The following is a 56,837-nucleotide window of genomic DNA, read 5'->3' as shown; positions in this document are numbered from 1 at the left end:
CGCTAGCTAGTAAGAACGAAACCTTAAGCAAGCTCGGTAAGTTGCTTAAGGATGTAACAGCCGACATAGTTATCTTGCCTGAATACGCTGCTTTCAACATAGTGAGGTTAAGGCCTGAAGAGGCCTACGCTATGGCGGACGGCCTTGAAGGCGAGTTTGTTAAGTTCTTTAGTAGCTTAGCTCGCGAGTTCTCCGCTTATTTTGTCGTTACTACATTTGAGAAAAGTCCAGAACCTCCTAGAGTCTATAACACTGCCGTCGTGATAAAGCCTAATGGCGAGATAGCTAGCACATATAGAAAAACCCACTTGTTTGACGCTTACGGATACCGAGAATCAGACTACATGATGCGTGGTGAGGAAGTTTCTCCAGTAGTGGATGTAGGGAAGGCAAGAATCGCAGTCGCTATATGCTTCGACATAAGGTTCCCAGAACTCTTTAGAATCTACTCACTCAACGGGGCTGAACTCATAGTAGTCCCGTCAGCTTGGTTCAAGGGCCCACTAAAAGAAGAGACTCTCTCTTTCTTAGCTAGGGCTAGAGCACATGAAAACACCGTCTACGTGGCTGTCGCGGTGCAGTATGGAGATGAATATACTGGGAGGTCTCTCGTGGTCGATCCTTGGGGAACTCAAATACTTGACTTAGGCGTTGGAGAGAAATACTCTGAGATAGACATAGATGTAGAGTTAGTTTATGAAGTCAGGAAGAAACTCCCGGTCCTTCAGTTAAGGAGGGCTGACCTCTACTGCTCTAGATTATGTGTGTAAGACCTCTAAAACTCTGGTCTTGAGTAGGTCTCGCTACCTTATAGGCCAGAAACTAGTTGGGCAGGTCTTAAGACTAATCAAGAACTGAGACGCGTGATTAATCCTACAGTCTTGAAAAAACTTATATACTGTTAATAGTCTTTAATCTAGGTGTGCGGTGAATAATAGAATGAGTGAGGGTAGGTTTAGGCATATAGTGAGGATTGCCGGCGTTGATGTAGAGGGAGACTTACTTATTCCTTACGGTCTAGCTAAGATAAAGGGAGTTGGCTATCATACTGGACTCGCTATAGCGAGGATAGTCGGGCTTGACCCTCAATCTCGTATAGGCTACTTAAGTGATGCTGAAGTGCGGAGAGTAGAAGACGTAATAAATAATCCACTTAAGTACGGTATTCCTGCCTGGTATCTTAACAGGCGGAAAGACTACGCTTCAGGAGAGGATAGACACCTCATATCAGCAGACTTGATTTTTGAGGCTAGAAGCGATATTGAGAGAGAGATAAAGACGAGGAGTTGGAGAGGTATAAGACATCAGCTGGGTCTTAAAGTGAGAGGGCAGAGAACCCACACTACGGGCAGGATAGGGCCTGTAGTTGGGGTTACTAAGGGTAAGGCAGCACAGCAGAAGCAGGAGTGAGTTAGTGAGTAGTTGGGTGGTCTTTGATGGGTGACCCAAGAAAATCTAGGAGGAAGTGGGAAAAGCCCGGGCATCCGTGGATTAAAGACAGGCTAGTTGAAGAGATGGAGTTAGTAGGTAAGTATGGGTTGAGGAATAAGAGGGAATTATGGCTTGCTCAGACTTACTTGAGGAATATAAGGAATAAAGCTAAGGCACTCCTCTCTCTAACCCCTGATGAGAGGTCTGTTAGAGAGAAAGACCTAGTTAGGAAGCTTTATAGCTTAGGACTCCTTCAGAAAGAGTACGGCACTATAGACGATATTCTAGGACTAACCGTTGAAGACGTTCTTCAGAGAAGGTTGCAGACTATAGTGTATAGGAAAGGACTTGCTAGGACTATTCATGAAGCTAGGCAACTAATCGTGCACGGCCACATATCCATCGGTGGTAAGAGAGTGACGTCGCCTGGCTACCTAGTCAATAGAGAAGAAGAGCAGTTAGTTGGTTTTACTCCGGGCTCGCCTATAGCTACTAGAATAAAGAAGGAAGAAATTTTTGGAGAAGTATTAGGCAGTGAGTAGGTGAGGATTTATGGCTTTTACTTCTAGAGAACTTAAGTGGGGGGTTGCACACATATACAGTTCTTTCAATAACACTATAGTCCACATAACTGACTTAAGCGGTGCTGAGACTGTGGCGACTATGTCTGGAGGGATGGTAGTAAGAGCTGATAGAGAGAAGCCGTCTCCCTACGTAGCGATGCTCATCGCTTACAGAGCTGCTCAGAAAGCCATGGATAAGGGAATAAACGCTATACATATTAAGGTTAGGGGTCCGGGAGGCCACGGGCCTAAGATACCTGGGCCCGGCGCTCAAGCAGCTATTAGAGCCTTAGCCAGGACTGGATTCATTATCGGGCGTATAGAGGACGTAACTCCCATCCCCCACGACACGACGCGGAGGCCTGGCGGCAGGAGAGGTAGGAGGGTGTAAGGTGTCTTATTCTGTCATAGTAGTTGAGAGAGGAGATAATCGTCTTAAACTTCTCTTCAAAGGAGTCCCCCTAGCCCTCTTAAACGCTATTAGGAGAGCTTCTATGGAGTATGTTCCAACCATGGCTGTAGATTTCGTTATATTCAACAACAACACTTCAGTTCTTCATGACGAGATAATAGCTCACAGATTAGGTCTAATACCGCTGAATTCTGAAGAAGCTCTGAGGAAGTATAAGAGTCCTGAGGAGTGTGTTGGCGCAGGTCCTGAAAAATCTATCGAGTGCTACGCGGTTTTGTCTCTTCAAGCCTCAGCAAAAGATGGCGAGACTAAGACTGTGTACTCAGGTGACCTCAAGCCCCTTACAGACCCTGACGTGAGGCCCGTCTACGATAAGATACCTATAGTAGTTCTCGGACCTAACCAAGAGATTTCTTTAGAGGCTTACGCAAGACTTGGGAGAGGCATAGAACATATTAAGTGGTCTCCAGTAACTATCTCTACAGTAACCTACTCTGCAAGACTCACTATTAAAGAGAGTTTATGCACTCTCTGCGGTAAGTGTGTGGAGGTCTGCCCACGGGATGCTTTAGTCTTGGAGGGCGGTAAGGTGAGAGCGTATGATGAGAAATGTATTCTCTGCAGGCAATGCGTTAAGTCCTGCCCTACCGACGCTATAGAGTTGGGGTTTAAAGACGACGAGTTTTACCTAACTATAGAGTCTTCCGGGTCTCTAAAGCCGGAGACTGTGGTGGCTGAAGCTTTGAAGATAGTTATATCAAAACTTGATAAGTTTTTAAGTGTATTGGACTCTATTAAAGTTCAGAGTGGTGAGTGAGGGTGCCTCGTACAGGACCTACAAACATTACTTTGAGAACACTGACTAGAGAATTAAGGAAGACAGCTAACCAGTATAAGGCGCCTATATGGGATTACGTAGCTGATATCCTAGAAAGACCTTCTAGGAGCAGAGTAGTAGTTAATGTCTCTAAATTAGAGAGAGTGGCCTCACCTAATGAGGTAGTGGTAATTCCTGGGAAGCTTCTGGGTGCCGGCACCATAAACAAGAGAGTAGTAGTAGCTGCTTTCAGTTTCTCACCTAAGGCCGTAGAGAAGGTCAAGAATGCTGGTGGTCAAGTAATGAGTATTAAAGACTTAATTAGCATTAATCCTAGTGGAAGCGGCGTTAAGGTGGTAATATGAGCTCACAGGATGTTGAAGCGAGGAGAGAGATCGTAATAGATGCTGAGGGAGCTATATTAGGTAGGTTAGCTTCTAGGATAGCTCAGCTCCTAAAGGAAGGGTATGAAGTCTATGTAGTTAATGCTGAGAAAGCAGTAGTTAGCGGTGAGAAGCAGAGAGTTATTGAAGGCTACAAGATTTGGCTTACTCTAAGAACCTTAAGAAATCCTGAGAAAAGTTCTCCTAGAAGGCCTAGAAACCCTGTCTCCATAGTCAAGTATACTGTGCGAGGTATGTTACCGAAAAGCTTCAATAAGGGTCGGGTCAACTTAAGTAAGCTAAGAGTATTTGTTGGGGTACCTAAGGAGTTAGAGGGTAAGGAGATGGTTAGACTAGCTACTCGTAGGTCTAGGAGAGTAGTGACTGTTGCTGAGATAGCTACGGCTCTTGGATGGAGGGGAGGTAAATGAGTAAGACACAGCCTCATGATTCAAAAATAGTCATAGCAGTAGGTAAGCGTAAGACAGCAGTAGCTAAGGCAGTTGTAGAACCAGGTAAGGGGAGAGTCTGGATCAACGGAGTACCTATCGAGATATGGCCTGTTGAGATGGCTAGGATGAAGATGATGGAACCCCTATTACTAGCTGGTAAGGAAGTCTGGGATAAGGTTGATGTACGTGTTTATGTGAGAGGAGGCGGTGTTATGGCTCAAGCCGACGCTGTGAGGACAGCAATATCACGTGCTTTACTGAGTTTCACGGGCAGTGAAGAACTGAAGAGAATATTTAGCGAGTATTCTAGGGCAATGATAGCTGGAGACCCGAGAAGAACGGAGCCTGAGAAGTGGATGCGGTACTCTGCAAGAAGATTCAGGCAGAAGTCTTACAGGTGACGCGTTATGGTAGTTATCCCGGTGAGATGCTTTACGTGCGGCGCGGTAATAGGTGATAAGTGGGAGGCTTTCGTAGAAGGTGTTAAGTCTGGTAAGGACCCAGGGAGAGTACTTGATGACTTGGGTGTTAAGAGATACTGTTGCAGGAGGATGTTTATCTCGCACCTAGACTTAATTGAGGAGTTAGTTATGTATACTAGGAAGGTGTAATCGCATGAGTGAGGACGTTGATCGAGAGAAGCTAGCAGGCAGTGAATTACTAGTCCCGCTTAACATATACTTAGAAGCAGGTGTACACATAGGCACTTACATGTGTACTAAACACATGGAGAAATTCGTCTATAGGCAGAGACCTGACGGACCATACATAATAGACGTGAAGAAGATTGATGAGAGGATCCGCATAGCCGGAAAATTCATAGCTAGTTTCAGACCAGACGCTGTGCTAGCAGTTTCGGCAAGACCCTACGGTTTCCAGCCAGTCCAGAAATTCGCTGAGTTGACTGGAGGCAAGTCTATTGTAGGTAGGTTTATACCTGGAACACTCACGAATCCTAACCTGAGTATCTATATAGAGCCTGAAGTACTCGTCGTTACAGACCCTAGAGTAGATCAGCAAGCACTTATAGAGGCTTCTAGGATAGGGATACCTGTAGTAGCTATAGTCAGCACAGACTCTAAAACGAGTAATATAGATTTAGTTATTCCAGGCAATAATAAAGGCAGGAAGTCTCTGGCAGTTATTTACTGGTTGCTCGCTAGGCAAGTGCTTAGAGAGAGGGGAGTTCTACCACCAACAGGTGAGTTAAGCGTAGGGCCTGACGCCTTCGAGACTAAGGTGTTAAGTAAATGAGTATAAGAAAGCCTGTAGTAGCAGGCTATTTTTATGAGGGTAGAAGAGAATCCTTAATTAAGCAGATTGAATGGGCTTTCACACATAAGCACGGACCGGGTTTCATCCCTAAAGTCTCAGAAGTTAGGAGTAAGGAGAGTATAGGGTTCGTAGTACCTCACGCAGGATACATCTACAGCGGTCCAGTAGCAGCGCATTCATACGCGAAACTAGCTTCTGAGGGAAAGCCAGACGTTTTTATTTTGTTAGGACCTAATCACACAGGCGCTGGAGAGATAGTTTCAGTATGGGATGAGGGGGTGTGGGAGACCCCGCTAGGTCACGCTATTATTGATGCCGACCTAGCTAAAGAAATAATAAGCAACTCGCAGTATGCTAGGCCAGACAAGCAGGCTCATTACGAGGAGCACTCACTCGAGGTTCAAATACCTTTCTTGCAGTATCTCTTTAAAGACGTAAGCATAGTTCCTATATCTATCATGTATCAGGTACCTGAAATCTCGGAAGACCTAGCTGCGTCTATCTTCAAAGCTTCCTCAAAGCTTGGGAGAGACGTAGTAGTTATAGCATCAACAGACTTAACTCACTACGAACCACACGACAGAGCTGCCGAGAAAGACAAGACTGTTCTAGACAAAATAAAATCATTAGACCCTAAAGGATTGTTTGATGTAGTCTTAAGAAAGAACATAACGATGTGTGGTGTGGCGCCAGTCATGACTCTCCTCTATTACGCTATACTGAGTGGCTCTTCTGGAGTAGAAGTCTTGAAATACGCGACCTCAGGAGACGTATCAGGCGATAAGTCGTTAGTCGTGGGTTACTCAGCTATCAGAATTCTTAAGTAGGTCGCGCGCCCCCTATACTTAAGAGAGGTGCTTCGGTTAGGTGAAGCTTACTAGAAGCGGCTACGTATGGATCCCCTTATTCCACATACCTATACCAGACAGACATAACCCCATAATATTTTTTCCGACAACATACGAAATACTTACTGAAGCTGAAGTAGTCAGAGAAACTTCAAGAATTTTTGTTTCTGGGTCTATAGAGCCCTCATTCATTGAGAGCAGAATCAGAGAGTTTCTCAAGCTCCTCTCATCGGAGCTAGATATGGAGTTTTCTTTGAGGTTGAGAGTGAAGACCTCAAGTAAATCGTTAAGAGAATATACGTATGTCCATGCTACTAATACTATTCTAGAGTTATTGGGTGGTAAGCTAGACAGTGACATTATTGAAGCTGCGTGGAGGATAGATTCTAAGATAGGCTTACCTCACAGTGTTTTTGGTTTAAGGCTTGCTGACTTGATTGGGAGGCCCTACATATGGAGGTTTGGCGAGGAGTACGTAGAGATTGATAAGCCCTTAGTCGCTGAAGTAACAGATATTTCTGAGGTAGCGCTTCAGTCCCTTACTGACCAGCCGTTTATCGACTACTTGACTCATTTAGCAGGTAACGTGATCATCAGTGTCTTCAGTAATCTGAGGGAAGAGAAAGACGTGAGTAAGTTTCTGAGATTATATAATGCTTTGTGGTATGTTCTTTACGGTGTTCAGCCACCTAAAAGTGAGAAGGGATTAGCACTGATATTCCCAGACATCGACAAGGCCTTTAGTGTTGAGGTGATTATTAAGTGAGTGCTGTAGTAAAGTTAGGAGGCTCAGTAATAACGAGGAAGAACGAACCTTTCTCAGCCCGGTCAGACGTAGTGTTTAGACTTGCTGAGGAAATATCTAGTTTCTTACGTGGAGATAAGAGACAAGAGCTCATACTAGTTCACGGGGGAGGTTCTTTCGGTCACTCGCTAGTTAGGGAATGTCTTGAGAAGGTAGGTCACATAAACACGCAATGCTATACTAGAGTAGCTTTTTACATGGACTTCCTTAATCACTTAATAACTGAGGTCTTACTAGCTTCTGAGGTGCCGGCGGTCAGGATACCGCCCAGGTCTATATGCTGGGGAGTAGAATTCAGAGAATGCGATTTTAGCGTGGTTGAAAGGTTTATAAGTTCAGGCATGGTGCCAGTTCTTTACGGCGACGTAATAATCTCAGGTAGTGAACTGAAAGTTCTTTCGGGAGATGACATAGTGTGGTATTTGACTAAGTCTCTAGGTTTGAGGAAAGTTATTTTCGTTACAGACGTTAATGGTGTGTACGATAAGGACCCGAAGCTCTGTGAAGATGCGCGAGTCTTAAGCAATATGCACGTAAGTGACGTGTTGAGGGAAGCTAGTTTTTGGGAGGTTTCCGACGTTACGGGAGGGATGCTTAATAAACTGAAGAAGCCTCTATCTCTCGGTATTAGGGGTGTGACGGTTTACGTTGTTAATGGTCTTATACCGGGTAACTTATTAAATGCTCTTGAAGAAAAGAATGTAGTAGGGTCTGTTCTATGGGTTTAAGTAATGAGGCCCAGTTGAGGAAGCTGGAACACGTAGATGTCGTCTTGAAGGAGAAGGTAGAGGGACCTAACACTACTTGGCTCGAGTACGTGTTTCTAGTTCATCAGGCATCTTCTGAAATTCCCCTGAGTAGCGTTAACTTAGAGACTTCGTTTCTTGGGAAAGTCTTGAAAGCCCCAGTAATGATTACCGGCATGACTGGAGGAGCGCCGGGCACTGAAGAAATAAACGGCAAGCTCGCTAACGTAGCTGAGAGATTTGGGATTGCTCTAGGAGTTGGTAGTCAGAGAGCTGCTATCGAGGATCCGAGACTTGAACAGACCTTCAAAATAGTTAGGGAGTACGCCAAGAGCATACCCCTAGTAAGTAATATTGGAGCGCACGAGTTCGTGAAGTACGACCTGAGTCAGATAAGCAAATTAGTAGACATGATTAACGCGGATGCGCTGGCTGTCCACCTAAACTTAACTCAGGAGGTTGCTCAGCCTGAGGGAACACCTGACTTCAGAGGTTTAATGACTAAGGTGAGACTTGTCGTTAGAGAACTCCCTGTCCCCATAATGATTAAAGAGGTGGGTCAAGGACTTTCGTATGAGGTTGTCAGGGAGTTAAGCGAGGCTGGAGTCAGGCTGTTTGATGTGGCGGGGGCAGGAGGGACTAACTGGGTCTTAGTAGAGAAGTATAGAGCTCAGAGAATGAATAATAGGCTTAAAGAATTAATTGCTACAAACATAGCTGACTGGGGGATCCCTACAGCAGCATCAATAATAGAAGCTAGGAGAGCAGCTCCTGATTCTATAATCATAGGTTCTGGAGGTATCAGGTCTTCTGTTGATGCAGTTAAAGCGTTGAGGATAGGAGCTGACCTAGTAGGGTTAGCAGCTCCTGTTCTCAAGGCTTATTACGGCGGTTACCTAGAAGAGTTTCTGCAAGCGTTTATTCACGGCATTAAGGCGCTTGTAGCATTGACTGGGAGTAAAGACCTCACAGAGCTGAGGCGTAAGCCTATTATAATCACCTCTATTTTGAGGGAATGGCTAGTAAGTAGAGGCTTCACTCTTTAAATTCTAGGTTTTACCTTATGATTAGGTGTGTTAGGTGAGTCAAGACTTCAGCAAACTAATGAGTTACGCTAGGCACGTAGCTTCCGAGGTAGATAAAGTAATTAGCGAGGTCATCAGCGGCGAGCCTAAGAAGCTTTATGAGGCTTCATACCATCTGATCAGAGCAGGTGGTAAGAGGTTAAGGCCTCTAGCTTTAGTGTTAAGTGGTCGGATGTACGGGCTTGACGAGAATGTGGGAGTTCGTGCAGGAGCTTCTGTAGAGATTTTGCATAACTTCACGCTAGTTCATGATGATATAATGGATAAAGACGCGTTTCGCAGGGGTGTTCCAACAGTTCACACAGTCTACGGTGAAGATATGGCGATACTTGCTGGTGATTTGCTCTTTGCTAAAGCTTTTGAAGCTTTAGGAAGGCTTTCTGGGTTAGTGCCTGCTGACAGGTTAGTCAAAGCATTTAAAGAACTTACTTGGGCTGCCGTCACGGTCGCGGAAGGGCAGGCACTAGATATGGAGTTTGAACACAGGTGGGATGTCACGCTTGACGAGTATTTAATCATGGTTTATAAAAAAACTGCAGCACTTTTTAAATCAAGCTTAGTTATAGGAGCTCTCTTAGCAGGCGCTCCCGAAAATGAAATTACTAATTTAGAGAAGTTTGCTGAAGGTGTTGGTATAGCTTTTCAGATAAGAGATGACGTGCTTGGTTTAGTTGCTGATGAGTCTGTGTTAGGAAAGCCTGTCTACAGCGACTTAAGAGAAGGAAAGAAGACTGTCTTAGTGATTTATTCTCTGAGTAAACTGAGCTCAGATGAGGGAAAGAAACTGATGAGTACTTTAGGAAAGAGAGATGCTAGTATTGAAGAACTTAAGAGCGTGGCCGAACTAATCAAGTCTACTGGTGCTGTAGAATTCGCTGACAGCTTAGCTGATAAATACCTCAAGCAAGGTCTTGAAGCATTGAGTAGGGTGAGACCTGTTGATCAAGAAGCTAGAGACTTATTACGAGACTTAGCTCTCTTCGTTGCTGCGAGGAATTACTAAAATGAGTTCAGTAAGTTCTGGGGAAGCACGTAAGGGTTTTCTGGACTCTCCTGAAGCATATAACCAACCTAAATGTTACGTTAAAACACGTGATGACATCAAGAGTATTCAGTGTCATGAGTTGGTTGAGATGTTGATGTCTCCGCAGAGACCTGATGTCTTAGTCTGTAATGAAGTCATGAACAAATGTGTTGAGGTTCGCTCAAGCGATAAGCTCGCCGTTGTTGAGGTTAGCGGTAGTGAGGTCTTCGTGAACGTCCGAGAATGTGATTATGTTAAACGTGATAGTAAGCTAGCGTACATCATAACTAGCAAGAGAGAAGTACGAAGCTTGAGGTCAGACTTCGAAGGCTCGGTAGTGTTAATTCATGAAGTGCCTGTCTCAAGACCTTCTAAGGTCTTAGTCTTTATTAAGGAGGGTGGCGTTCGTGAGTAATGAAGCAATACCCCCAGAAGTTAAGAAGCTGATTAGAGGGCTAGCTCTCAAGAACGCTTACGAGCACGGGGGAAAGGCTGTAGAAGGTCCTGTCATAAGTGCTGTTTTAGGAGAGCATCCTGAGCTAAAGCCTCTAGCTAGAGAATTAGCTAAGTACGTGTCTCAGGTCGTCAGGGAAGTCAACTCACTGAGTTTTGAAGACCAGAAAAAACTCTTAATGAGTGAGTTTCCAGAGTTGTTAGAGCAGAAGAGGGGGAGAGAAGAAGAGAAGAAGAGGCTACCGCCACTCCCTCAAGCTGACCAGTATAGAGTGATTAGAACCAGATTTGCCCCAAATCCAGATTTTTACATACACTTAGGGAACGCTAGACCAGCTATACTGAGCTATGAATACGCGAGAATGTATGGCGGGGTAATGATTCTACGTTTCGAGGACACTGACCCTAGGATAAAGGCTCCGATTCCAGAAGCTTACCGTCAAATAAAAGAAGATTTGAAGTGGTTAGGTGTTGAGTGGGATGAGGAGTATATCCAGTCTCTGAGGATGAAGCTATACTATGAGGTTGCTGAAGAGCTCTTAAGTAGGGGTGCAGCTTATGTTGATTTATGTTCTCAGAAAGCTTTTAGAGAGTTTAGGCTGAGGCGTGTAGCCTGCCCGCACAGGAATGTCACTCCTGAGAAAAACTTAGAACTCTTTGATAAGATGAGGTCAGGCTATTTTAGTGAGGGTGAAGCCGTACTTAGGGTAAAGACAGACTTAAATCACCCGGACTTCTCAGTAGTTGACTGGGTTGCTTTCAGGATTATAGACACGGGCAAGCACCCGCACCCTATAGTAGGTTCTAAGTATGTTGTGTGGCCTACATATAATTTTGCTGCGGGAGTAGACGATCACTTGATGGGTGTTACGCACATACTCAGGGGTAGGGAGCACGCACTCAACACCGTTAAGCAGAGGTACGTGTATCAGCACTTAGGCTGGGTTTATCCCGCCGTATTAAATCTAGGTAGACTCAATTTAGAAGGGCTTATTCTGAGTAAGTCTAAGATAAAGGAATTAATTTCTAGCAGGCCCGGCGAGTTTGAGGGTCCTTCTGATATTAGATTCGGCACGATAGCTTCGTTGAGAAATAGGGGTATTGAGGCTCAGACTGTGCGTGAGATAATCATTGATGTGGGTATTAAGCAGAGTGACGCTTCTATAAGCTGGGACAACATAGCTGCTTTAAATAGAAAACTCATAGATAAGAATACGAAGAGATTAATGGCTGTTTTCACCCCTATAGAGTTGCGAATCTCTAATTATTCGGGTCCCACTAAAGCTGTCTTAGCTAATCATCCTGAGAACTCTTTCCTAGGTAGTAGGGAGATATTACTAGACGTTTCTTCAGGGGAACTACGGGTACTCATAGATCGCGGTGATTTAGAGGAAGTCAAGAAGGCAGGAATGTTTAGGCTGATGGAATTATGTAATGTGAGGTTAGTTGAGATAAGAGAAGACGTGCTAGTTAGTGAGTACGTGGGTAGAGACCTAAAACAAGCAAAAGAAGCTAGGATGCCTATAATTCAGTGGGTCCCTGCAAGAGATAATGTCAAGCTAGAGATACTAGTCCCTAAAGACCTCGATCTTCGTAGAGTGAGTGGGTTAAGTGAGCCAGCATTGAGAGAGCTAGAGCCAGAGAGTAAGGTGCAGTTAGTTAGGTATGGTTTCGTTAAGATACGTAAACGCGCGTTAAGCAAGGAAGATTTCGTGGAAGCTGTGTTCATGCATGAATAAGAAAACTTTACTTCCCGATTTTCGTTGAAAGCTTATAAGTCTTAAGTTACCTATAATCTCTGGTACGACGACCAGAGGGGATGAGGATGAGTAAACCTGTTCACATAAAGTTTAAGACACCGCCAGAAATAGCTGAGAAAGCTTATGAAGCTGTTAAGAAAGCCAGAGAGACTGGCGGAAAGGTTAGGAGAGGAGCCAACGAAACTACCAAGGCCGTCGAGAGAGGCTTAGCTAAGATAGTAGTAATAGCTGAGGATGTGGAGCCTCCTGAGGTAGTGATGCACCTCCCACTATTATGTGAGGAAAAGAAGATACCGTACATATACGTTCCCAGCAAGAAGAGGTTAGGTGAGGAATCAGGACTTCAGGTAGGCGCTGCAGCAGTAGCTATAGTTGAGCCCGGTCAAGCTAAGGAGTTAGTAGAGGAATTAACTAAAGCATACCAAGATCTTAAAGCTAAGGGCGCCTAGGCCAACTCAAGCATCGTAGCTCAAACAACACCTAATTAGTTTTTGTGTGAAGGTTTTAGATAAGTCAGGAGACTTCTGAGTCTACTCTTAACAGACTCAGTCATTAAACCTGGTAACACACGAAATACTTATAAGTGTATTTCAAGTCATCTTTAAGGTGTTGAGGAGTGAGTGGGGAAGGCAAGAAGGTCGACATAACTCAACAACCGACTGAAGTTACTGAGGAGTTTGGGTTTCCGGCTGAGGTACTCCAGATAATAGGACGTACGGGCGTTACTGGAGAGATTACTCAGGTTAGGGTTAGAGTTCTCGAGGGCAGAGATAAAGGCAGGATACTGACGAGAAACGTGAAAGGTCCTGTGCGTGTAGGAGACATAATTATTTTGAGAGAGACCGAAAGAGAAGCTAGGAAACTCACTGCTAGGAGGTAAGGTGGTTATTAATGGTTCGAGTAGATAAGTGTTCATTCTGCGGTAGCGAAATACCTCCAGGCACTGGATTAACTCTGGTTAAGAATGACGGCACGCTCCTTCATTTCTGTTCTAGCAAATGTTTCAAGAACTATAAACTGGGCAGAGACCCTAAGAGAGTCCCGTGGTCTAGATACTTCTTAGGTAAGAAGAGCTCGAGGGCATGAATTTGCTGGAGAGAACTGTAGTGATAGTGAAGCCTGACGGAGTCAGGAGAGGACTAATAGGCGAGGTAATAAAGAGGATTGAGAATAAAGACCTCAAAATAACTCGTTTAAGGATGATATACCCCACCGTAGAGTGTATTGAGCGACTATACGACGTCCATAAAGGCAAGCCGTTCTACGAAGACTTAATAAAGTTCATGGCTTCCGGACCTATAGTAGCTATGGTTGTTGAAGGGGATGAAGCTGTCAAGGTAGTGAGGAACTTGATAGGCTCTACAGACGGTAGGGAAGCACTTCCAGGAACTATAAGAGGGGATTACGCCCTCTCTGTAAGAGAGAATATAGTTCACGCGGCTGACTCTGTTGAAAGAGCTGAGTACGAGATTAAGATTATTTTTTCAGAGACTTGCGGTGACTTCTAGATACGCACATTAGTGGTTGACTCTGAGGATCTAGAGAAGAGAGAGATTAAGGCAAATCTTTTCTTAAAGGTTTTCGTCTTATATTGAGGCTAAGACCAGGCTGAATATAGCTAGTGGGTAGAGGTATTTCAGGATGAATTTTACGGCTTGTTCAGGCTTATACCTTGGCAGGATGTTATCTAGGATTGTTATTGCTGCGAACACCCCTATTGTCTTTAGGTATAGAGTCATAGCTCCTTGAATTGTGAACTCTGGTTGGAACGGGTAGGTTCCCCCGAGGAAGAGTGCTGAGAAAATTAATGGATATACTATCCTCTCAGCGAACTTGAGGAAGAAGCCCAGAGCCAGTCTCGGACCGCCGAGCTCTGTGAAGATCCCCCAGTATATTTCTGACTCAGCCTCGGGAGTGTCAAAAGGCTTAGTCATTAAGATGGCGAGCATAGCCGTGAAACTCACTATCAAAGCAACAAACATAGCAGCAGTCTTTGACGGCGACACAAGCCAGGAATTTCTTGAGTTTACAGTTGCTAGGTAGAGCGAGTACTCCGCTCCAAAATATCTAGAGGATATAATAACCGGAACGAAGAGACTGATCGCGTAGACAGGCTCTGAGACCGCTAGTAGCGCGAGATATCTAGCAGCCCCTATGTTTGCGTAAGGATTAGGGTGCGCTAGAGATAAGTAGGCTAGGGAAAAGGGGATTACAAGGAGAGAATAAAGAATCACTATGAAGTCAAATGATGCTTGAAGAGGATAGTAGGCGACAGGGAGCACTAACTGAGCAACGATGATAAGCCCTATCGCGAAGCAGATTGCTAGAATAGGGCTCAGCCTTAATGAATACTTGTTGATTAGATCTTTTTTCGAAACAAGTTTCAACAAATCTGCTAATGGTTGGAGGAGTCCAGCAGGTCCTGCGTGAACGGGTCCTCGCCTGAACTGAAGTCTCGCCGAGAGCTTCCTACTAATCCACTGAGTGAATATTATGAGCACTATAGTGAAGAGCAAGCCAGGGTAGACTAGAGCTTGAATTAGAAGGTGGAGAATCTCCATACTCACCACCCATACATGAGTGAAGCAATAATTAACATGAGGAGAACTAGCAATCCCAAAGCATACCACCTCCCAACTCCTGTGAATACCCAATACCACCCTCGTACCTTAGTGGTGCCGAGCGCTCTCCTGAAGATATCTCTAACCATTCCGGCTATAGACTGTCTAGGGGGCTCGTCGTAAGGGAAGCCTCCCATAACGATGTAGTCTGAAATCACGTTTCTCTCTTCGGGAGTCTTGGAGGCCACGAGTTTCTGGAATAGGTAGTAGAAGACTAAAAATATTATTGCGCTATTTACTAAACTGAGAACAAGATACGTGATTAGAAAGTCTTGAATACTCATCACTCACCACCTACTCGAATATCTCACGAATACGTTTCTCGAAATCTAGAGAAATCATTCTTTTTGCCTCCTCATCGTTAAGTGAGGGGGCGTTTATCCAGTGAACGTAGAAGTGCTTCTCCTTCTCGTCTAAATCCACAACTACCGTTCCAGGAGTATTTGTTATTGAGTTAGCTACAGCGAACACTGAATAATCACTCTCTAAATCATAAGGAATTCTAACAATAGCCGGTCTGTAGCTCACGTTTGGTTTCAATATTAGTTTTAAAACACTCCAATGCGCCTTAATCTCGATTACTGTGAAGTAGAGAATGAGGTACTGAATAGACTTCAGAAATCTCCCTAGGCTTATTTTCGAGGAATTTTGGATCAATCCTTTGGAAAAGACTGCTGCTACAACAACACCCGACAATACTGCTAAGACTAATTCTACTGTGCTAGTAGATCCTGTGTAAAGCAAATATACCACGGTTAGGAGTAAACCGTAGACTATTATGTAGGCACTCCTCACCTCTCTTCACCTCTCTCAATTCTTAACAGGTTCAGGGTGCCTGTTTCGCTAGCGATCTTGACAGCAATTACAGCCATCAGTATAAAGATAGCTAGTCCTATAACGATCGCCGTTACTATCAAAACCTGTGGAACAGGATCTACACTTAATGTGGCAAAAACTGAAGTCTCGCTACTACTGGGTAATACGGGGTTTTCTAAACTCCCTCCAGGATAGACGGGAGGTGCGGAAGCGGATGGTCTGTATCCTAAGTAGATTAAGAGCACGTAGATAGCATCACTCAATATCGTAAATAGAGCCATTTTCTTAACTATATGTGGCTTCACGGCTAGCCCGTAAGCTGAGAAAGCCATAGTCAGAAGTGTTGTGAAACCTATGTAGTACCAGGCAAGCTCCTCAATCACTTCTTGACCCCCTCCTCAAATACCTTCGTCAAAAGATATAGAGCAACCGTAAACCCTGCAAAGACCGCGACATACTCGAAAACGTTGTATAGTATCAAGCTCCCGGAGAGTAGTATTCGGATAGGTCCTATGTCGACCCACGCCGGGTAAGTGAAGGAAGAGTCTGGCTTCAATAGATTCTGAAATAAGTAGGCATTAACAGACTTCGTATACCCATATATGAGGGGTATAAGCCCGGTCAATGCGATTAAGCTTAATGCGAAACCACGCATGACCATAAGGCGGTCGCTTTTGAAGCCTGCTCTTAAGATGAAACCACTGGAAAACGCGAGCATGAACATTAGTGGTGCCATGACAAAGACGACCCCTCCTTGGAATCCCCCACCAGGTGAAATGTGCCCGTGAACAGCAACAGAGACTGACACTATTACTGTTACTGGAGCCAGCACCCTGACAGCTAATCTCGGTATCAGAGTCATTCGATGATTCTCCACGTCCTGACTAATGACTCTATCAAACAACCCTACCGCAGCGATTATCGCTAAGAAAAGCACTGTTGTCTCGAAGAAAGTGTCGAAACCTCTTTGGTCCCATATTACTGAGGTGACTACTTCGTAACTCGCTGACGTGTAAGGGTTGAGAATATCTGGAATCATTTTAAGATACTTTGAAGCTAGTGTAGTTAAGTCTTTCCACATTGTGAGTAAACCCGTCATATAGAGTAAGAGGTATAGCCCGGCCCCAAGTAAAATTGGAATGATTACTTCAATCCTCTTCCTCATACCTCTCACCTTTTGAGAGTACGTAAAACAGTATTGCCGTGTTTGAGCCGAGCCCGACTGCTATGTAAGCTATGAGTAGGTCTGGGGCTAGGAAAATAGAAAGGACTACTGCGTAAAAAACAGATTCGATTCCAGCGATGATTATGGTCTTGGCTACGTCCCTGGAGTAGACTGCTATGATAGTTGCTATCAGCGCGAGAGTTGAAGCTATTGAAGCGAGCATGAGCATTATCAATTCTTAGCACCCTCCAGCTTCTCTCTTAGCTTGTCTCCTATTACGACTGGCTTAGCTTCTCGCGACCTATATGAAGCTCTAGCCAACGCATGCGTCCCTGAGGGCACTCCGACAGCAATGATTGCAGCCGAGAGTAGGCAGATTCCAGCGAAAGTAAGCTTCATTTGAAGTGCGATATCTAGGCTAAGCGTCATGAGGGCTAAGCCGACGAGAGGGTAGAATCCACCACCTATGGCTCCCACAGTTGCTGCGTGAAGTCTTGTGTAGAAGTCTTTGAACTTGAAGAATCCTACAGCAGCCACCACATCCATGACCCCGCCAACCAGGGTTATGCTTAGCCCAACGTAGAATAAGACTGCATCAATCATTTCTCAGCACCTACCTTATCTAAGTATCTCGCCACGACAATGTCTAGAATAAGGACCCAAGTAGCTAAGGGGACAGCGCCTATCAGGAGGAAGGTTGACTTATAGTATAATGCTATGAGAATGAAAATGACTAAGAGGTCAACTGTCAAGGCGTCCACGGCGAGTGTGGCGTCAGCGATGTTTTTAGACGTAAAGACTCTCACAGAATAAATTATCATTGCTGTTGCGAACAGAGCTATAAGTAGTGGGATGAATTGATCAAGCACTGCTGAATTCACTTAGACTCACCCTCACTTGAGTAAGGTTTTCTGAAATCTTCTTTACTCACCGTACTTTCTCCCAGGGGCTTGACTAGGTCAAATGGTTGTTTAAAAGTTTTGGACTTATCCACAGTAAAGAGCTCGAAGCCGGTAGCGCTCGTCATAGATAAGGCATTAAAGGGGCAATACTCAACACAAAGGGCACAGAAAGTACACTTACTATGGTCTATCCTTGGAAACCTGGACTTAGGATTCTGTGGATACTTACCTTCTACAGATACCATGTCGATACATGCAGCAGGACATACTTGCTGGCACATTGAGCAACCAGTACACTTAGACATATCGAGTACGTGAGCCCCTCTCAACGTGCTTGTTTTAAATGGCTTGTCTCTGTCGGGAACGAGCCTCGTGTAAGGTTTTTGAGCCAAGTACTTTAATGACTTAAGGAGAGTGGAGACGACCATCAACGATCACCTATCAAGGTCTGGTGGACACGGGTCAAGAGATGCGAGAATAACTGGAAAGTCAGCAATAGTTACTTCTTCTTTCTCAAGCAACCTGTTTATTGCCGTAGTGAGGAGAGGCATAGACATGCTTCTCAGCCTTACTCTGTAGGGGCGTCTCCCACCAACACTAACTATGTGGATCATATACTCTCCTCTCGCACTCTCAACTCTCGCAATGCCTTCTCCAGGCGGGGCTGACATCGAAGTTTTCACTCTGAATGGTTTTTCAAGCCTTAGTTCCTCAATAGCTTGCTTGACGATCTTCACGCTCTCTGTAATCTCTCTCAACCTAACTACAGCCCTGTCAAAAGCATCTCCGACCTCCCCAGTAGGCACATCAAAGCTAACCCTATCGTATGCGAGGTAAGGTGCTTTCTTTCTGAGATCGTAAGCTAATCCCCCCGCTCTTAAGCTTGGTCCCGTGATACCGAGTTCTAGCGCTTCTTTCGAACTCAGCTTACCAACTCCTTTTGTTCTTGCCCTGAAGATCTTATTGCCGAGTAGCGCTTTCTTGAAATCTTCTGCAACCTCCTCAACGTAGTTAAGTAGCCTGAGGGTATCTTCCTTGAAGTTAGTGGGAGGTTTAAACCTCACTCCACCAGGAACACTGAGATTGTGGTATATTCGGTGTCCCGAGATCCTAGCAAACCACTTCAAAATCTCTTCTCTAGCGGTTACGGCCCAGTAAGCAGGAGTTCTCAGACCAACGCTACCGCCCATAAAGTGCCCCCAGAATAAGTGGGAGGCTATCCTCCCCATCTCACACTGTATCACCCTCATCCACCTAGCGTTCTCGGGTATTTCAGTCTTGAAAATCTTTTCAACGCTGAGTGCGTAAGCGACTTCTAAATGGTCAGGATCTTCTACACAGAACCTATAACTGAGCGTGACGTTCATTTCCCAAGTTCTATTCTCCATCATCTTCTCAAAACCTCTATGAAGGAATCCTGGAATGGTCTCAGCCTTCACTATTCTCTCCCCATCGAGCCAGAGCTTGAAAGCTATGTTTCCCGGTACCCCAGGGTGCTGGGGGCCGAAGTATATAGTCGTGTAGCTTGAGTTATCTCCCATATTTGTAACCTCCATACATGACTTTCACTACGAAGGAGGCGGTGTCAACGTCTTTTCTTAAAGGTGGGGGTCCCTCCCAATTGTCCTTTAGAATCCACTTACTCAGATCTGGATGTCCTTTAAATTTCACGCCCATCATCTCGTGAACTTCTTTCTCGACGTAGAAGGCTATAGGGTGAATGTCGTGAATGTCGTCGACTGTTGGGTTGACTCGGTCCGTAAACGTCTTAACCCATTTCTGCCAACCCGTTTCTGGGTTCTCTAGAATATAGTATAGCTCGATGACCCCTTTATCAGGGTAGTCAATTGAGTTAATGTTTACGAATAGAGTGTAGCCTTCCTCCTTAAGTTCTGAGATAACCTTTCTGAGCTTTGATGCCTCAATGGCTGTCTTACAAATCTTTAATGGTTCATCGACCTCATAGCATTCTGGGTAAGTTGGCTTAAACTCGTACCCGCTCACGGGCCTAGAAGACTTGAGGGTCTCCTCATATTCTTCCTTAAATCTCTGCTCAAGCTCTTCGTAAGTCTTGATTTTCTCTAGTGCGTCAGTTTTAACTCTTGATAAGTGTTTTTCGAGAGGAGTCTCTGAAATACTGCTTCTAAGATATTTAAGTAGACTTAAGTAGTCGTCTGGCATGGGCATACATCCTGGAACCCAGCCCTCAACCTCAACGAAGTCGTCTAGTCTTTTATAAGTCGCGTAGCTATCCCAATAGAGTCCTCCAGTCGCGGTGCAGTTGCACCCTGCTGCGACATGCCTGGGTTCAGGCATCTGCAAGTACATATTGAGGAACAACTTGACGGTCTTTTTAGTTAAATAACCCATCCCGACATAGAGGTCGCTCTGCCTCGGTGTTGGTGCTGGCATGTATCCGTATCTTTCCCAGTCCACAGGAGACATCACTAGTGGCGGGAACTCTACTGCCCCGCACGCTGAGCAGTAGTGTATCATCCACATGCTCCTACTTCTAGCCCATCTGGCAATCCTATTCAGTAAACCCATTATTTTCACCCTCTAAACAAGGCTTGGAGTACCTCATTGATGTAGAGGCCCCTCCCGTTAAGGAGTATGTTCGAAGCAGGTGCTGTTAGTTGTTCCTGAATTATAGTATAGAATACCCCTAAGGCAATAGTCAGTCCTGCGAGAGCTATAACGTACGCTTCAAGTACTCTACTTAGCCTAACTCCTTCCCGAGGTTTGGGCGACAGGATCGTAGTGACGATCACCTTAATGAAGGAAGCGAGTGAAAGTCCTGAGCCGGCTAGCGCTGTGGCAAGAACTAGCGTATTTAGAGGATTAGCTAACGCAGTGCTCAGCAACTCAATATAGAGCTGAAGCTTTGCGGCGAAGAGGACTGTTGGTGGGATCCCTATCACTGCGGAAGCACCCGTTAAAAGCCCTGCTTGCAGGATCTTTGATTCTCTGAGTACGCCTTGAAGATCATCTAGTCTATCACTACCGACCTCTTCCCTAGCCCATCCCGCTATAAGGAAGAGGAGGGGTTTAACCACCATGTGAGCGATGATGTAGAAAAACGTTACTTGAACCCCAGCAGGTCCTAAGGACAGAGCTACTGCAATATAGCCTGAGTCAAGGATTACGCTATAAGATATGATTTCACTGAATCTTCTGGAATACATCATTCCGATGCCGCCGACTATTATAGTTAAAACACCGAGAGCTCTGAGAGCATTAGCGACTATATCAGGGAATCCGTTCAAGACTGTATAGAATACCCTCATCAGCGCATAATATGCGGCTCCTTCAGAAGCTCCTGCTAGGAGTGAGGAGATGACTGGATGTGCTGAGGAGTAGGCTCCTGGAAGCCAGAAATGTAGTGGGGCGAGAGCTTCATCAACCATCAATCCCCAAAATAACAGCGTGAATAATACTGCTAGGGCTGCGGAAGGACTAGCTAAGTACCCTGAGTAGCCTGTGTTAACCCCGTCAATCACTGCTGCTAAGTACCCGATATTGAGGGTTCCCGCAGCAAAGTATGTTAAGACCACACCTGTAAAGAAGATTAGTCCTCCAACGCCTGCAGTCATAACATACCTGAATACTGCAGTATAGGCTCTCTTAGTTTTCGACATCGCTATAAGCCCGTATGATGAAACCAGTGTGACCTCAATCATTACGAACATGTTAAAGAGGTCTCCTGTAAAAATTATCCCAAGGAGACCCGATTCAAGCCCTAGGTAGAGAGCGAGGAAATACTCATCAACCTTCGTTTTGAAAACGTTTAAAAGAGGGTAGAGAGCTAAGAAGAGCATCGATACCAGTATCGCGAGAGTTGAAGAGAATGCATCAACAACGTAGCTTATCCCTATGGATGGCGGAAAGCCACCGACTGTATAAATTACGACTTTCCCGTCAGCAGTTTCGGAATAAATGACCAAGGTCATAAAGACTGAACCCACAAGCAGAGCTACGGTGACTGCCTGCGTAAGAAACTTTGGAGATCTTAAAACCTTCAGTAACACGATAACAAAAGCTCCAGCCGCGAGTAAATATGGAGTCAGAGCAGTTAAGACTTCCATCCCCATATGTTAATTCACCCGACTCTATACTAATAAATTTAGAAGCCAGCTATATAAAAATTAGCATTTTAGGATAATAAACCAATCGCTTCAGGCTAATCGCAACAATTGCCCTAGAGTGTAAAATCATAGATAAGCACTAATTAGAGTTTGAAATGCGCTTCGTTGATAGTCTAAAAGCTCATGACACCAACCTGGATAGAGCGTTGGGTCTAGTTTCGTGGCTTGTGGATTGAGTCAGCGTCTAAAACGGCTATTGTCGATAAGAAGTCAATTACTGGTGGCTAAGCTTTTAAGCGACTGAATGTTAGTTTTGAATTGAGGTAGTGAGGTTGTCGTGAATGTCTTCTCTTTACATTTTTACTAGGGATCTCAGAGTTGAGGATAATAGAGCGTTATGGGAAGCTTGCAAGAAGAGCGACAAGATCGTTACAGCGTACATTCTCGATTTCGAGGAGCTTAAAGAAAGAGGGATAGAGTATGAAGACCCGAGGTTTAGCTTCTTGATAGAAGCTCTTAATGAGATAAACAACTACACTAAGCTGAGAGTATTTATTGGGAAGCCTGATATCATTTTAAGTTACTTACTTGACAAGTATGGTTTCGATAAAGTCTTTATGAGCCATCCTCACACAGAAACGGAAAGAGAAAAGAAAAGAAGAGTTGAGAGCGTGTGCGAGAGGCATGGAGTAAAGCTAATCACGGTAAAGGATAACGTCTTGACGGACTATACTCAGATAAGAAGCGGAGTGAACTTCACAAGCTTTTACCGTGAGTGGAGGAAGCGCGTGGACGACTCGATTGTCGACCTACCTCCAACTGAGAAATTCGCGGAGGTAGATGAGCCAAGTCTTGAGGAGGTTATTAATAAAAATAAGTGGAGAGTCACGAACAAGAGTAGTTGGAGTCTTAGTGACCTTAAGATGAGGTTACAGAAATTCGACTTTGTTAGGTATGCTTACATGAAGGACCTCCCAGGAGTTGATGGAACTTCAAAACTCTCTCCTTACATCTCTCACGGCATCATATCGGTGAGGATTGTCTATCTCAGGGCAAGAGAGTACTCAGAGGAGTTTGTGAGACAATTAGCTTGGCGAGAATACTATTATTATCTGATGGAGAAACATCCGTGGATGAGAAGACTAGAGCTTAAGCCATATATGAGGAACTTGAAGTGGGGAGATGATGAGGAGTTGTTTAGAGCGTTTACAGAGGGAAAAACTGGATACCCCATAGTTGATGCAGGGATTAAGCAGTTGAAGAAAGAGAAGTGGATTCACAATAGAGTAAGACTTATTGTTGCTAGCTTCCTAGTTAAAGACCTACACATCGACTGGAAAAAAGGAGAAGAGTTCTTTAAGAAGTACTTGATTGATTATGATGAAGCACTCAACATCGGTAACTGGCAGTGGGCGGCCTCAGTAGGCGTTGATCCACTGCCTATCAGGTTATTTAACCCTATACTGCAGTCAAAGAAGTATGATCCAGAGTGTGTCTATATCAAGAAATACCTCCCAGAGCTAGAGAGTTTCAAGTGTGAGGAACTTCACGACCCTCTGAAATACCGTCTTGCAGGCTATCATGAACCAATAGTAAATCACTACACAGCTGTGGAGGAGTTCAGGCTGAAAGTCTTTAGGGGAGGGGCTTGAAAGTTCTCAAGCACTCTATTTTTGTTGTCCTGCGTAGAAGTTTCGATAATGTAGATATGCTGGTTACTATCTTATTTCTTGTGTTTGACTTCTTAGCTTTACAAGAATGCTTAAACCGAATCTCTTGTCTTCTTTTTGTTTGATTTCTATGATTTCTTTTATCAGGTGTATTGTCTCGCTGTTTAGCTCGTTCTTGAAGTCGTTTATGAAGGTCTCTAAGTCTTTCTCTGTTGGGTCTGTATAGAGTATGTCGTTTTCGTCGAAATGCCTGCCGACCAGCACGTCTCCTTCTATAGAGATTGCTACTTCAGAGCCTGACCGAGCTTCTTGTAGTGGTTTACCCTTGAGTTGTATCTGGTTAATCTTACCTAGCAGTCTCCCATCATATCTCATGAGTCTATATCCTGGTCTTATGACACCACCTAATACCCTAACTCCCACTATTGCTGGGTTGCTTCTCCTGAAAACACAGCCTGGGAGTACTTGGAGTTTGGCTGGAAAGACGGTCTTCAGAGCCTTCTCAAGTGCTTCCTTAGATTTCTCTTCAGTAACCCACTCCTCGTAAGATTCTATGAGCTTGTATATTATGCTTTCCCTAAATATCTTCACGCCTTCTCTGAGAGCTAGTTCTTCTATGTCGGGAGGTGCTTTCACGTTGAAAAGCAGTATGACACCTAAGTACTTGTTTTCTTTGGCTACTATAGAAGCTTCTATGACTTCCCTCCTTGTTAGGGGCCCCACGTCAGCTAATCTTACTGGTATCCCCCTGTTCTCAAGCATCGAGACGACTGCTTCTAGAGTTCCTAGAGTGTCTGCCTTGACTACGACACCGACTATATTCTTAGAAAACCTGACCTGCATTAACTCCTCAGCTATCTTCTTACTTACTTCTTCAACTTCCTCCTCATTTTCTACGGCTTGAAGCGGTGCGCCGGCAACTACTTTCTCGATTTCTGGAGCATTTAGTCTAACCCCGGCAGCAGCAACTACCTCGTCTACGCTTATAAAGCTGGCTTCGCCAGCCACGCGCATTTCTTCAAGAGGTCTCGGCATCAACAAAGCTCTGACTCTCGTCGTTACAGGTCCTTCATAACCTCCTAAAACTACTGTGTCTCCTCTCCTAAGTATCCCGTCATATATTATTACGTCAGCGCAGTGTCCTAAGCCGGGAATCTCTTTAACTTCAAGAACTACCCCCTTAGCGGGGCCTGAAGTGAACATTATTCTGTGTGTTAAGAACCTCTGAATAATTCCTGCGAGCACCGCTAGGAGCTCGGCAAGACCCTCGCCACTCTTAGCCGATATGGGTACTATCGCTATAGCTTTTCTGAAATCTTTTATTCTATCATATCTTTCTGAAGGTATGTTCACTTGCGAGAGCTGCCCTACTAAGGCATATATTCGCTTATCTAGTTCTTCTAACGCTTGTTTACTCTGACTCTTTACACTCAGAGTAAATGGAGTGTCTTGAAGACTCTTCCAGCCGGGAATCCTGTCAATCTTGTTAGCAGCTATCACGAAAGGAACCTTCCTACTTAATAAGATCTCTATAGACTCTAGCGTCTGCTTCTTGACTCCCTCCATGATATCAATCACTAGTACAGCAAAGTCAGCAACACTACCTCCCCTCCTTCGTAGGTTAGAGAATGCTTCATGACCTGGCGTGTCAATGAAGAGCAAGCCCGGAATTGTTAGTTTTATCGTGAATATGTTTTTAAGTGGTGATATGATTTTCTCTATCACTGAAGCAGGCACCAAGCTAGCGCCCACATGCTGAGTCATCTCGCCAGGTTCCTTACTAACGACGGCAGTACCTCTAATCTTGTCTAGTAACGTCGTATTATGTACTACAATCCCATTAGCGATAAAAGACTGCGTCTCAGGAACTGAGAGATCGTATAAGAAGCCCTCATAATCCTCTATCTCAACACTCTTTACCTCCTTAAAGAGGAGGTCACGCGACTTAAGAATCACTCGCTTACCAACGTAATTCCCGAAGCCTAGTAAATCACTTTCTGTGATTGTCAAGTCTGGAGTAGCTATCATGTCATGCTTCTCTATCTTATCTGCTCTAACCCACCCATGACATGTTAAGAAAGGGTGCTCAGGCGTTACTCTAACAAACCTCCCATCGCTTAAGACAATCTTGAAAAGAGGCCCCCTATACTTGATTCTCCAGACACTCTCTGTGAAGGCACTACTCACGTACCCACCTAAACTTAATGACAGCACTGGGACTCTCTTCATGAACACCTCGTAATCTCCTACTTTCTGGTTGGGTGATGAGCCCTTAATTAAGGAAGAAATCTCAACAACCTCTCCATTCGCGAGCATCACCTTCTCATTCGGGTGTAAGCACTTGCCATGATCTACGTGTCCTAAAACAGTTACTATAGGTGACCTTAGCTTCTTAGTTTCTTCACTCATCCTCACTACCTACTATTAATGAAACACGAGAATTATTAAGAAAGAAAGACTTCCAAGCTTACTGGCTTCAACTTATCTAGTATATTCTAGTGGATGACATATTCTCGAGCCTCCTGCACTGTGTGGGGTAGGGGTGAAGCGCCGAGACCGAGTGCAGAGCTGAATCCGGCTTTCGATGGGGATGTAGCTCTAAACCCCCTCCCCGAAACCCTCGCCCTTAAGGGCGAGGAGGAGGTCAGATAACTTCTCTACAGCTTTTCTTAAAATCGAGGCTGCTTTTGAAGGGGGGTAATTTAGTTCTTGCGATAATTCTTCCCAGTTTAACCCTTTTAAACACCTGGCTATACATGTTTGGCCTTCTAGAGGAGTTAAAACACTTATTTTGCCCTCAAACACGGACTTCAAAACACTGAAGTTGACGGCGTCTGCTACAGACTCGTAAGTCATTAAGCCCTCCAAGTAAAGTTTTAAGCGCTCTTTCTGTGCTTCAGTAAGTCTGAATCTTTCTGAGAGTTCTGGGAAGTTAACGCCTGATTTGAATACTAAGTAGATTACGTCACTTTCTAAGTCTCTATAAACTGAGTGTAGACTGCCTATCAGCCTGACCATGAAGTCTTTAACGCAAGAATCTATCAGAGAAACCCACTCACTATTTAACGGCTTGACTACTAAAGCAGTATACTCGCCGCTAACAGGATTTCTGTCTGGCGATAGGTGAAGTAGCTTGAAGCCGTTCTTGAGCCAGAAACTGAGTAGCTCTTTACTTAAACCGAAACCGGCTCCAACCCAAGAATATCCTCTCTTTATAGCCTCATTTATTACTTCGTTCAAAAGAAAAGAACCAATACCCATTCCCTGCACGTCTATGTGTACAGCTATCCTCACTATCCTCCAGCCAACGCCTCTACCTAGTTCTCTAAGTCTAAAGTACTTTAAGAGCCTGTCTGGTATTATGTTGCCGGGTATCTTCCCCCCAACCAATAACTCGTCTATTAAGTCATCGCTGAGACCGCCCTCTTCAGCTAACTGAGCTGCACCAACTATCTTGCCTGAAGACCTTATCCTCACGGCTCTCATGCTGTGGTGGGGGGCGTCTGCTAGCCTGCCTAAGTCGTCGGGCTCGTTCCTGTAGTGAGCTAGGACGTATATCCCGAAGAGACTGCGGAGTTCTTTTTCTCCAGCTTCTGAGAAGAGATATTCTGGTTCATAAGCTACGTACTCTAAGTTACCTTTCTTGATTTCCTCAATGTCTTCGTCTGTTAGGTTATCAGGTTCTGCGTCTAGTAATAGTGTGTCGAACTGGAATCTCTCTATGGGGTCATTAATCGAGTACCTAATTGGCTCTCTCATTTCGTAGGTTACCATTAAAGTCTTAGGGTCTTCTCTTAATCTCTTAAGGAATCTTACGGAGAACCCTCTTCCAGCACCCTCGTATCCGTGTATAGTGGTAGCGTAGATAGTTCTATTAAAGTTTCTCCATATAGTGTGTAGCAGAGGGACTGGCAGACCCGCGGCTTCATCAACTACGACTACGTCTACCTTAAGCTTAGTTACCGTGTAGGGTTCCCAGTACTCTATGCTGAACCTATCGCCTTTCAGCTCTATTAAGTCTCCCTCCCTAACTACTTTCTTATAGTTAAGTTCTAGAGTGTTTAGTCCCTTCTCAGCCAGCATCATTAATGACTGGACTGCGGACGGGTCGCTGGCCGTCACGGCTACTCTCACTCTGTTCTTGAACTTCAGTAATTCCTTGATTAACCCGACTAAGGCTATCCCTATAGCTGAAGACTTGCCTCTCCCTCTATCAGAAGTTATTACTACTGCCACATGCTTAGAACCCGGCTTAGGAACAACATTATCTTCGATTAACTTAATAACGTTTACTTGGTCTTGCGTTAGAGCCAGCTCATAAAGACTTCTCGGGAATATGGAGTTTTCAGGGATCTTAATACTCCTTACTTCCTTCTTGGCGCTTCCCGTAATATGACCAGACTTAATTAGCTTGCCTGTATCCGCGTCTATCACGTATATGCCTTCATGCTTCATGAGTTTCCTCACGAAGTATCTTATGAATATATTCCTTGGTTCGGGATGTCTAGGCGTTACAAGATTACTTTTGAAGACTGTTTTAGCAGCATCCCAAGACTCTAGTTGGGGCCCCCACACTACTATGATGCCCCCTCCCCTAACCACACCGATGAGTCTCCCCACGTCATTAGGTTTTAAGTCGTTTGTGAGGTCTAGTATGAGGACATCTTGAGTAGTTCCTAAATACTTCTTACTAGTTTCATATACTGTCTGTTCTACCGTGACTTCACGAGCGTCTACTAACTTCTTGCTCAGCATCAAGTCTCTTATTAGTGTTGCTCTTAAACGTGCGTCAGGAAATTCGTCGTGGAATACGTGGATAATGCTTAACTTAGCAGACCTCCTAAGTTTTCTTAACTTCCTTACGTAGCGTCTTATTAAATCTATTGTTAAGCCTGCTACCTTAACAGAATCTGAACCACACAAAACAACTAATCTTCTCTCATTACTGACGTAAGCTTTCTCGATATCGCTTAAGAAATTCTTTAAGAATAGACGATACTCTCTAGTACTAGCTACTTCTTTTAGCTTCTCTTGTAGTTCCTTATACTTCATTTACTCCATCACCATATTAGACTATTATGAGGTAAACTTTAGTTTTATGTTGTTTTATTGAGTTTCTGGTGGAGGATTTAATTCTTAAGTAGTGTTGTGTGGGTTTAGTCTCTTGATAGAGACATCTCTATCTTCCTGTAGGGGCAGTTAATCCAGTGTTTCTCACAGTCTGATATCTCAAACTTAGTTAAGTATCTTCTAAGAACGTTGCATCCAGCTAGGAAGTAACCCTCACGGTCTTCAGACTCAAAAAACTCGCACTCAGATTTAGGTCTCTCGTTTAACGCGTGTATCATTAGTAGTGCTTTCCCGAACTTCACGGTAGTCGCGATGCTAGCTAGCTGAGGACTCCCTGTTCTTTCTACGAAGTACCTGCATTCCCTGTACTGTTTAGGTCCTCCAGCACACGCCATGGTTACTGGGTCGCTTGACGGCTGCTCAAGCTTAGGAGAAGTACACATGTTTTCTTTATACCACGGGCACACCATGACTCAGATTACCTTAAACCAGTAATTATCTCAAGCTAATAAACTTAAAAGCTGTGAAATATTGTCTTAAGTGTGAAGTGCTATGGCGGGAGCAAATGATAAGAATGATGTTAACAGAAGACTTGGTCTTAAAGTTGTTTATGAAGACTCAGATATCGTAGTCTTCAGAGCTCCTAACGAGGATCAATTACTTGAGATTTTAAGAAACTTGCTGAGGGAACGCCCCATGACTGTGAAGGAGTTACACGGGTATCTTTCAGGGCTAGCTAGTGAAGATAAGATAAGGAGAGCCCTCATAAAGCTCGTGAATGAAGGTAAAGCTTACGTGATGAATGACGGGAGATTCGTTATAGCAGGCTTAGAGTGAGTAGTTGATTGCGGGCCGAGAATTAAGATACTAAGTTTAATTAGAGGCTAGATTAAATTATCTGGGGGTGTGTCTAGATTTAGTGAGTATAGAGTAAGCAAGGAAGAACTAAAGAGAATAATCAAGAATCTGAAGACTTGGAGCGCGCACGCGACCACTTTACTCAGCCTCTACATACCTCCCGGGAGACCCATCTCGGAAGTAGTTAATACTCTGCGTCAGGAGCTCTCAATAACTGAAAACATAAAACTCAAAGCTACTAAGACTAAAGTCCAGACTGCTCTAGAGTCAGCTATAGACAGACTACTACGGATACCTAAAACCCCGCCTAACGGGCTAGTAATATTTTCTGGGGTTAATGACAAGACTGGCGAGTCGATAACGCTAGTCATAGAACCTCCTGAGGAGGTAAGCGTGTTCTTTTATCGTACAGACAAGTTCTTCCATACAGAGTTTCTTGAGGATATGGTTGAAGAGTCTGACGTTTACGGACTAATCATAATAGAGAGAGATGAGGCAACGATCGGGTTACTAAAGAATGACAGGATAATACTCTTAGACGAGTTAGAAGGCTACATACCGGGCAAGCACTCTAAGGGTGGTTGGTCGCAGAGGAGATTTGACAGAGTAATAGAAGAATTAACTGAAGAATTCTTTAAGAAAGTAGCTGAGAAAATGAATAATTACTTCCTGCCCTACTTAGAGCAAGGCAAACTCAAGGGGATAATAATAGGCGGTCCCGGATACATGAAGCACGACTTCATTAAGTCTGACACCATAGATTACAGACTAAAGCAGTTAGTACTGCCTGAATTACTAGATGTCAGCACTCAGAGTCTTCCAGGACTAAAAGAATTAGTAGTTAGAGCTAAAGACATGCTAAAACAGCATTCATATATAAGAATCTTTGACGCTATAGAAGAATTCAAGACACACCTAGCAAAAGATGACGAGCTAGTCACTTACGGAGAAAAAGAAGTTCTTGAAGCCTTAAACATCGGGGCAGTAAAGTACCTGATAGTCGCTGAAGATCATGAAAAGATAGACACCATATTGAAGTTAGCTGAAGAAAAGAATATTGAGGTGTACGTAGTAAATAATGAGATACCAGAATATGAGTGGCTTAAGAAAACATTCAACGGTCTTGTAGCAGTTCTCAGATATCAGTTAAGCTAAGACTGAGCTTCTCCTCCCTACAGGTTTAGTATTTTCTATGCAGACATACTGGTTGTAAGTGACGTCCTTAAGTCACGCCCTCAGTGTACGGGAGGGTTGCCAGAAACTCTGAAGCCTTACTTCAAGCAGTTTTCCAGCTATAATGGTTAGTGCAGGAGAATCAGTGAATAAAAGAAATTTTAATATAAATTAATCGAGATTAATTTTAGTATTGTGGGGGTCGGTTAACCGTGATGGAGGATGATGCTAGAGGAGTCACTGGCACAACTTCTGAGTATCTTGAATCTGTCAAGGACGATAAGAAGAAGTGGATTGAGAAGATGATTAAGTCTGCTAAGAAATATCACAAGATCTGTCCTTACTATGATAAGAAGACGGCTAATTGTTTCATAAAGCAGTTGAAAAATATAAAAGTGTCTAAATGCGATCGTGACGGCAAGTTTGATGGATGTGCCGTGTTTACGGGCTATCTTGAAGAGAGGTATGAGTGGTATGTTTCTTCAGGGGTTTTATTACCGGTTGATTTCAGAGACATCACCTCCATTTTTTAGGTGAGTATTTTTAGTTAATTGAGGTAGTGTGGTTGAGTCTAGGTAACCCCTATAAGGAATTAAAACTCTCTATATCTGGCGAGCTTGGTAGGGCGCTTAGCGGCGTGTGTGCAGACCCAAACATACTTACACAGTTAGAGGATATTATCGAAGAACCACCTAAGAGAGAATTCGGTGACTTAAGTATACACCTAGCCAGGCTTTCCAAGCTGTGTAATACGTCCTTAGAGAATCTGGCCAGCTTGTTAGTTTCCTCACTAGAGAAACTGAGTCTAGTTGATAAGACTATAGTCGTTGATAATTACTTGAATATTTTCGTAAACTATGCAGTCTTCAGCGCTCGAGTACTCAATACTATAGCTAGCTATGACAGCAGGTACGGCACCATAGACAACTATGTTAAGAAGAGAGTGATTGTGGAGTACGTGTCGGCTAATCCAGTTCATCCACTCCATTTAGGTTCTGGAAGAAACGCCGTCTTAGGCGATTTTCTTTACAGACTTAACAAGTTTTTAGGTAATGAAGTTCAGAGAAGGTATTACGTTAATGATGTGGGCCTGCAAGCAGCTTTCCTAGCTTACGGCTACTACAAGCTGGGCTTCCCCAACATACCGCCTGGTATGAAGCCTGACCACTACTTGGGTTTAATATATGCTGCGACGACCACAATAATTGACATATTAAAGCTGAAGAAGTCTCTGAGGGAAGCCGAAGCTTCAGGAGATTTTAGTAAAGCTAGTGAGATACGTAACGAGATAGACTCCTTAATAGGTGATTTAGCTAGGTTAGCTGAGGTAATACCTAACGAGGTTAACACGCTTTCTGAGAAGATAGCTAGTGAGGAAGACCCAGAACTAGAAGTCCTGAAGATTCTTAGAGGATATGAGAAAGGAGAGCCTGAATACTTCTTTGTCAGAAAGGTTTGTAGTAAAGTAGTTGACGGAATTAAAGAGACTCTTGAGAAGATGAACGTAGGCATAGATGTTTGGGATTGGGAAAGTGACCTAGTTTGGGAGGGTAGGGTAGACGAGGTTCTCGAGAAAGCTTCAAGTAGCAATTACTTTGGTTTCCATAAAGGCGCGCCAGCACTCTTCTTTAAAGACATGCTTAAATCTGAAGAATTAAGAAGACGTCTGAGGATTCCTGAAGCTCTTGAAGTGCCTCCCCTCATACTCAAGAGGAGTGACGGGACCACACTATACACTACTAGAGACATCGCTTACACGCTGAAGAAATTCAGCGAGTTCTCGGCAGACGAGGTAGTGAACGTTATAGCTATAGAGCAGACTCTTAGTCAAGCTCAGCTCAGGCTAGCACTCTACGCTTTAGGCTACGAGAAAGAAGCTGAGAATCTAATTCACTACTCTTATGAGATGGTTAACTTACCTGGAGCTTCTATGTCTGGGAGGAGGGGTAGGTACGTGACTGTTGACGAGCTACTTGAGCGACTTAGTGGGATGGTGAAGAACTTAATGAGAGAAAGAGGTTCTGAAGTTTCAGAAGAGCAAGCTTTGAAGATAGCTAGGTCTGCCATCAAGTACATGGTTTTATCCGTATCGCCTTCTAAGACTCTGACGATAGACCTTAAGAAGATTCTCGACTTGAAACAGAATTCAGGACCCTACATACAGTACACGTACGTTAGAGCTAAGTCTGTGGTCGAGAAAGCCGGAAACTACTCTCTAGAGGCTGTAGACTACGGGAGAGCAGGCAGAGAACCTATAAAAACACTTATTTTAGAGTTGAGTAAGTTTCCTGAGGTCGTTTCCGAAGTAGCTAGTAGTAAGCAACCTGAAGACTTAATAGCTTATGCTAACAATCTAGCTACAGTATTTAACAAATTCTACGAGTCTGAGCCCATACTGAGAGAGCCTGACGAGGGCTTTAGAGCTCTGAAGATTGCAGTAACTCACGGCGTCTTAGTTGTGCTCCGCAACTTTATGGAGATTTGCGGGATGGATATCCTGGAGAAAATATAATATTTATTTCTTAAAGACACTAGAGTATTAGGTATTGAGGGCGTGAGGAATATGGTTAGTAAAGACTTCGTTGAAGTTAGGGTTGAGACAGCCGGCGCTAGAGACGTTGGGCGTAAGATAGGTAGGCTCCCCAGGAAAGTAATGAATATGCTGAACGTTTCTTCTGGTGATTATGTTGAGGTAGAGTCTGATAAAGGCTCTACAGTACTTCAGGTATTGCCTACGTTAAGAGAAGAAGACGATTATACTATAAGGATTGATGGATACACACGTGAAGCTTTAGGAGTTGGTGTGGGTGACATAGTGCGTGTTCGAAAAATAGAAGTCGTTAAGGGCACTAAGGTGGTGTTAGCTCCTACGATTCCTATGAGGTGGGATAGGGGGTTTGTCGAATACGTTAAGGAGCAACTACTTTATAAGCCAGTGAAGAGAGGGGAGGTTGTTTTCATAGCTTATTATTTCCTCCCAGAACCAATAAAGTTTGTTGTTATCGCTACACAACCTCAGCAGGTAGTGTATGTAGACTCTGACACTTTACTCGATCTGAGAGAAGAGCCCGTTAAAGAAGAGGTAGTTAGGAGAACCGTACCTAAAATCACCTGGGAAGACATAGGAGACCTAGAAGAAGTCAAGGAGAGGATAAGAGAGATAGTTGAGTTGCCGATGAGGCACCCAGAACTTTTCAAGCACTTAGGTATAGAACCTCCTAAGGGTGTCTTACTCTACGGACCCCCAGGAGTCGGCAAGACTTTACTAGCTAAAGCGCTTGCTAACGAGATAGGCGCTTACTTTATTGCTATTAATGGTCCTGAGATTATGAGTAAGTATTATGGTGAGTCTGAGCAGAGGTTGAGAGAGATTTTCGAGGAAGCTAGGAAAAACGCACCAGCAATAATATTCATAGACGAAATAGACTCAATAGCACCAAAAAGAGAAGAAGTAATAGGAGAAGTAGAAAAAAGAGTAGTAGCACAACTACTAACACTAATGGACGGACTCCAGGAGAGGGGAAAGATAGTAGTCATCGGAGCAACGAACAGGATAGAAGCAGTAGACCCAGCACTAAGAAGACCAGGAAGATTCGACAGAGAAATAGAAATACCGCCACCAGACAAGAGAGCTAGAAAGGCTATTTTGGAAGTTCATACTAGGAACGTGCCACTAGCAGAAGACGTGAACTTAGATGAGTTAGCAGGCGTAACTCACGGATTCACAGGAGCTGACTTAGCGGCCTTAGTTAAGGAAGCTGCTATGTCAGCGTTAAGGAGGTTTTTAAGGAGTGAACAGATAGAGTTGAGTAAGCCGATACCTCCCGACACCTTAAAGAGGCTGGTCGTAGCAAAAAGCGACTTCATGGAAGCTTTAAAACTCGTGCACCCAACACTCCTGCGTGAGGTATTTGTCGAGGTTCCTGAGGTTAGGTGGTCTGACATAGGCGGCTTAGAAGACATCAAGCAGCAGCTTCAGGAGGCTGTTGAGTGGCCTCTTAAAGCCCCGCAAGTCTTTGAGAATATGGGTGTAAGACCGCCTAGGGGTATTCTTCTTTATGGTCCTCCTGGTTGTGGTAAGACTTTACTTGCTAAAGCTGTTGCTACTGAGTCTGGAGCAAACTTCATAGCAATTAAAGGACCAGAAATACTAAGTAAATGGGTAGGAGAATCAGAAAAAGCAATAAGAGAAATATTCAGAAAAGCAAGACAAGTAGCACCAGCAATAATATTCTTCGACGAAATAGACTCAATAGCGCCTGCAAGAGGTTTCAGAACAGACGCCGGAGTCACTGACAGGATTGTTAATCAATTGCTTGCTGAGATGGATGGAATACAGACGTTAAAGAATGTTGTAGTGATAGCTGCAACTAACCGCGCCGACATGTTAGACCCTGCACTATTAAGGCCCGGAAGGTTTGACAGGATAATTTTCGTGCCGCCGCCAGACAGAAGAAGCAGGTTACAAATACTTAGAGTCCACGTTAGGAAAGTTCCTCTAGCAGAGGACGTGGACTTAGAGAAGCTAGCTGACATGACTGAAGGCTACTCTGGAGCAGACCTAGAAGCTTTGGTTAGGGAGGCCGTTATGCTGGCATTACGTGAGAAATTCGAGCCTAGACCTATAAGCATGAAGTACTTCCTTCAGGCTATGAAGTCTATCAAGCCTTCATTGACTAAAGACATGCTAGAGACTTACCAGAGAACATACGAAACGCTGAAGAAGATGGTTATGTGATAAAGTCTTTGTGGTCTTGGCGAGTCGTTTTGCTTAAAAGCTGTCTTCTTTAGTCTTCAATATGGCGATACTCGGATGGGCGTGTGGGACCTGAGAGAAGGGGAAGTTAGGTCGTGGGGCGTAGTACACGTAGTTATCTTCGTGTTTCTGACTGCTTTAGGCGCCTTATCAGCTACTTTGAGCAGTTTTCTTCAGGTCGGTTATGGGGTTTCCTGGTTTTACTTAGCAGTAGTAGTTCAAGTTGTTGGGAGTATCTGGTTTGGCTTGTGGGGAGTCTTAGCTAGTGTTTTCTTCCCCATCGTAGGAGACTTAGTAGGGGGTATCCCGATATCTATCAGCTTATCTCTACTTCCAGCGAATCTAGCTCAGTCACTTATACCGGCAGCCTATTTTAGGTTCCTCAAGGTTGACCCAGCACTTAAGAAGCTTAGTGACTGGGCACATTTTACATTATCTTGTGTTGTCTTGAATAACGCGCTCGGAGCATACTTAGGTGCTTCAGCCATGAGTGCTTGGGGTTTCATATCTGGAGACCTGTATTTCTTGGTTATGTCCTCGTGGTTCGTAGGTAATGTAGTGCCTATCCTGGCTGTGGGTGTGCCTCTACTTAAGGGACTTACTCCAGTCATTACCTCTCACAGAGCTTTCTGTAAGAGGTGGCTGGCTTAATCGTGGTGAAGGGTGAGGCAAGAGCGTATAGGGTAAGAACTATAGTAGGTTACTTAGACGCGACGTCAGTTCTGCTTAGATTAAATCCCTTGACTAAGTTCTCGCTGTTGTTGTTCGCAGCTCTCTATACCTTGTTAGGGAACCTTCTTGAAGTTAACTTACTAGTAGCCTCTACAGTCCTAGTTCTCTTTAAGGTTTTGAAGATTAGGTTGAGTACAGTAGCCGTATACTTGAGGATTTTGCTAGGTTTTCTCCTAATTATAGTTCTCAGCTACTTCTTAGCCGGCAGTAGCTTAGGGCGTAATCCGCTAGCCTGCGTGGGTTTCTTAAGACTCTATGCTGAGAACCTGGTGATAGGTCTGACTATTTACTCTAAGATTTTAGCTACAGTCCTCACAGTCATTCTGGCTCTCTCCCTAATTACTGTGAGAGACGTTGTTAATGGCTTAAGTAGCTTAGGCTTAAGCTTGAAAGCTGCTCTAGTTGCTGGACTCGTGTTTAAGTTTATGTATTACCTCCAAGTAAAGCTCGAGGAGATTAAGTTAGGCGAGCTCTCAAGAGGTCTGGAAGTTTCTAGAGGTAATATCTTTGAGAGCATTCATTTATTCTTTCATAGGCTCCTACCGCTCTTCTCAATAACCTTAGTTAAGATTGATGAAGTTAGTGACGTTCTTGAATTGAGGGGGTTTAACCTAGCTGAGAAGGAGAGGAGCTCGCTAAGCAGACTTAGTTTTAGCTTTATTGATTTACTAGTGCTTTTCCTGGTAGCCTCAGCAACGTTTTTAATCACATACTTCTCGCTTACTGGGGTGTTAAGCCCGCTAAACTCCCCGGTTTACGAGATACTTGTTAGTTACTCGGTGTTTTCAGGATGTCCTGTGTAGTAGACCTTAAAAACTTGTGGTGGGCTTATGAAAACTCTAGTGGGTGGGTCTTAAAAAACGTTAACTTGTGTATTAGAGAGAAAGAATTTTTGCTTATTACGGGACCTACAGGCGCTGGCAAGACTACTTTGGCGAGAATCATGTGCGGGTTAATACCTTGGAGTTACAGGGGAATGCTTAAAGGGCGTGTGTCTATCTTAGGTAAAGAAGTAGCTAGTCTTAAGTCTTCACAGGTACTACGTGATATAGGGTTTGTTTCTTCAGACCCTGAGATGCAGTTTCTTACTACACGGGTCGAGGATGAGATAGCGCTCCGCCTGAGACTCTTAGGCGCGAGTTCTGAGGAAGTGAGTGAGAGAGTCTCGTGGGCTATAAGACAGGTTGGTTTAAGTGAGTCTATCTTAGATAAGTCGCCTTACGAGTTAAGCAGTGGTCAGAAGCAGAGAGTTGCTATAGCGACAGCTATAGCAACTAAACCTAAACTCTTGATACTTGATGAGCCGCTGTCTAATCTTGACTGGGCGGGAGCCGAGGAAGTAGTGAAGTCTATAGAGTCGCTCAGACTTAATCAACAAGCATCAATAGTTATCATAGAGCATAGAGTAGACGTCTTTATGCAGTATCTCTCTAGAATAGCTTTAATGCTTGACGGCACGCTAGCTTTAGTTGATGACCCATCTAATTTCTTCATGAAGTTACCTAAAGACTTTGAAAGCTACGTTAGAGTCCCTGAGATAGTGAGGGTCTGGAAGTACTTGGTTCTGAGGTACTCTCTGAGGAACGAGAACATAAGTAGTGAGTTGCTAAAGACACACTTAATTCAGTTGCTTAGGGGTGTGCGGTGATGTACCTTATTAAGACAGTAGATCTTGTTTACGAGTACCCGGATGGTACGAGGGCTTTAGACTCTGTTAGTCTAGAGATTAAGGAAGGAGAGTTTGTTGGGGTCTTAGGGAATAACGGCTCTGGCAAGACTACTCTAGCTAAGTGCTTAGCAGGACTCCTCAAACCTGCTTCAGGTCTCATCCTAGTTAAAGGGAAGGATATTAGGAGTTACAAGAGGAAAGACTTGATAAGGAATATAGGGTATATTTCTCAAGACATTAACACACAGTTACTTAACGTGAATGTATTAGAAGAGATTTTGTTCACTCCTAAGATGCTCGGCGTGCGTAGCGACTTAATTAATGATAGACTTGAAGAAATCTTAAGTCAGTTAGAGATAAGTAATGAAGTTCTTGACAAGCCGGTTCTTGGGCTGCCTAGACACATTAAGCTGAGGGTCTTGCTAGCTTCTTACTTATTAGCTGGTACTAAGAACTTCATCGTAGACGAGCCAACTACTGGGCAAGACTGGCATCACTCCATAAAGTTTGCTGAATTCTTGAGGAAATTGAGAGAGAGTGGAAGCACTGTGATTCTGATAACGCATGATGTGGAGATACTCGCTAGATACTCTGAGAGAGTAATTTTAATGAACTCAGGCAGGATAGTAGCTGACGGGGAGACTAGAGAGATACTTAGTGATGTAGAACTCCTGAAGAAGAATTCTTTGCTACCTACATACACGACACAAATAACTAGAGACCTCATGATTAAGGGACACGTTCTACTACCTGAAGAACTTATCAGGGTCCTGAGCAGGTTTTGACGCATCATCCAAATATTAGTCTTGTAACCTTAATTAATTTAAGGTGGTCTAAGATAGTTAAGCAACCCTTAATAGAACACTACGACTTCGGCGAGATAGTTGTTGGGGGGCGTGAGTATAACCACGATATAGTGATTCACCCTGAAGGGATACTTAGTGATTGGTGGCGTGTTGAGGGGCACAGACTTCAGTTAGTAGACGTTAGAGACTTCCTCAGCGTAAAGGTAGATGTAGTCATCATAGGGACTGGTTACGATGGTGTTATGAGGGTAGACAATGAGGTTATTGAGGCGTTTAAGAAGTCTGGTGCTGAGGTGCATGTGCTAAAGTCTAGGCAGGCAGTACGCAAGTATAATGAGGAGGTAAGTAAGGGGAGAAGAGTACTTCTCCTTATCCACTTAACTTGCTAGTCAACACTGCACTTAAGTCACTCACTTCCATGTTTTCTTCTTGTTTCTACACCTCTAAACAACCTAACTCGCAGACGCGGGAAATCACTCGAGGTCTTAAGCACGCTTAAGAGATGAAGTCGCTAGTTAAAACCTTAAATACTCGCATTACCGTATAAGATATGCTGGTGTAACTAATGCCTATCTTCAAGGCTAGAGTTCTTGACGTAGACACAGGGGATTTAAGAGTAGTTCTAGCTCCTAAGAACATTGCCTTAGCTAACGGGTTGAGAGGGGGCTCAAGAGTTAGAGTAGCGAGTGATTCCAGGTTTGTTACTGCCTGGGTTCTAGTATCTGGCGAGGAAGGAGATGAAGTCTTGCTAAGTAGAAGCGTCTCGAGCGCCTTAAATAACCCGGAGAAAGTTGAGTTGAGTGTGTACTCTACGACTTCCTCAGTAGACTATATTAAGAAGAAGTTAAAGGGCTTTAAATTGAGTGAGGACGAGATACGCTCTATAATAAGAGACATAACTTCCGGTGTTTTAGGGGAGGCTGAGATAGCTACTTTCATAGCAGCTCAGACGAGTGTGGGGATGGACGTCGATGAGATAGTGTCGCTGACTAAGGCGATGGTTGATACAGGCAATATCCTGAAGTTTGATGAGCCTGCTTACGATATTCATTCTATCGGTGGGGTTCCAGGAAATTCTAAAGTCTCTCTAGTTGCTGTCCCGATAATCGCCGCGGCAGGAGTCTTTATTCCGAAGACGTCCTCCAGAGCGATAACGTCGCCTGCGGGAACTGCTGACACTATGGAGGTTCTAGCTCCGGTGTCATTTACTGAGGAAGAAGTTCTTGAGTTGGCGAAGAAGGTTAAGGGATTTATTATTTGGGGAGGTACACTCAATCTAGCGCCGGCAGACGATATTCTAATACGTGTGGAGCATCAGTTAAAACTAGACCCTACGTCACAGATGGTAGCTTCTATACTCTCTAAGAAGTTAAGCATGTCTATAAGTAATTTAGTTATAGACATCCCTACAGGTAGGGAAGCAAAGGTAGAGAATATTGAGGAGGCAAGAAATCTCTCATCACTTTTTGTCCAGGTAGGTAGTAAGTTAAAGCTCGGCGTGAGATGTGCTATAACGTATGGCGGGCAACCAATAGGGTATACGGTAGGACCAGCTCTAGAAGCTCTTGAGGCTCTAGAAACACTTATGGGCAGTGGACCTATGTCTGTTAGAGAAAAAGCTACTGCGCTGGCTGGGCTCGTGCTCGAGGTCGCTGGCGTGGCTCCTAGAGGGGGTGGACGTAAGGTCGCTCTCAACATACTTGAGTCGGGCAGAGCTCTCCAGACTTTCTTAAAGATCGTTGAAGTTATGGGAGGCAACCCTCACGTGAGACCTGATGATATACCTGTAGGTAGGTATAAGGCCGAAGTTAAGGCACCCATAGATGGGTACGTCACCGGAGTCTACAATAATGCTTTATCTCGTATAGCGATGGTTGCTGGAGCCCCTCTCGATAAGGGGGCTGGTTTAAGACTCTACGTGAAAAGAGGACATAAAGTTAAGGAGGGGCAGACTCTACTGGAAATCTACAGCAATTCTGAGAGCTTGTTAGACGAAGCTCTTAGGCTAGTCGAGGTTCTTAAGCCAATAGTTATTGAGGGGATGTTGCTAGAGACATTCCCCGAGTACTTGTAAGGGTTCTCTCACCTTCAAGCGGGCGTGGTCGCTAACGTGTTAGAACGCATGCTACTACCTTACTTGAGGCTTTCCTCAACCTGTTCATTATAGCTAGGCCTATACCCTGCTCTTTAAAGCTTTCTGAGATAGCTACATCAACTCTTAGTTCATCAAGTTCTCTAAGTTTCTTGAAGAGATTCTTAGCTACTTCGTAGAGGTTGTTTCTAGAGCCAATCTCAAGCGTTATTAAGTCTCCGTAATCTGAGCAAGTTTCCTTGCTACATATGATTGCAACTTTGAGGCGTTTCTGCAGATACTCGTTAATTAGTGACTTGACGTACTTAAGGTAAGCCGCTAGAGTGAGACACTGGCCTGCCTCAACCAAGACTAACGTAGTTTGGGGAGAGTAATGCCTGTACTTTGTTCCAGGACTTAAAGCTATCCCAGCTTCTTCAGTTCCCTTAGCGAATGCCGGGATTAATATTTTAAGATTAGTTAGTTTCTCTAACTCTTCAACACCTACAGGGCCTGGTCTCAGCAAGACTGGCGGGTCGGTAGTTAAGTTAATGATTGTTGACTCAACACCGAAGAAAGTGTCGCCGCCTTCTAATATCATCTCAATTTTCCCTGACAAGTCTTTAATGACGTGATCTGCTGTAGTGGGTGAGGGTCTTCCCGATAAGTTAGCACTCGGTGCTGCTATAGGGTTTCCCAAGCCTTTAATGAGTGCGAGTGCTACGGGGTGTGCCGGACACCTGACAGCAACAGTTGGTAGTCCCGCAGTAACTTCATGCAACACTAAGTCACTCTTTTTTAGAACGAAAGTTACCGGTCCTGGCCACACCTTATTAGCTAACTCATAAACAAATGAAGGCACGTCTTTAGCTACTACTTCTAACTCTTTAAAGTCACTAATATGCAGTATTAAAGGATTGTCAGGGGGTCTTCCCTTAACGCTATAAATCTTCTTAACAGCACTTTTATTAAATGAGTCAGCTCCTAAACCATATACTGTCTCAGTAGGGAAAGCTACTAGACCTCCTTCTCTGAGAACCTCGACAGCTTCGCTAATTACTTCTTTGTCTGGATTTATAGGGTCTACCTTAAGCACTCTAGTCTCGATCTTCCCACCTTTCTGTGTCTAGTTTACAGAGCAAAAAATACTTTACTCTTTATTCGCGCGTCACTAGTTAAACAAGTGCGTGAACGTGAGTGAGGGCTTCGTTCTGTCAGGCTCGGGCACTACTCAAGACTCATGAGAGCATTGAAGCCCGGTATAAGGTGTGAAGTCATCAACATAATATCTAGGCTTTACGTTTTTAAGATTATAGAGTTAACTAGAGCTTTTATGGGGTGTCTAATGAAGCGTTTAGTAGTGTTCCTAGGTTATGACGAAAAAAGTAATGCAGTATTAAAGAGAGTTTCTCAGATTAAACACTTATTCGATGATGTAAGCATAATTCACGTGCCGGAAGTAGATTCAGAAGCTCTTCGAAGACTCTCGATACCGTACATTAAGATAGAATTTGACGAATTTTCAGGACATGAGGATTTAGTGGCTCCATCTGGCAAGGAGCTTGACAAATTATTCGTGGAAATGTTGTTGAAGTAGTCGAGAATAAAAGAACAGAAACTTAAACTATTGGGGAATCCCTAGCTACGTTGATATCTCGTAAGTGAGGAAGTTTAGGCAAGTACTAGATACGTGAAACTGTTACTATCTGGAACGTTTGTGAGTTTTGTGTCTGAATTGACCTGAGATTATTTAAACCTTAATTTGAGTTTTATAGGGGAACATCATGAGTGTACTGGAAACCTTGTTTAAGCCGGGGTCTATAGCGGTAGTCGGGGCATCGCGACAGCCTGGTAAGATCGGGTACGAGATTTTAAGGAATATTAAGGAATACGGCTATGGTGGTAAGGTATATCCTGTAAACCCGCAGGCTAAGGAGATACTCGGTTTTAAAGTATATCCTAGTATTTCCTCAATACCGGACAGTATAGATATGGTGGTTGTGTCTGTCCCGGCTCACATGGTTCCTGACGTTATAGAAGAGGCTGGTAAGAAGGGAGCTAAGGTGGCAGTAGTCATATCTTCAGGCTTTAAAGAAGTTGGGAGGCACGATCTTGAGGAGGAGGTTGTGTCTAAAGCTAGGAAGTACGGCATGCGCGTCTTAGGACCTAATATTTTCGGTGTCGTGTATACGCCTGCTAGAATAAACGCTTCATTCGGTCCTAAGGACGTGATACCTGGTCACATAGCGTTCTTGACTCAGTCTGGAGCTCTAGGGATAGCTCTCATGGGAATGACGATAGTGGAGAGGATAGGTGTTTCCGCGATAGTTAGTATAGGGAATAAAGCAGACATAGATGATGCTGACCTCCTAGAATATCTTATTAAAGATGAGGCTACTAAGGTAATCTTGATATACCTTGAGGGCGTTAAAGACGGTAAGAGATTTATTGAGGTAGCGCGTAGAGTATCTCTCTCGAAACCGATAATAGTCATCAAGGCTGGCAAGACTGAAGTTGGAGCTAAAGCAGTTGCTTCACACACGGGCTCGCTAGCTGGCAACGTCCTTATCTACTCTACTGTCTTCAAGCAGACAGGCATACTTGAAGCTAGGAGTGTTGAGGAAGCTTTTGATTGGGCAAGAACATTCTCTTACTCTCCTGAGTATAAGGGAGGTGAACTAGTAGTAGTTACTAACGGCGGTGGTGCTGGAGTGATAGTAACTGACACTCTCTCTGTGAACGGAGTACAGTTGTCTCCACCCCCTGAGACTCTAGTAAACGTGCTTAAGCCTAAACTACCTGGCTTTGCTTCACTAGGTAATCCGATAGATGTTACGGGGATGATATCTAATGAAGGCTACGTAGACGCTGTTATGTCGTCATTACTAGATGATAAGGTGGGAGTCGTTTTAGCAGTATATTGTCAGACGGCAGTAACAGACCCTACAATAATAGCTGGTGAACTCATTAAGAGGGTTAAAGAGTTGGGTGGCTTGCCCAAACCTCTAATAACTTCTTTCATAGGTGGTGAGGAAGTCTATTGGGCTATACAGAAACTAAATAATGCCGGTATACCGTCTTACCCAATGCCTGAGAGAGCGGCCTCATCTGTTGCCGCCCTCATAAACTACTACAAGACACGCGAAAGACTCTTAAGAAATGCTTAAAAATCTCTTATCCATCTATCAAGAGGTGGAGAAGTGTGGAGTACGTGTATGCATCCCTGCTCTTGCATACAGCCGGTAAAGAAGTAAACGAAGAAAATCTTAGGAGGGTCCTGGAAGCAGCCGGGATAAGAGCAGATGATGTGCGCGTCAAGATGTTAGTAGCTGCTCTCAAAGAAATAAACATCGATGAAGTGTTGAAGCAAGCTTCTATGGCTCCAGCAGTGCCGGTCACGCCAGTAACTGTTCAGGCAGCTGCTCCCGCACCTCAACAAGCACAACCAACTCCGGCTAAAGCTGAGGAGGAAGAAAAGAAGGAAGTAAGCGAAGAGGAAATAGCTGAAGGTATTTCGTCACTATTCGGTTAAAGATCCATATACAATTCAATAATAAAAACTAAGCAATCACTTCAAGATATCTGCTAGAACGGCGCTTCTTGATTGAATCTTCATTTGAGAATATTAACCTCAACCCCTTAAATTTTTAAGGGTGATAGAATGCGTGAGAACTCGACAAATAAGAAAGACGTAATAATTCTGCGAGAACTGAGTACTAACGCTAGAATACCTATAACTAAAATAGCTAAAGTCCTCTCAATTTCTGACGTTGCTGTTAAGAGGAGGCTTGTAAAGCTTGAAGAAAACGGTATCATAAAGAAATACACCTACATATCAAACAATAAGAAACTCGGTTACGACATAATAGCTTTAGTAGGGCTTAACACGCTACCTGATAAGATACTTGACGTGATTAAATTAATTAAAGACAGAGATGACGTGACCTTCGTAGCATTGTCTTCCGGAGACCACAACTTACTAGTTGAGATATGGGCTAAGAATTCTGAAGAGTTAACTAAGGTAGTTGAGGACTTGAGAAGGATTCCCGGAGTAGTGGCGGTTTATCCCGCGATAATACTTGACGTTATTAAGGAGAGAGAACCTATTCCGCAAAGATTTCTTAAGGAAGCTCTTGAAGGAAGTGTCTGAGAATCTCTTGACGGTGTTCTCTGACGAGAGCTGAGTTAGTCGGTTTCGATAGTTTTGGCATAAGATCGATGGCGACATTTCTTGAAACCACAGACGCTACTATTTTTATAGACCCGGCTGTCTCGATAGCGCCTGTCAGGTACGGGTTACCTCCTCACGAGGTCGAGTTGAGGAGGCTTAACGAAGTAGCTACTAAGATTACTTCAAGAGCTTATGAGTCAGAAATAATAGTAGTGACTCACTACCACTACGATCACCATGACTTAGGAGATTTAGTCCCTGTCGACATATACAAGAATAAAATAGTCCTTATTAAAGACCCTAAAAAACACATTAACGTATCGCAACGTATTAGAGCCGCTAAGTTTCTTAAGAGAATTAGCGGACTCACTAAAGAAGTTAAAATAGCTGACTCAAGCACGTACGTTTATGGAAACACTATCGTTAAGGTCTCTCACCCTACCCCGCACGGACCCACTCCTAAGCTAGGTTACGTTATCCAGGTTTTAGTAAGAGACAGTGACAAAAAAGTTCTTTTTACTTCAGATGTTGAGGGACCGGTCAATGAAGATGCCGTGAACTTCATGATAGATAATCCTGCTGACTTAGTCATAGTTGATGGGCCACCCACATACCTTTTCGGTGTTAAGAAAGAAGTTAGTGACCCTGAGATTGCCTTACGTGAGTTGATAAAGTATTTATCTCTAAGCATGCCCGAATACCTGGTTATCGATCATCACTTGCTTAGAGATTTAAATTACACTAAGTTTTATGAGTCGCTAAAACCTTATCTCGGGAAGACTAAGTTAGTCACGGCAGCCGAGTTTATGGGGAGGGAGCCAGAGCTTCTTGAAGCTAGGAGGAAAGAACTTTATGGGGGTTGAAGAACGACTCTACGACCCTCTAGAACTCTCAAAAAGTGTTGAGTCTTTAGTTACTAGAGCGTCAAAGGGAGTTGTAGAGAGGAAGTACTTCAGGTTTAGAGGTGGTAGGTGGTACGGGGGGATTGCTTCAGCAGACGTGATAGGATGTAATCTGAGGTGTAGGTTCTGCTGGGCTTGGTACTTCAGAGATAGGCACGACTTAGGCTTTTTCTTGAGTCCGGAGGAAGTCTTCAAAAGATTGAACGAGATAGCTTTCAAGAGAGGCTATAAATACTTGAGACTGACTGGCGGGGAACCAACTATCGCGAGAGAACACTTGCTAGAAATCCTGAAGCTATCTGAAACTTCCGGGTTTGTTTTCATAGTAGAGACTAACGGCATATTGCTTGGAGCCGACCCTACTTACGCTAAAGAGTTATCTAGGTTCAGCAACATATATGTTAGAGTGTCTTTCAAGGGCACTAACCCACAGGAATTCACTAAATTAACAGGCGCTACACCGAGAGGTTTTGAGCTACAAGTACAGGCTTTGAGAAATCTCCTGAACTATGGGTTAGTACCAGGCCGTGACTTCGGTGTTGCTGCGATGGTGGGTTTCTCACCAGATGAAAATATTGCTAGGTTCGTCACCACACTTTCATCCATAGATGATAGGCTAGCCACTGACGTGGACTGGGAGTACGTTCTTACGTACCCTCACGTGATGAAGTTGTTAAGTCGCTATAATTTAAAACCTATCAGAACTTACAGGCCAGAAGACGTGAGTGAGTGACTTTAGCTCTATCTAGGTTCGTCTACTTCAGGTTCTGGAGCTACTTCAAGTTGTTTTAAGACATAACTCCTGATCTCAGACGGATTCGGCAACTCCCTTACTAGTTTGCCTTCACGTAACCACATCATCATTAGTTCTTCCCTGCATCTCTGAGGCTCTTTGTCGAACGGTGTTATCTCGTAGTCTAGTGTGCCGCACCTCCACACCTTCTTAGCTCCCGGCCACTTACCTTTCTTTGTGTGAGGTACCCACACACCGTCACGATATTTCTCTACTATGTCCATGCTTAAGTCTATTGAGGGTGGGAAAGTTATTGAAGTTCCTACACCGAAGCCGTCAACTAATTCTTTCAATTCTTTGATGGTCTTCTCGTTAAGTCCTCCGCTAACGTATATCTTCACGTGTTCTTTACCTATGAGTTTCAGCGTCCATCTTATCTCCTCTACTATGGCTCTTATGTCTCCCCTCCTGCTTCGAGGAGTATCAATCCTCACTCCAAATAGTTTGTCACCAAGACTCTTAATCGCCTCAAGTGTGGCGAATCTTTCGTCGTGGTAGGTGTCTATCAGGGCTATTCTAGGTACGTCAGGCTCTACTACTTCATCAAAAGCTCTCCACGCAGATTCCTCATCATCGAATACTAGGATTAGCGCGTGAGGCATAGTTCCCGAGGGTCTTACACCGAGGGTCTCCATGTTGAAAGCTCCTGAAACCCCGTCCATCCCGCCTATGTAGGCGGCCCTGTCAAGCATGGGGTGTATTGCGGGATGCGCGCTCCTTAACCCGAAGTAGAGGAAAGTTTTTTGCGGAGCTAATCTCTTAAATCTCGCAGCTTTAGTCGCTACTGAAGTGTAGTGCCTTAATATGCCTAGTAAAGGAGTCTCCAACTCACACATATCATAGTAGTTTCCTTCAACAATCATTACTGGAGTATACTCTCTTATTAGAGTTCCTTCAGGCAGAGAATACACGTTAAGAGGTTTACCTTTGAGCAGATAAAGAGCTTCTTCAAGTCCTGCGTAGACAGCCCATTCATGCCCTTTAGGCAAGTCGAGAACATGTACTTCCATCCTAACCCTCACATTTTCAAGTCCCTTCGCTTTAAGGATCTTCTTAGTCCTAACAAAGTATATGTCTGTTATCTTGCCGTTAAGTATGTCTTCCTCACTAGCTATGTAGAATCTCATCATTTCCACCTAAACACAAAATACTGGAGTCCTTTAAATAAGTTTTTTTCTTCAACTAAATAGACGCGCGGCAAGACTTACCAGTGTCTGACGAGCTTTATCGTTTAAGGAATGTAGACAGCCAAGACATTAGTTCGTTAGCTGAGTCGTTATCTACTATGTTAAACTCTACCAGGTCTCTCACGTACTCAGCAACGTCATCGAAACGTATGAACTGAATATATTCTTCACTTACCTCCACTACGTAGTCTCCTAACACAACATACTCTAGATACCTGCCCTCAATAGTTAAGAGCGAGTATGTAGGTGCTTCGAGAGAATCCAAGAAAGTTTTTATTATGCAATACTCGCAGTTCTTGTAGAAAATGCCTTCTTTAAGGCTTGGCACATCAACAAATGACTTCTCACCACAGAAATCTCTACAAGAATCTAGCAAGTCTCCTATCTTATCATACATTCTCTTCTCAAGACTATCTAAGGAAGCACTCATTACTGACTCCTCCAGATTATATCGTGCCAGTACTTATATCGTGTCTTAAGGACTTCTTATTCAGCCTTACAAGCTACGCTCTCGCACTCGCTCTAGTGAACTATGACCTCTTATTGCCTCACATCCTCTGAAGCAGTCTTAACTAAATTTTTTGTTTTCTTATAAGGTCTCTACACTCTATCAGACAATTTCTAAAAGCTTCTGCAGGAATCTCGAAACTGCTTCCGTAGCTTGTTTGTATAATTACTTTCTCCTTATCTAGTATTATTGTTACGTCACTTATTAATTGGAGTGACTTAATAAACTCTTCTGACGAGTAGTTACTAAACCTAATTAGCAGTCTGCCTGATTGCTTACTGTATAGTGCTTGATCACGCAATAGCTTTATATACTCTATCGGGTTCTCGCGTGCGTGGATAGCTTCAGGAACTTGAGTGTCTAGGAAAACTACTGCGTCTGGATTATACTCTCTTATTGTATTGAGTTCTTCTCCATATAGCTCTTGCAAAGTCATAGAAGAGGGATTCAATGACTTAACCAATATTTTATCAGTGATTAGTTTGTTTATAGCTTCTGACACGACTTCGTCTCCTGAAGCCGCTTTACGGAACTCATCAATTATTTTCTTAGTAGGCAACATATATGAGAATATGAGGACTTTATTTAAGTTGTTAAGTAGCATCGTAGCATATATTAGAGTGACTATCTCTGTCAGCGGGACTGGCCTTGTCGTGGAGACTAGGCTTACTACGCTGTTTAAGCTTGCTTCTTTCACGCTATCTCCTAATGTCCTACACGGGAACAGCAACTTACTCTCTAGTGGGTTAGGAATTTCCTTAATTAACGTAAGATGCCAGAATTTTATTCCTCGTCCTTCCTCGATCGTGAATGGAATCTCTACTGGGAATATCTGGGCACCCCTAGTTTTGATGAGGCTAGCAAATCGGGTAAGCAGTCTTTTGTTGGACTCTGCACGTAAGTGTATCACTATGTCAGAAACGTGCTCGACATCCGCGCGCATCGTTTCGTCTGTCCCAGTTTCTTCTAATGTAATTACTAAGAGCCCGTTAAGGAGCTTAGATAGTGTATATAAGTTGTTCTGAAGAAACGCTCTCCCACTTACGTTGTCTCTCATTACTCTAAGTAGAGGTGTTAGAGAATCTATTACGAGAACTCTCGTTTTACCTGCTATCACTTCATTCTCTAGCATACTCACAAGCTCCTCAACTATTTCTGAGGTTCCAGGTATTGTGAGAGTCACAAACTTGAATAAACCCCTACTCTCTAGTTCTCTCAAATCAAAACCAAGTCTCGCGAAGTTCTTGTAGAACCTGTCTTTGAATTCTTGTAGTGACGCGTATAGGCAGGGATGACCTCTTAAAGCGTTTGAGTAGCACACAGTTGTTGCAAGAATGGTTTTACCTGTTCCTGAAGCACCTATTATCGAGACCATCGCGCCGTATCTTAGAGAATCACCTAGCTTCTCATCTAATTCGCTTATCCCTAGAACAAAACCATGAGATGAGCTTGCTTCAGATACCCTCACTGAAGCACTACTCCCATGAGTATATGTATGATAAGCAATATTTAAGTCTTAAGATTCTTAAAACACCGTATCAAGAAGCCAGAACTCTTATTGACTGTTAGTTAAGTTTTTCACTTGCAAAATCTTGTGAGAAGTAGTTCGCTACGTCTCAGTAGAGGACTTAATAAACGATGCTTAAGTCTTGATGCTCTCGCCGTATTTCTCTAGGTAGGTTATTTCACTCAGCTGTTTCCTCTCTCTAGGCTCGGGCTGTTCCGCCGGCCACCCTATCGCGAAGAGTGCTACAGGAACGTAATCTTGCGGTGCGTTAACGAACTCTAGTAATTCATTTATGTTTCGCAGAGTCTGTATCCAGACAGCGCCTAGTCCCATACAGTGAAGAGCAAGCCAGAAGTACATAGCAGCTAGGGAAGCATCAACCATGTATGAAGTCGGTGATTCTTCTTTGTTAGCGAGAACTAAGACGGCAACCTTGGCATTCATGAGAGGCTTAGAATACCTGAGCGACTTTGCCAGACTCTCAATCCTCTTAGTATCACGAATTATTATGAACTTCCACGGCTGTTTGTTCCCGGCACTCGGTGCATACCTAGCTACTTCAATAGCTTTAAGGACCATGTCTAGAGGTACTTCAGCATCTTTGAACACTCTTATGCTACGCCTCTTAAGAAGCGCCTCAATACACGCATCACTCAAATTAACCCCTATACTATAACTTCAGAAAGCATATTTAAGTAATGCATCATTCGGCACGCACCTAATTATTAATTCCAGATTTTCTAAAGTTTTGGTGTGGGTAGTGAGTTCAGAGATCTTAGAGAAGATTGAGGAGCTGGTTGAAGAAGGTGATGTAGCGTCATTAAAAGACTTCTTAGCTAGTCTAGACCCCTACATGATAAAGGAAATTCTCGAGCGTGCGGGACCTGAGTTAAGAACTAAGATGATACCGCACATACCCTTACATAATATGAGTTCAGTCATATCTAAGTTGAGTGAAGATCTTTTAAGTGAGATAACTTCTCTTAAAGGACTAGATGAGCTACTAGAGTTAATTAGTAAGATGCCCGTAGACGAGGCTGTAGACTTAGTGCAGAAACTGCCACCTAAGACTGGAAGTAAGGTACTTAGTTTGTTACCACCCCAGAAAGCTAAGGAAATATCTGAGTTGCTTAAATATCCTCCAGAAAGTATTGGAGGCATAATGACTACTAGAATACCTATTTTCAAGTCTTCACTCATAGTAGAGGAAGTCATTAAGGAGTACTTAGCTAAAGAGAGTTCCGGAGCATACGACAAACACAATTACGTGTACGTGGTTGACTCGGAAGGCAAGCTAATAGGTTGGGTGGAGGTCAAGTCTCTACTCACTAAACCTAGAAACAAGCAACTCAAAGACGTTGTCGGTAAAGTCCCTGTGACGGTCGACCCCTTCTCAGATCGTGAAGTGGCAGCTAAACTAGCAGTTACTTACGACCTCTCAGAACTCCCGGTTATCGATAAAGACGGCAAGTTGTTAGGGATAGTCACCTTAGATGACGTGCTAGACGTTGCTGTCGCGGAATTCTCTGAAGACTTGGTTAAGTTCGGCGGATTCACGGACGTTATTAAGAGTAGTTACGTCAGTGCCGACATCAGGTCTATCATCGTGCGCAGAGTGCCTCCAATACTCTTCCTATACTTAATGAACGCTATAACAGGAAGCATCGTTGCTTCTTTCGTCGGGATTATCGAGAGGGTTGCAGTACTCGCGGCTTTCTTGCCAATGCTCGCAGATAACTCCGGTAATATTGGTTCTCAAGCATCAACCTTCATAATCAGGAGTCTCGCTTTAGGAGAGATTAAGCCTAAAGACTTCTTGAGAGTCCTGCACAAGGAGGTGCTGACCTCATTATGTATGGCTTCAATCTTACTACCTGTAGCATTCCTAATTGCCTTCACGATAACTTACTTCTCATACAGTGGTAACCTGCCTTACGCTACTCAAGTAGGTTTAATAGTTAGTGTCGCCTTACTAGTCTCTATGTTACTAACTGACGCAATAGGGTCTCTACTGCCTCTCTTATTAGCTAAGCTACGTGTAGACCCTGCAGGAGTCTCTGCACCGATAATAACGACAATAGGAGACGTAGTGACGGCAACCACTTACTTCACAACAGCCATGTATCTCTTAAGCTAAGCAATGCTTAAGTCATAACTGCAGAGCAACAAGCTACTCAACTACTACCTTCGTCGCTTGAGGTCACTCTCCCTAAATACTTATCTCTCACTTGAAGTAAGAGCCTCCCGACTTCTAAGAAGGCACTCAAGACCTTACCGAATAGTGGGATCCCCCCAAACGTCTTTTTAAGGATTTCATAGTCTCTCCAGCTGATGCTGTTAGCAAATACTAAGAGTGTTATGTATGTAATTATCGAGATTAGTAACTCTGTGAATAACCTGATTATGTAGTTCTCTACTAGGTGCTGAGTTGGTGTTGCTATCAAGACAGATAAGAGCGAGATCACGTAGATTTTCGCTAGAGACCTCCAACTCACGTTCACGTTCAGTTCTCTAGATACCAGCAGGAGGTACGTGAGTACTGGGAGCCCAGTTAAAGACAGAGCTATTGCGTATCCTTCAGGACCTGCACTAGATATTAGCAAGTAGCTCACTGGCATCATAATGAGTAACTGAATTGCTGAAGAATATAGTAAGTCTTTAGTTCTTCCTAGACCGCTTAGCAGAGCACTCAGCGTCACTGTGAAGGGCGCGTACACGTACCCGACAGACATTAAGGTTAGGTAGAGGGGTGCTGTCACGTACAACCTGCCGTAAATAAGTCTTATCACGTCTTGCGAGAACACCCCGATCATTAAGGCTACCTGAACTGTAAATATGGACATGTACTTCAGCACGTTATTCAGCAGTTCGTTTATCTCTCTCCACGCACCCCTAACCTCAAGACTTGAAAACACCGGAAACAGAGTTATTGAGAAAGGAGCTATAGTGAGTGTAATCAGAGATATGAATTGGTTAGCTGCCTGCATATTACCTAGTTCGGCATTAGTAGCTATCCTAGCTAGCATGACGTACTGGAATCTCTGCAGAACAACGCTGAGTAAGCCTGATAAATACAGCGGTAATCCAAACCTTACTAAGTCGTAAGACCTCACAATGTTCTCACGAGGCTTCTTCAACTTAACGTAGCTGAGCATTACTACGAAGCCCGTAACACAAGACACAACATAGCTTGCTATGTGTCCGAGCAGAGCTCCAAGCACTCCAAAACCCAGCAAGACTAGTAGAGGACTTAACAAAAGCTTAGTTAGTGACTGCATGATCATGACGAAAGACCTAAGCTTCATACGCCCTAAAGCAGTCATTATAGCTAGAAAAGAATTCATTAAAGCAGTAGAGAAAGTGAGGATAGATGTTAAGCTAACGTAGTAAGCGAGCTCGGGTCTTTCAGCCAGAGTCGTAGACAGCTCAAACGCGAATAAGTAATTCACAACTGAAACTACGGAAACTACAAAGAGCTTAAGTACGAGACCCTTAAAGACTACTTCCTTCACTATCTCTTCTTTTCTTAAGGCGTTGAATTTAGAAACATACTTTACGAGCGCTGAATCAATCCCGAAATCTGTAAAGAGTAGTAAGACGCTAGAGACTAACAGAGATACTGAGTAAATCCCATAATTTTCTGGTTGCAACAACCTAGCAACTATTATAGCTGAAACAGCTAAGAAGAGAGTAGACAAGAAATTACCGACGAAAACAACGAAAGCGTCTCGAGAGGTCCTGACAAGCACTTTCTCAAATTCTTCACTCAACTCATCCGACCTTAAGTAAATTCCCTGAAGCTCCTTTAAAATATTTCTTATTCTCCTAACACCCAACCTATGAAAGCAAACCAACAAACGAAGCGGAAACTTGCTGGCGCCGGGGGCGGGATTTGAACCCGCGTGCCCCGTAGGGGGCAGTGGGTCTCACGCAAACGCCGGACATGACTCGAGCCCACCCCCTTAGACCGCTCGGGCACCCCGGCACTTCTAGAATATCTCTAGTTTCCCTAAAATTAAGTTTTTCTCTAGGTAATTCCCACTTTTTAGAGGTACGCAACACGCAGGTTTTTGACTATGTCTCCCGCGACTGAATACCCATATTTAAAGTTCTGAGGTTATTCCGGCTGACACGCTGATTGACGCGCTCGTAGCTTGTGTTAGGTTACGTCAGGCATGAGTAGCGCGTTTGATATGACGCTTACGTCACTTAAGATCATGGCTGCTGCGGCCATCTCAGGCGTTATGAATATGCCGTAATGGTATAATAACCCGGCCGCTACCGGTATCAGTGTCGCGTTATAGATGAAGGCCCACCCTATGTTCTGTAGCATCTTCTTCTTGACAACTTTACTGAGTTTTACTAGGAAGGTTATTGCCTTCAAGTTGCTGTTGAGTATTACCACGTCACCTGCTTCTTTAGATACATCAGCACCCCCGCCCATCGCTATGCCGACGTTAGCTACACTTATTGCGGGCGCGTCATTGACACCGTCACCGACAAACACTATCTTGAAGCCCTTGCCCTGGAGATCTCTTATTAAGTTAGCTTTATCACCTGGTCTAAGCTCCCAGAACGAGAAGTCTAGCTTGAGAATCCTCTCGAAATACTTAACGCTAGCCTCCACATCACCGCTAGCGAGTCCAACTCGGAAACCTTGTTGCTTAAGCTCTTCCACGATTGCCGGCGCCTCACTTCTTAGTTCGTCACCTATCTCAAGGACTGCGAGGACTTCTGTGTCTGAGGTTACGATAACTGGTGTACGTCCTCTAGAGCCAATCTCTACTATGAGGTCTTCCAGCTCTTTACTGACTTGAATACCGAGTTTTTCAACCAAACTTAGATTGCCTGCTGCAATTTTTCTATTACCGACTACGCCGAAGACTCCTTCTCCAGGGATGTGTGCGTACTCTTCTGAGTCACTGAATCTTATGCCGCGTTCTATGCAGGCCTCGACTATAGGTCTAGAAAGGGGGTGCTCACTCTTAGACTCTACACTACAGAGTAACGACAGCACTTCCTCAACACGCGCACTCCCCACAACATGAATATTCAGTAGCGTCGGCTTCCCCACTGTTAGAGTGCCTGTCTTATCAAGCAAGACCGCATTTGACGTGAGAATCCTCTCGAAGACGTCGCCTGCTTTTATGAGTACACTATTTCTAGAAGACTTATGTACAGCTACTGAAATAACTAGAGGTGTTGCAATACCGAGTGCGCAGGGGCAAGCAACAGCTAGTACTGCTGCCATGAACATTACGCCCTTTAGGGGGTCGCCAGTAACTACAGACCAGTAAGTGAAGGTAGTTGTCGCTATCGCTATGACGACCCACGTGAAGTACCCTACTATCTTGTCGGCTATCCTAGCAAGCCTAGGCCTCAGTGACTCAGCCTCCCTGACAGTCTCAGCTATGTAAGCTATGAGTGTATCATCTCCAACTCGAGTAGCTCTCACTCTCAAGTAGCCTGAAGTCAATATACACCCGGCCAAGACGGGGTCTCTACTACTGTCTCTTTTTAATCTTGGTAGAGGCTCTCCAGTAAAGCTCGATTCATCAACATAGCCTGAACCCTCCACTACTACGCCATCAACTGGTACTACCTCACCTGCCCTCACCTCTACTACATCACCTGGCTTAATCTCTGAAACAGGCTTCTCCACAATACCCCCATCACTCACGACTCTAGCTCTACTCCTTAACGAAGTCAGGAGTTCTTCAAGAGCTTTAGACGCTCGCTTTCTCAGCCTCTCTTCAATGTACTTCCCTAAACCAACGAATCCTATCACACCAGCAGATGCTTCAAAGAATGATGCCGTGTGGAGACCTTCATACCGTAAGATGCCTGTAATCCCTGCTAGACCCGCGACTAGCGTTGAGAAGGATGAGACAGATATTAATGAGTCCATGACTGGCGTGAGCAGTAATAGTGCTCTCACCCCCCGAACAACTATGTCGTAGTTTAGACTTACCGCAGTTACGGCTAGAAGCGCGAGCAAGTACTCTGCGTTGGTTAAGAAGTCTTGACCTGATATCATCGAGTACATGGACAGAGATATAGTTATCACTCCTATAACGAAAGACGTGACCCTCCTGAGGAAGAGAGTCTCTCTAAGAATGTTCTTCCTCTCTTCGAAGGAGCTGGAGAGAGGCTTAACACCTAAAGACTTAAGCGCCGCCTCTAGAGTCTCTCTAGAAGTCTCAAGCGTGTTGTAGAGTATAGTTGCTATGCCTGAAGTCACTGAGATCCTCAAGTCAAGCACTCCTTGGATTCCTAAGATCCTTGACTCAAGGAGAAGTACTTCTTCACTGCCGAAGCCTGTTACACTCACGTACAACTTTTCTTTCTCAACGTCATAGCCAGCGTCTCTTATAGCTCTATAGATGTCTCTAAGCTTACATCTATCTCCATAATAAGTCACCTCAGCTACTCCAGAATTGATGTCGATTTTAAAAGACTTGACGCAACCTAGCGAGTTTATACTCTTTTCTATAGCGTAAGAACATGTCGGACAATCTACTCCAACCACCTTAAGTCTAGTTTTAACGATGCCTGACAAGAACACCACGCCTCAAGTAGTTTAAGGGTTTTTCTGTCGGTCGCGCGGCATGCCCTGAGGCCCATGAGTTAAGTAGAACTCAGGGTCTTTCTCAAAAGCCTCCAAACAGTGCTTGCTGCAAAAGTAGTATAATTCACCCTTATAGATAGTCTTAAAAGGCGTTCCCAGGTTAACGCGCATCCCGCAAACCGGGTCTACACGCTCTTGCATCTAGAATCCCTCATAAATAACAACGTTAACGGCGTTAATAAGCTGATCACCGCCTCCCACACCTGTAGGCAGAGCCTAATCGCTAGAACCTTATTAAGGTTTGCTAGAAGTTTTTGATAGTTAGCGCGTCATTAGCTTGTTGAGTTTTGCTGGATTCTGCGTAGGCGATTATTACGTCAAGACATCTAAGTAAAGTCTGCTTAGTCGAGAATTCGGGATTTTGGAATTCTCTGAAAAACTTAATAATCCTCTACTTACTTAATCTTATTGGCGGCGGTCGTCTAGCCTGGATCAGGACGCCGGCCTGCCAAGAAGGTCCTCGTAGAGCGCCGGAGATCCCGGGTTCGAATCCCGGCCGCCGCACCAACTTAAAACTCTTAACTTTAGTGAGTTTTCTTGAGTTTTTGTGAACTCGCCGGATGTGAAGGAGATTTATAAGCTCTTGTTTTTTATTTGTTTTGGTGCCGCGGTAGTATAGCCCGGTCAAGTATGCGGGCCTTTCGAGCCCGTGACCCGGGTTCAAATCCCGGCCGCGGCACCAAAGAAAGTCTT

63 protein-coding genes and 3 tRNA genes (1 of these 66 running past the window's edge) are annotated in these 56,837 nt (G+C 44.1%); 42 read left to right on the top strand and 24 right to left on the bottom strand.

Annotation, left to right across the window (positions count from 1 at the left end):
- The 21 genes from QXL29_00330 to ndk all read left to right on the top strand — a co-directional run.
- A protein-coding gene (locus tag QXL29_00330) for a carbon-nitrogen hydrolase family protein (GenBank protein MEM2283049.1) crosses the window boundary here: on the top strand, window positions 1-770 show its 3' portion. 37 nt of this gene lie to the left of the window's left edge; 770 of the gene's 807 nt are visible here — the last part of the coding sequence; its start codon lies beyond the left edge, outside the window; it ends in the stop codon at window positions 768-770.
- Between the two features lie 169 nt (window positions 771-939).
- Window positions 940-1,410: a 30S ribosomal protein S13 gene (locus QXL29_00325; protein MEM2283048.1), complete on the top strand. Its 471-nt coding sequence runs from the start codon at window positions 940-942 to the stop codon at window positions 1,408-1,410.
- A gap of 26 nt (window positions 1,411-1,436) precedes the next feature.
- The gene (locus QXL29_00320) at window positions 1,437-1,973 is read left to right on the top strand and encodes a 30S ribosomal protein S4 (protein MEM2283047.1); all 537 of its coding nucleotides are present in this window, start codon (window positions 1,437-1,439) and stop codon (window positions 1,971-1,973) included.
- A 10-nt stretch (window positions 1,974-1,983) separates the two neighbouring features.
- Window positions 1,984-2,385 carry a 30S ribosomal protein S11 gene (locus tag QXL29_00315; GenBank protein ID MEM2283046.1) on the top strand — a complete coding sequence of 134 codons (402 nt, stop codon included), beginning with the start codon at window positions 1,984-1,986 and terminating at the stop codon, window positions 2,383-2,385.
- Between the two features lies 1 nt (window position 2,386).
- Window positions 2,387-3,223, top strand: a complete 837-nt coding sequence (locus QXL29_00310) for a DNA-directed RNA polymerase subunit D (GenBank protein ID MEM2283045.1) — start codon at window positions 2,387-2,389, stop codon at window positions 3,221-3,223.
- 2 nt (window positions 3,224-3,225) lie between these two features.
- A complete protein-coding gene (locus QXL29_00305; protein ID MEM2283044.1) occupies window positions 3,226-3,588 on the top strand; it encodes a 50S ribosomal protein L18e in 363 nt (120 codons plus the stop codon).
- Window positions 3,585-4,037 carry a 50S ribosomal protein L13 gene (locus tag QXL29_00300; protein MEM2283043.1) on the top strand — a complete coding sequence of 151 codons (453 nt, stop codon included), beginning with the start codon at window positions 3,585-3,587 and terminating at the stop codon, window positions 4,035-4,037. The genes QXL29_00305 and QXL29_00300 overlap by 4 nt, the downstream gene beginning before the upstream one ends.
- The gene (locus tag QXL29_00295) at window positions 4,034-4,459 is read left to right on the top strand and encodes a 30S ribosomal protein S9 (GenBank protein MEM2283042.1); all 426 of its coding nucleotides are present in this window, start codon (window positions 4,034-4,036) and stop codon (window positions 4,457-4,459) included. The genes QXL29_00300 and QXL29_00295 overlap by 4 nt, the downstream gene beginning before the upstream one ends.
- Window positions 4,460-4,465: 6 nt before the next feature.
- Window positions 4,466-4,669, top strand: a complete 204-nt coding sequence (locus QXL29_00290) for a DNA-directed RNA polymerase subunit N (GenBank protein MEM2283041.1) — start codon at window positions 4,466-4,468, stop codon at window positions 4,667-4,669.
- A gap of 4 nt (window positions 4,670-4,673) precedes the next feature.
- Entirely contained in the window at window positions 4,674-5,312 is a 639-nt protein-coding gene (rpsB, locus tag QXL29_00285) for a 30S ribosomal protein S2 (protein ID MEM2283040.1), read from the top strand.
- Window positions 5,309-6,160, top strand: coding sequence for an AmmeMemoRadiSam system protein B (gene amrB / locus QXL29_00280; protein ID MEM2283039.1), 852 nt, complete (start codon window positions 5,309-5,311; stop codon window positions 6,158-6,160). Before rpsB ends, amrB begins: the two co-directional genes overlap by 4 nt.
- Window positions 6,161-6,200: 40 nt before the next feature.
- On the top strand, window positions 6,201-6,947 hold the full coding sequence (locus QXL29_00275) for a hypothetical protein (GenBank protein ID MEM2283038.1): 747 nt from the start codon (window positions 6,201-6,203) through the stop codon (window positions 6,945-6,947).
- A complete protein-coding gene (locus QXL29_00270) occupies window positions 6,944-7,714 on the top strand; it encodes an isopentenyl phosphate kinase (GenBank protein MEM2283037.1) in 771 nt (256 codons plus the stop codon). Before QXL29_00275 ends, QXL29_00270 begins: the two co-directional genes overlap by 4 nt.
- Window positions 7,705-8,778: a type 2 isopentenyl-diphosphate Delta-isomerase gene (fni, locus tag QXL29_00265; GenBank protein MEM2283036.1), complete on the top strand. Its 1,074-nt coding sequence runs from the start codon at window positions 7,705-7,707 to the stop codon at window positions 8,776-8,778. The genes QXL29_00270 and fni overlap by 10 nt, the downstream gene beginning before the upstream one ends.
- 34 nt (window positions 8,779-8,812) lie before the next feature.
- Window positions 8,813-9,820 carry a polyprenyl synthetase family protein gene (locus QXL29_00260; GenBank protein ID MEM2283035.1) on the top strand — a complete coding sequence of 336 codons (1,008 nt, stop codon included), beginning with the start codon at window positions 8,813-8,815 and terminating at the stop codon, window positions 9,818-9,820.
- 1 nt (window position 9,821) lies between these two features.
- The gene (locus QXL29_00255) at window positions 9,822-10,256 is read left to right on the top strand and encodes a DUF2118 domain-containing protein (protein ID MEM2283034.1); all 435 of its coding nucleotides are present in this window, start codon (window positions 9,822-9,824) and stop codon (window positions 10,254-10,256) included.
- The gene (locus QXL29_00250; protein MEM2283033.1) at window positions 10,249-12,033 is read left to right on the top strand and encodes a glutamate--tRNA ligase; all 1,785 of its coding nucleotides are present in this window, start codon (window positions 10,249-10,251) and stop codon (window positions 12,031-12,033) included. The genes QXL29_00255 and QXL29_00250 overlap by 8 nt, the downstream gene beginning before the upstream one ends.
- An 86-nt stretch (window positions 12,034-12,119) precedes the next feature.
- Window positions 12,120-12,503, top strand: a complete 384-nt coding sequence (gene rpl7ae, locus QXL29_00245; GenBank protein ID MEM2283032.1) for a 50S ribosomal protein L7Ae — start codon at window positions 12,120-12,122, stop codon at window positions 12,501-12,503.
- A 167-nt stretch (window positions 12,504-12,670) separates the two neighbouring features.
- The gene (locus tag QXL29_00240; protein ID MEM2283031.1) at window positions 12,671-12,934 is read left to right on the top strand and encodes a 30S ribosomal protein S28e; all 264 of its coding nucleotides are present in this window, start codon (window positions 12,671-12,673) and stop codon (window positions 12,932-12,934) included.
- An 11-nt stretch (window positions 12,935-12,945) separates the two neighbouring features.
- Window positions 12,946-13,140, top strand: a complete 195-nt coding sequence (locus tag QXL29_00235; protein MEM2283030.1) for a 50S ribosomal protein L24e — start codon at window positions 12,946-12,948, stop codon at window positions 13,138-13,140.
- Window positions 13,137-13,562 carry a nucleoside-diphosphate kinase gene (gene ndk / locus QXL29_00230; protein ID MEM2283029.1) on the top strand — a complete coding sequence of 142 codons (426 nt, stop codon included), beginning with the start codon at window positions 13,137-13,139 and terminating at the stop codon, window positions 13,560-13,562. The genes QXL29_00235 and ndk overlap by 4 nt, the downstream gene beginning before the upstream one ends.
- Before the next feature lie 78 nt (window positions 13,563-13,640).
- On the opposite strand, the gene QXL29_00225 is transcribed toward ndk, so the two are convergent.
- The 12 genes from QXL29_00225 to QXL29_00170 are packed head-to-tail and all read right to left on the bottom strand — an operon-like array spanning window position 13,641 to window position 21,649.
- Entirely contained in the window at window positions 13,641-14,615 is a 975-nt protein-coding gene (locus QXL29_00225; GenBank protein ID MEM2283028.1) for a complex I subunit 1 family protein, read from the bottom strand.
- A gap of 2 nt (window positions 14,616-14,617) precedes the next feature.
- Window positions 14,618-14,959, bottom strand: coding sequence for a hypothetical protein (locus QXL29_00220; GenBank protein ID MEM2283027.1), 342 nt, complete (start codon window positions 14,957-14,959; stop codon window positions 14,618-14,620).
- Between the two features lie 10 nt (window positions 14,960-14,969).
- Window positions 14,970-15,470: a Na+/H+ antiporter subunit E gene (locus tag QXL29_00215; GenBank protein MEM2283026.1), complete on the bottom strand. Its 501-nt coding sequence runs from the start codon at window positions 15,468-15,470 to the stop codon at window positions 14,970-14,972.
- Window positions 15,467-15,874 carry a sodium:proton antiporter gene (locus tag QXL29_00210; GenBank protein ID MEM2283025.1) on the bottom strand — a complete coding sequence of 136 codons (408 nt, stop codon included), beginning with the start codon at window positions 15,872-15,874 and terminating at the stop codon, window positions 15,467-15,469. The genes QXL29_00215 and QXL29_00210 overlap by 4 nt, the downstream gene beginning before the upstream one ends.
- Window positions 15,871-16,656, bottom strand: coding sequence for a Na(+)/H(+) antiporter subunit B (locus QXL29_00205; GenBank protein ID MEM2283024.1), 786 nt, complete (start codon window positions 16,654-16,656; stop codon window positions 15,871-15,873). Before QXL29_00205 ends, QXL29_00210 begins: the two co-directional genes overlap by 4 nt.
- Window positions 16,640-16,885: a hydrogenase subunit MbhD domain-containing protein gene (locus QXL29_00200; protein ID MEM2283023.1), complete on the bottom strand. Its 246-nt coding sequence runs from the start codon at window positions 16,883-16,885 to the stop codon at window positions 16,640-16,642. The genes QXL29_00205 and QXL29_00200 overlap by 17 nt, the downstream gene beginning before the upstream one ends.
- A 2-nt stretch (window positions 16,886-16,887) precedes the next feature.
- Window positions 16,888-17,259, bottom strand: a complete 372-nt coding sequence (gene mnhG / locus QXL29_00195; GenBank protein ID MEM2283022.1) for a monovalent cation/H(+) antiporter subunit G — start codon at window positions 17,257-17,259, stop codon at window positions 16,888-16,890.
- On the bottom strand, window positions 17,256-17,537 hold the full coding sequence (locus tag QXL29_00190; GenBank protein MEM2283021.1) for a monovalent cation/H+ antiporter complex subunit F: 282 nt from the start codon (window positions 17,535-17,537) through the stop codon (window positions 17,256-17,258). The genes mnhG and QXL29_00190 overlap by 4 nt, the downstream gene beginning before the upstream one ends.
- Window positions 17,534-17,986: a 4Fe-4S binding protein gene (locus QXL29_00185; protein ID MEM2283020.1), complete on the bottom strand. Its 453-nt coding sequence runs from the start codon at window positions 17,984-17,986 to the stop codon at window positions 17,534-17,536. The genes QXL29_00190 and QXL29_00185 overlap by 4 nt, the downstream gene beginning before the upstream one ends.
- A gap of 6 nt (window positions 17,987-17,992) precedes the next feature.
- A complete protein-coding gene (locus QXL29_00180; protein ID MEM2283019.1) occupies window positions 17,993-19,099 on the bottom strand; it encodes an NADH dehydrogenase subunit D in 1,107 nt (368 codons plus the stop codon).
- Window positions 19,089-20,105: an NADH-quinone oxidoreductase subunit NuoB gene (gene nuoB / locus QXL29_00175; protein MEM2283018.1), complete on the bottom strand. Its 1,017-nt coding sequence runs from the start codon at window positions 20,103-20,105 to the stop codon at window positions 19,089-19,091. The genes QXL29_00180 and nuoB overlap by 11 nt, the downstream gene beginning before the upstream one ends.
- A gap of 5 nt (window positions 20,106-20,110) precedes the next feature.
- Entirely contained in the window at window positions 20,111-21,649 is a 1,539-nt protein-coding gene (locus QXL29_00170) for a proton-conducting transporter membrane subunit (protein ID MEM2283017.1), read from the bottom strand.
- 335 nt (window positions 21,650-21,984) lie between these two features.
- Between QXL29_00170 and QXL29_00165 the strand changes: the two genes are divergently transcribed.
- Entirely contained in the window at window positions 21,985-23,295 is a 1,311-nt protein-coding gene (locus QXL29_00165; GenBank protein ID MEM2283016.1) for a deoxyribodipyrimidine photo-lyase, read from the top strand.
- A 66-nt stretch (window positions 23,296-23,361) separates the two neighbouring features.
- On the opposite strand, the gene infB is transcribed toward QXL29_00165, so the two are convergent.
- From infB to QXL29_00150, 3 genes are all read right to left on the bottom strand, one after another.
- Entirely contained in the window at window positions 23,362-25,722 is a 2,361-nt protein-coding gene (gene infB, locus QXL29_00160) for a translation initiation factor IF-2 (protein ID MEM2283015.1), read from the bottom strand.
- Between the two features lie 189 nt (window positions 25,723-25,911).
- Window positions 25,912-28,365 (bottom strand): tRNA(Met) cytidine acetyltransferase TmcA, encoded by a 2,454-nt coding sequence (locus tag QXL29_00155; protein ID MEM2283014.1) that lies wholly within the window; start codon window positions 28,363-28,365, stop codon window positions 25,912-25,914.
- Window positions 28,366-28,469: 104 nt separating this feature from the next.
- Window positions 28,470-28,853, bottom strand: a complete 384-nt coding sequence (locus QXL29_00150) for a hypothetical protein (GenBank protein ID MEM2283013.1) — start codon at window positions 28,851-28,853, stop codon at window positions 28,470-28,472.
- An 82-nt stretch (window positions 28,854-28,935) separates the two neighbouring features.
- Between QXL29_00150 and QXL29_00145 the strand changes: the two genes are divergently transcribed.
- The 11 genes from QXL29_00145 (at window position 28,936) to QXL29_00095 (ending at window position 40,451) form a co-directional block, all read left to right on the top strand.
- Window positions 28,936-29,220, top strand: a complete 285-nt coding sequence (locus QXL29_00145; GenBank protein ID MEM2283012.1) for an ArsR family transcriptional regulator — start codon at window positions 28,936-28,938, stop codon at window positions 29,218-29,220.
- Window positions 29,221-29,289: 69 nt separating this feature from the next.
- The gene (gene prf1 / locus QXL29_00140; protein MEM2283011.1) at window positions 29,290-30,396 is read left to right on the top strand and encodes a peptide chain release factor aRF-1; all 1,107 of its coding nucleotides are present in this window, start codon (window positions 29,290-29,292) and stop codon (window positions 30,394-30,396) included.
- Window positions 30,397-30,626: 230 nt separating this feature from the next.
- Complete coding sequence (locus QXL29_00135) at window positions 30,627-30,947, top strand: hypothetical protein (GenBank protein MEM2283010.1); 321 nt, start codon at window positions 30,627-30,629, stop codon at window positions 30,945-30,947.
- Between the two features lie 32 nt (window positions 30,948-30,979).
- Complete coding sequence (locus tag QXL29_00130) at window positions 30,980-32,926, top strand: arginine--tRNA ligase (GenBank protein MEM2283009.1); 1,947 nt, start codon at window positions 30,980-30,982, stop codon at window positions 32,924-32,926.
- A gap of 51 nt (window positions 32,927-32,977) precedes the next feature.
- Window positions 32,978-35,152, top strand: coding sequence for a CDC48 family AAA ATPase (locus tag QXL29_00125; GenBank protein ID MEM2283008.1), 2,175 nt, complete (start codon window positions 32,978-32,980; stop codon window positions 35,150-35,152).
- A gap of 75 nt (window positions 35,153-35,227) precedes the next feature.
- Window positions 35,228-35,821, top strand: coding sequence for a hypothetical protein (locus QXL29_00120; protein MEM2283007.1), 594 nt, complete (start codon window positions 35,228-35,230; stop codon window positions 35,819-35,821).
- Entirely contained in the window at window positions 35,809-36,705 is an 897-nt protein-coding gene (locus QXL29_00115) for an energy-coupling factor transporter transmembrane component T (protein MEM2283006.1), read from the top strand. Before QXL29_00120 ends, QXL29_00115 begins: the two co-directional genes overlap by 13 nt.
- Window positions 36,693-37,550, top strand: a complete 858-nt coding sequence (locus tag QXL29_00110) for an ABC transporter ATP-binding protein (GenBank protein MEM2283005.1) — start codon at window positions 36,693-36,695, stop codon at window positions 37,548-37,550. The genes QXL29_00115 and QXL29_00110 overlap by 13 nt, the downstream gene beginning before the upstream one ends.
- A complete protein-coding gene (locus QXL29_00105; GenBank protein ID MEM2283004.1) occupies window positions 37,550-38,356 on the top strand; it encodes an ABC transporter ATP-binding protein in 807 nt (268 codons plus the stop codon). The genes QXL29_00110 and QXL29_00105 overlap by 1 nt, the downstream gene beginning before the upstream one ends.
- Window positions 38,353-38,766, top strand: coding sequence for an Mth938-like domain-containing protein (locus tag QXL29_00100; protein MEM2283003.1), 414 nt, complete (start codon window positions 38,353-38,355; stop codon window positions 38,764-38,766). Before QXL29_00105 ends, QXL29_00100 begins: the two co-directional genes overlap by 4 nt.
- Window positions 38,767-38,942: 176 nt before the next feature.
- Window positions 38,943-40,451 (top strand): AMP phosphorylase, encoded by a 1,509-nt coding sequence (locus QXL29_00095; GenBank protein ID MEM2283002.1) that lies wholly within the window; start codon window positions 38,943-38,945, stop codon window positions 40,449-40,451.
- Between the two features lie 31 nt (window positions 40,452-40,482).
- Here QXL29_00095 and QXL29_00090 read toward each other — a convergent pair whose 3' ends face one another.
- The gene (locus QXL29_00090) at window positions 40,483-41,544 is read right to left on the bottom strand and encodes an L-threonylcarbamoyladenylate synthase (protein MEM2283001.1); all 1,062 of its coding nucleotides are present in this window, start codon (window positions 41,542-41,544) and stop codon (window positions 40,483-40,485) included.
- Window positions 41,545-41,688: 144 nt separating this feature from the next.
- Here QXL29_00090 and QXL29_00085 point away from each other — a divergent pair, with 144 nt between their 5' ends.
- From QXL29_00085 to QXL29_00060, 6 genes are all read left to right on the top strand, one after another.
- A complete protein-coding gene (locus tag QXL29_00085; protein ID MEM2283000.1) occupies window positions 41,689-42,045 on the top strand; it encodes a hypothetical protein in 357 nt (118 codons plus the stop codon).
- 187 nt (window positions 42,046-42,232) lie between these two features.
- Complete coding sequence (locus QXL29_00080; protein ID MEM2282999.1) at window positions 42,233-43,615, top strand: CoA-binding protein; 1,383 nt, start codon at window positions 42,233-42,235, stop codon at window positions 43,613-43,615.
- Between the two features lie 35 nt (window positions 43,616-43,650).
- Window positions 43,651-43,980 (top strand): 50S ribosomal protein P1, encoded by a 330-nt coding sequence (rpl12p, locus tag QXL29_00075; protein MEM2282998.1) that lies wholly within the window; start codon window positions 43,651-43,653, stop codon window positions 43,978-43,980.
- Between the two features lie 129 nt (window positions 43,981-44,109).
- A complete protein-coding gene (locus QXL29_00070; GenBank protein MEM2282997.1) occupies window positions 44,110-44,598 on the top strand; it encodes an Lrp/AsnC family transcriptional regulator in 489 nt (162 codons plus the stop codon).
- 68 nt (window positions 44,599-44,666) lie between these two features.
- Window positions 44,667-45,482 (top strand): MBL fold metallo-hydrolase, encoded by an 816-nt coding sequence (locus QXL29_00065; GenBank protein MEM2282996.1) that lies wholly within the window; start codon window positions 44,667-44,669, stop codon window positions 45,480-45,482.
- Complete coding sequence (locus QXL29_00060) at window positions 45,448-46,254, top strand: radical SAM protein (protein ID MEM2282995.1); 807 nt, start codon at window positions 45,448-45,450, stop codon at window positions 46,252-46,254. Before QXL29_00065 ends, QXL29_00060 begins: the two co-directional genes overlap by 35 nt.
- 8 nt (window positions 46,255-46,262) lie before the next feature.
- On the opposite strand, the gene QXL29_00055 is transcribed toward QXL29_00060, so the two are convergent.
- The 4 genes from QXL29_00055 to QXL29_00040 all read right to left on the bottom strand — a co-directional run bounded on the left by QXL29_00055 (window position 46,263) and on the right by QXL29_00040 (window position 50,173).
- On the bottom strand, window positions 46,263-47,441 hold the full coding sequence (locus tag QXL29_00055) for a nicotinate phosphoribosyltransferase (GenBank protein ID MEM2282994.1): 1,179 nt from the start codon (window positions 47,439-47,441) through the stop codon (window positions 46,263-46,265).
- Between the two features lie 97 nt (window positions 47,442-47,538).
- Window positions 47,539-47,931: a hypothetical protein gene (locus QXL29_00050; protein ID MEM2282993.1), complete on the bottom strand. Its 393-nt coding sequence runs from the start codon at window positions 47,929-47,931 to the stop codon at window positions 47,539-47,541.
- 142 nt (window positions 47,932-48,073) lie between these two features.
- Window positions 48,074-49,477 carry an ATPase domain-containing protein gene (locus QXL29_00045; GenBank protein ID MEM2282992.1) on the bottom strand — a complete coding sequence of 468 codons (1,404 nt, stop codon included), beginning with the start codon at window positions 49,475-49,477 and terminating at the stop codon, window positions 48,074-48,076.
- 174 nt (window positions 49,478-49,651) lie between these two features.
- A complete protein-coding gene (locus QXL29_00040; protein ID MEM2282991.1) occupies window positions 49,652-50,173 on the bottom strand; it encodes a nitroreductase family protein in 522 nt (173 codons plus the stop codon).
- 103 nt (window positions 50,174-50,276) lie between these two features.
- Here QXL29_00040 and mgtE point away from each other — a divergent pair, with 103 nt between their 5' ends.
- Complete coding sequence (gene mgtE / locus QXL29_00035; protein ID MEM2282990.1) at window positions 50,277-51,653, top strand: magnesium transporter; 1,377 nt, start codon at window positions 50,277-50,279, stop codon at window positions 51,651-51,653.
- A gap of 37 nt (window positions 51,654-51,690) precedes the next feature.
- Here the strand turns inward: mgtE and QXL29_00030 are convergent, their stop codons facing one another.
- The 4 genes from QXL29_00030 to QXL29_00015 form a co-directional block, all read right to left on the bottom strand.
- Window positions 51,691-53,352, bottom strand: a complete 1,662-nt coding sequence (locus tag QXL29_00030; GenBank protein MEM2282989.1) for an oligosaccharide flippase family protein — start codon at window positions 53,350-53,352, stop codon at window positions 51,691-51,693.
- Window positions 53,353-53,390: 38 nt separating this feature from the next.
- Window positions 53,391-53,501: transfer RNA gene (locus QXL29_00025), tRNA-Ser, on the bottom strand.
- 174 nt (window positions 53,502-53,675) lie between these two features.
- Window positions 53,676-56,084: a heavy metal translocating P-type ATPase gene (locus QXL29_00020; GenBank protein MEM2282988.1), complete on the bottom strand. Its 2,409-nt coding sequence runs from the start codon at window positions 56,082-56,084 to the stop codon at window positions 53,676-53,678.
- Between the two features lie 12 nt (window positions 56,085-56,096).
- Entirely contained in the window at window positions 56,097-56,285 is a 189-nt protein-coding gene (locus QXL29_00015) for a YHS domain-containing protein (protein ID MEM2282987.1), read from the bottom strand.
- Window positions 56,286-56,555: 270 nt separating this feature from the next.
- Between QXL29_00015 and QXL29_00010 the strand changes: the two genes are divergently transcribed.
- Together QXL29_00010 and QXL29_00005 are read left to right on the top strand one after the other, a co-directional pair.
- Window positions 56,556-56,651 (top strand) — tRNA-Gly (locus QXL29_00010).
- A gap of 97 nt (window positions 56,652-56,748) precedes the next feature.
- Window positions 56,749-56,826 (top strand) — tRNA-Glu (locus tag QXL29_00005).
- The last annotated feature ends 11 nt before the right edge of the window (window positions 56,827-56,837 follow it).

The organism is Zestosphaera sp. (assembly GCA_038843015.1).
Lineage (GTDB): Archaea > Thermoproteota > Thermoprotei_A > Sulfolobales > NBVN01 > Zestomicrobium.
This window is presented reverse-complemented; position numbering and strand designations above follow the sequence as displayed.

Bases quoted from the DNA above. Each gene is read 5' to 3' on its own strand.
- QXL29_00220 (MEM2283027.1), bottom strand. From the start codon at position 14,959: ATGAGTATTCAAGACTTTCTAATCACGTATCTTGTTCTCAGTTTAGTA.
- QXL29_00165 (MEM2283016.1), top strand. From the start codon at position 21,985: ATGTCTTCTCTTTACATTTTTACTAGGGATCTCAGAGTTGAGGATAAT.
- QXL29_00205 (MEM2283024.1), bottom strand. From the start codon at position 16,656: ATGAGGAAGAGGATTGAAGTAATCATTCCAATTTTACTTGGGGCCGGG.
- QXL29_00155 (MEM2283014.1), bottom strand. From the start codon at position 28,365: ATGAAGTATAAGGAACTACAAGAGAAGCTAAAAGAAGTAGCTAGTACT.
- QXL29_00255 (MEM2283034.1), top strand. From the start codon at position 9,822: ATGAGTTCAGTAAGTTCTGGGGAAGCACGTAAGGGTTTTCTGGACTCT.
- QXL29_00145 (MEM2283012.1), top strand. From the start codon at position 28,936: ATGGCGGGAGCAAATGATAAGAATGATGTTAACAGAAGACTTGGTCTT.
- ndk (MEM2283029.1), top strand. From the start codon at position 13,137: ATGAATTTGCTGGAGAGAACTGTAGTGATAGTGAAGCCTGACGGAGTC.
- rpsB (MEM2283040.1), top strand. From the start codon at position 4,674: ATGAGTGAGGACGTTGATCGAGAGAAGCTAGCAGGCAGTGAATTACTA.
- QXL29_00295 (MEM2283042.1), top strand. From the start codon at position 4,034: ATGAGTAAGACACAGCCTCATGATTCAAAAATAGTCATAGCAGTAGGT.
- QXL29_00185 (MEM2283020.1), bottom strand. From the start codon at position 17,986: ATGGTCGTCTCCACTCTCCTTAAGTCATTAAAGTACTTGGCTCAAAAA.
- QXL29_00015 (MEM2282987.1), bottom strand. From the start codon at position 56,285: ATGCAAGAGCGTGTAGACCCGGTTTGCGGGATGCGCGTTAACCTGGGA.
- QXL29_00050 (MEM2282993.1), bottom strand. From the start codon at position 47,931: ATGAGTGCTTCCTTAGATAGTCTTGAGAAGAGAATGTATGATAAGATA.
- QXL29_00125 (MEM2283008.1), top strand. From the start codon at position 32,978: ATGGTTAGTAAAGACTTCGTTGAAGTTAGGGTTGAGACAGCCGGCGCT.
- QXL29_00225 (MEM2283028.1), bottom strand. From the start codon at position 14,615: ATGGAGATTCTCCACCTTCTAATTCAAGCTCTAGTCTACCCTGGCTTG.
- QXL29_00180 (MEM2283019.1), bottom strand. From the start codon at position 19,099: ATGGGAGATAACTCAAGCTACACGACTATATACTTCGGCCCCCAGCAC.
- QXL29_00095 (MEM2283002.1), top strand. From the start codon at position 38,943: ATGCCTATCTTCAAGGCTAGAGTTCTTGACGTAGACACAGGGGATTTA.
- QXL29_00325 (MEM2283048.1), top strand. From the start codon at position 940: ATGAGTGAGGGTAGGTTTAGGCATATAGTGAGGATTGCCGGCGTTGAT.
- QXL29_00170 (MEM2283017.1), bottom strand. From the start codon at position 21,649: ATGGGGATGGAAGTCTTAACTGCTCTGACTCCATATTTACTCGCGGCT.
- QXL29_00110 (MEM2283005.1), top strand. From the start codon at position 36,693: ATGTCCTGTGTAGTAGACCTTAAAAACTTGTGGTGGGCTTATGAAAAC.
- fni (MEM2283036.1), top strand. From the start codon at position 7,705: ATGGGTTTAAGTAATGAGGCCCAGTTGAGGAAGCTGGAACACGTAGAT.
- QXL29_00200 (MEM2283023.1), bottom strand. From the start codon at position 16,885: ATGCTCATGCTCGCTTCAATAGCTTCAACTCTCGCGCTGATAGCAACT.
- QXL29_00055 (MEM2282994.1), bottom strand. From the start codon at position 47,441: ATGAGATTCTACATAGCTAGTGAGGAAGACATACTTAACGGCAAGATA.
- QXL29_00300 (MEM2283043.1), top strand. From the start codon at position 3,585: ATGAGCTCACAGGATGTTGAAGCGAGGAGAGAGATCGTAATAGATGCT.
- QXL29_00085 (MEM2283000.1), top strand. From the start codon at position 41,689: ATGAGAGCATTGAAGCCCGGTATAAGGTGTGAAGTCATCAACATAATA.
- QXL29_00320 (MEM2283047.1), top strand. From the start codon at position 1,437: ATGGGTGACCCAAGAAAATCTAGGAGGAAGTGGGAAAAGCCCGGGCAT.
- QXL29_00235 (MEM2283030.1), top strand. From the start codon at position 12,946: ATGGTTCGAGTAGATAAGTGTTCATTCTGCGGTAGCGAAATACCTCCA.
- QXL29_00150 (MEM2283013.1), bottom strand. From the start codon at position 28,853: ATGGTGTGCCCGTGGTATAAAGAAAACATGTGTACTTCTCCTAAGCTT.
- QXL29_00105 (MEM2283004.1), top strand. From the start codon at position 37,550: ATGTACCTTATTAAGACAGTAGATCTTGTTTACGAGTACCCGGATGGT.
- infB (MEM2283015.1), bottom strand. From the start codon at position 25,722: ATGAGTGAAGAAACTAAGAAGCTAAGGTCACCTATAGTAACTGTTTTA.
- QXL29_00070 (MEM2282997.1), top strand. From the start codon at position 44,110: ATGCGTGAGAACTCGACAAATAAGAAAGACGTAATAATTCTGCGAGAA.
- QXL29_00065 (MEM2282996.1), top strand. From the start codon at position 44,667: ATGGCGACATTTCTTGAAACCACAGACGCTACTATTTTTATAGACCCG.
- rpl7ae (MEM2283032.1), top strand. From the start codon at position 12,120: ATGAGTAAACCTGTTCACATAAAGTTTAAGACACCGCCAGAAATAGCT.
- QXL29_00120 (MEM2283007.1), top strand. From the start codon at position 35,228: ATGGGCGTGTGGGACCTGAGAGAAGGGGAAGTTAGGTCGTGGGGCGTA.
- mnhG (MEM2283022.1), bottom strand. From the start codon at position 17,259: ATGATTGATGCAGTCTTATTCTACGTTGGGCTAAGCATAACCCTGGTT.
- QXL29_00315 (MEM2283046.1), top strand. From the start codon at position 1,984: ATGGCTTTTACTTCTAGAGAACTTAAGTGGGGGGTTGCACACATATAC.
- amrB (MEM2283039.1), top strand. From the start codon at position 5,309: ATGAGTATAAGAAAGCCTGTAGTAGCAGGCTATTTTTATGAGGGTAGA.
- QXL29_00290 (MEM2283041.1), top strand. From the start codon at position 4,466: ATGGTAGTTATCCCGGTGAGATGCTTTACGTGCGGCGCGGTAATAGGT.
- nuoB (MEM2283018.1), bottom strand. From the start codon at position 20,105: ATGGGTTTACTGAATAGGATTGCCAGATGGGCTAGAAGTAGGAGCATG.
- QXL29_00080 (MEM2282999.1), top strand. From the start codon at position 42,233: ATGAGTGTACTGGAAACCTTGTTTAAGCCGGGGTCTATAGCGGTAGTC.